Source organism: Bacillus basilensis (assembly GCF_050630465.1).
GTDB classification, from domain to species: Bacteria; Bacillota; Bacilli; order Bacillales; family Bacillaceae_G; genus Bacillus_A; species Bacillus_A basilensis.
In genome coordinates this window covers 56,612-114,282 of sequence record NZ_JBNTQO010000014.1, presented here as the reverse complement: position 1 = coordinate 114,282, position 57,671 = coordinate 56,612, and the positions used below count along the sequence as shown (strand labels likewise).

Sequence of the window (57,671 nt, the reverse complement as noted above, 5' to 3'; positions counted from 1 at the left end):
TAATTCATTTATATACGCCTGTAGAGGCAAAAGGCGATGCGAGTCTTTTAACAATGGTAGAAGAATTACATCCAACACCAGCTCTTGGCGGGACACCTCGTTTGGAAGCGATGAAATTGATTCGTGATGTTGAATTGTTAGACAGAGGATTATATGGTGCACCGATTGGCTGGATAGATGATGAAGGAAATGGTGAATTTGCGGTTGCACTTCGCTGTGGATTATTAAATGGCGAGAAAGCATCCTTATTTGCCGGTTGCGGGATTGTAATTGACTCAGTACCACAACTTGAATATGAAGAAACAAGTTTGAAGTTTAGACCGATGCTTGGTGCTTTGGAGGAATTAATGAAATGAACAATCATATAGAAGCATTATCATATTATTTAGGCGCGTTCGTGGATGAACTGACGCGTCTAAATGTATGTGATGTTGTTATTAGTCCAGGCTCACGGTCAACGCCGATAGCTCTACTAATGGAACAACATGAAGGAATGAACACATATTTACATGTAGATGAAAGATCAGCAGGATTTTTTGCGCTCGGTATCGCAAAAGCGAAAAAACGTCCTGTTGCATTATTGTGTACATCAGGAACGGCAGCAGCGAACTATTATCCAGCTGTATGTGAAGCTTTTCATTCACGGGTGCCGCTTATCGTCTTAACAGCAGATAGACCGCATGAATTAAGAGATGTCGGTGCACCGCAAGCAATGAATCAATTTAATTTATACGGTACGTTTGTGAAGCAATTTACAGAGATGGCACTTCCAGAAGCGAGTGAAGCAATATATCATTACGCTCGCATGACAACGCAGCGCATGATAGCAAGTGCTTGTTTAGCGCCGCAAGGACCTGTTCATCTTAATTTTCCAGTTCGCGAACCGCTTATCCCGGACTTCTCATTAGAAAGTTTATGGGATAAAGGACGAGGGGAATATACAGGAGTAGTTCAGCAAGGGAACGTGATGATGCCGAGTGAATATGTAGATTCGCTTGTAGGGCGCCTTTCACATATGGAGAAGGGGCTTATTATTTGTGGAGACGATAGTCATTCAGAACTCGCAGCATTTGCGGCAGAATTAGCTGAAAAAACGGGATACCCACTATTAGCGGATCCGCTTTCTAACATTCGTAGCGGACACCACGATAAAACGATGGTAATCGACTGTTACGATACATTTTTACGAAATGAGCTATTAAAGGAAACGTGGAAGCCGGACGTTTTAATTCGCTTTGGTGGTATGCCTGTTTCGAAAGCATTGACGCAGTTCATCAAAAAACAAACGAAAGCCGTTCATATCGTTGTTGACGAATCTGGACAATGGAGAGATCCAGCTCTTGTTGCGACAGAAGTTGTCCAAGCAAGTGATATTGCATTTTGCAGTGCACTAATAGAACAAATGCCAGTTATGAAAAAGAATGATTGGTTCGGAATGTGGAAACATATAAACGAAAAAACGAAGGAAACGCTTCGTGAAATGGAAACATATGAAACGGCATTTGAAGGGAAAGTCATTACGGATATTGTCCGCGTATTACCAGAAGGGGCAACGTTATTTGCAAGTAATAGTATGCCAATTCGTGATACAGATTCATTCTTCTTCACATCGGAGAAAAATATTCAAGTGATGGCAAACCGCGGTGTAAATGGGATTGATGGAATCATTTCGACAGCTTTAGGAGCGAGCATTATTTGTGAACCGCTCGTATTAGTGATCGGTGATTTATCATTTTATCACGATTTAAACGGATTATTAGCCGCAAAATTACATGAATTAAATATAACAATTGTCGTTGTAAATAATGACGGTGGCGGTATTTTCTCATTCTTACCACAGTATGAGAAAAAGGAACATTTCGAATCGTTATTTGGAACACCGATTGGTCTTGATTATGAACACGTTGTTAAAATGTACGGTGGTTCATTTAGCCGTGTAAATGGTTGGGAGCAATTCCGCGAAGAGGTACAAAAAGGAACAACGACGGAAGGCTTACACGTTGTAGAAATTTGTACGAACCGTGATGAAAACTTAACATTGCACCGCAAATTATGGGCGAAAACACAGGACGTAATTACTACATCGTTGCAAGGTGAATCAAAATGAACGTAACGCTGCAAGGTGTATCGTATGAATATGAAGTAGTCGGAAGCGGGGAACCACTTCTACTTCTTCATGGTTTTACGGGAAGCATGGAAACGTGGCGTTCTTTCGTTCCTTCTTGGAGCGAGCAATTTCAAGTCATTTTAGTAGACATTGTTGGGCATGGAAAAACAGAAAGTCCCAAAGATGTGACGCATTATGATATTCGAAATGCGGCATTGCAAATGAAAGAGCTACTAGACTATCTTCATATTGAAAAAGCGCACATACTTGGCTATTCAATGGGCGGTAGACTGGCGATTACGATGGCATGCCTATATCCAGAATATGTACGTTCTCTTTTATTAGAAAATTGTACAGCTGGGCTTGAAAGTGAAGAGGATAGAAAAGAACGTTGTGAAAAAGATGGGCGACTTGCCAATAAAATTGAGCGTGAAGGCATTAAAAGCTTTGTATCAATATGGGAAAATATTCCGATGTTTGGAACGCAAAAAAATTTAACTCAAAATGCACAAGAAGCAGTGCGAAAAGAACGACTTGCTAACAACCCAAAAGGGCTCGCAAATAGCTTACGTGGCATGGGAACGGGGGCTCAGCCTTCATGGTGGAACGAGCTGCCAAAATTAAAAATTCCTGTTCTTTTAATGAACGGAGAGCATGATGAAAAGTTCTTTCGTATATTAAAAAACATTGAAAAATGCGTCCCTGACGCGAAATTTGTCAAAATTGATGGTGCTGGCCATGCAATTCATGTGGAACAACCGGAAAAGTTTGATACAATAGTAAAGGGATTTCTAAAAACTATTCAGTGATGCTTTTTTCATCTAAGAAGGAAGACACACTTATAGAGGAGATCAGAAATATACAAGGAGGTAGTTGTAATGGCTATTGAATGGGTAAAAGAAGGCAATTACGAAGATATTATTTATTCAACATACAATGGTATCGCAAAGATTTCGATTAACCGTCCTGAAGTACATAACGCATTCCGTCCAAAAACGGTAATGGAGTTAATCAACGCTTTTGCACATGCTCGTGATGATGCAAATGTTGGCGTTATCATTTTAACAGGTGAAGGTGGACGTGCATTCTGTTCTGGCGGCGACCAAAAAGTTCGCGGTCATGGTGGATATGTAGGTGACGACCAAATCCCACGTCTAAACGTATTAGACTTACAACGTCTAATTCGCGCAATCCCTAAACCAGTTATTGCAATGGTAGCAGGTTATGCAATTGGTGGTGGACACGTACTTCATATCGTATGTGATTTAACAATCGCTGCAGACAATGCTGTATTCGGACAAACAGGTCCTAAAGTAGGAAGCTTTGACGGTGGATACGGAGCTGGTTACTTAGCTCGTATGGTAGGCCACAAGAAAGCTCGCGAAATTTGGTACCTATGCCGTCAATATAACGCACAAGAAGCGCTTGATATGGGCTTAGTAAATACAGTAGTACCATTAGAACAACTTGAAGCAGAAACAGTACAATGGGCACAAGAAATCTTAGCAAACAGCCCAATGGCACTTCGTTTCCTAAAAGCTGCATTCAACGCAGACACAGACGGTCTAGCTGGTATTCAACAACTAGCTGGAGATGCAACGTTATTGTACTACACAACTGACGAAGCAAAAGAAGGTCGCGACGCGTTCAAAGAAAAACGCAGTCCGGACTTCGGTCAATTCCCTCGTTTCCCGTGATCAAAAGCGGAGCCGACTGTTTAGCCTCGTAGGCTAAGGTTCTTTCGCACAGAAAGTGTTTTTTACTTTCTCGTGCGGAAGGTTCTTAGACGGAAGGGGCTAGGAGGCGTAGCTAGATGGGATCAAAAGCGGAAGCAGCTCGTTTAGAACAAAGAGGGCGTTGGAACTCCTGACGTAGAGGCGCTTTTGCCTCGTAGGAAGGCGTGAAACGACCGACTGTTCTAGCCGCTGTAGCTAGATGGGATCAAATGGAAACAAAACAACTAAGAGACTTGATATCATATCAAGTCTCTTTCTTTCATGAAAGGAGAATGAACAATGGAGACGATGCCAAATTGGTTAATACAACGTGCATTTTTAACACCAAATCGCACTGCAATTGAAATAGAGGAAGAGAAAGTTACTTTTATGCAGCTACATGAAAAAGTAGTATCTGTTTGTGAACACCTCACGCATGTAGGAGTGAAACGGGGGCAAAAGGTGGCTGTTCTGATGAAAAATGGTATGGAGATGATTTCAGTTATTCACGCCCTATCTTACGTAGGTGCAGTAGCTGTGCTTTTAAATACGCGTCTTTCAAGAGAAGAGCTACTTTGGCAAATGGATGATGCTGAAGTTATTTGTTTAGTGACGGATCAAGATTTTGATGCTAAAGCTGTTCCTGTCTATTCATTTGCTGAAGTGATGAATGGACCGAAGGCGGAAGCCTCTATACAAGAAGAATTCTCTTTAGAAGAAGCGATGACAATTATTTATACGTCAGGGACGACAGGGAAACCGAAAGGCGTTATTTTAACGTACGGCAATCACTGGGCAAGCGCGGTTGGTTCTTCGCTTAATTTAGGGCTTCGTGATGATGATTGCTGGTTAGCTTGTATGCCGATGTTCCACGTTGGCGGTCTTTCCCTTTTAATGAAAAACATTATGTACGGAATGCGCATTTTACTCGTTCCGAAATATGATGCAGATTTTATTCATACTGCACTTCAAACGAGAGGCGTTACGATTATTTCTGTCGTATCAAAAATGTTAACTGATTTATTAGAGAGACTTGGAGAAGGGACATATCCATCTTCTTTACGATGCATGTTACTTGGCGGAGGACCAGCCCCGAAACCATTATTAGAAACGTGTGTAGATAAAGGAATTCCTGTGTATCAAACGTACGGTATGACAGAAACGTCGTCCCAAATTTGTACGTTATCTGCAGATTACATGTTAACGAAAGTAGGGTCAGCTGGAAAACCACTATTTCAGTGCCAACTTCGTATTGAAAAAGATGGTGTCGTAGTGCCGCCGCGTACGGAAGGCGAAATCGTAGTAAAGGGACCAAACGTAACAGGCGGTTACTTTAACCGTGAAGATGCGACGCGCGAAACAATTCAAAACGGATGGCTTCATACTGGTGACCTCGGTTATTTAGACGAAGAAGGATTTTTATATGTATTAGATCGCCGCAGTGATTTAATTATTTCTGGCGGAGAGAATATATATCCGGCTCAAATTGAAGAGGTGTTGCTCTCTCATCCAGCGGTAGCGGAAGCTGGTGTTGTTGGTATGATTGACGATAAATGGGGACAAGTGCCCGCTGCTTTTGTTGTAAAAAGCGGAGAGGTAACAGAAGAAGAAATTCTTCATTTTTGCGAGGAGAAATTAGCGAAATATAAGGTGCCGAAGAAAGCAAGTTTCTTAGAGGAATTACCACGAAACGCCTCGAAAAAATTGTTAAGACGAGAGTTAAGACAATTAGTGGAGGAGATGTAGGTGGAGATAAAAAAAGCGAAACTCTATATAACGGAAATGCCACTTGTAATCCCGTTTGCTGCAAGCTACGGAACGTATGAAACGCGTGAGAGTATCGTCATTGAATTAGAAGATACGGACGGATACATTGGATTTGGTGAAGTCGTTGCTTTTTCTGAACCATGGTACACGGAAGAAACAGTGAAGACAGCGCTGCATGTACTGCGAGACTTTTTATTACCTGATTTATTAAAGGCTGAAATTTCTCATCCGAATGAAATACCGAGTTTGTTTCAGCATATAAAAAGAAACCGAATGGCAAAGGCCGGAATTGAAGGGGCTGTTTGGGATTTATATGCGAAGCGTCAAAAGAAATCGTTAGCGACATTGCTTGGCGGAACTAGGACTGAAATTGAAGTCGGTGTTGTAATTGGGATCAATACGATTCCGGTTATGTTAAAACAAATTGAGAAGTACGCAGAAGAAGGATACGAGCGTTTTAAAGTGAAAATAAAACCGGGACATGATTACGAATTATTGAAAGAAATACGTAAAGAGTTTCCGCATATCCCGTTAATGGCTGATGCGAATTCAGCGTATACGTTAGCTGATGTAGAGAAATTAAAACGGTTAGATGAATTTCAATTGATGATGATTGAACAGCCACTAGCGGATTATGATTTTCTTGATCATGCACAGCTGCAAAAGAAAATTGAAACGCCAATTTGTTTAGACGAAAGCATCCATAGTGTAGAAGACGCGCGCGTTGCGATTACACTTGGCAGCTGCCAAATCGTTAACATTAAACCAGGGCGAGTAGGCGGATTAACAGAATCGGTTCAAATTCATAATTATTGTATGGCGCATAACATACCAGTTTGGTGCGGTGGTATGGTAGAGATGGGGATTTCACGAGCGCAAAATGTTGCACTTGCCTCATTGTCAAACTTTACGATTCCAGGCGATATATCTGCTTCTAGTAGACATTGGGAGAAGGATATTATTTCGCCGACAGTGATGCTTGAGGGCGGAAAAGTGATTGTACCGCAAAGCGTTGATGCTGAGTATAAAGTTGACCGCGGAAGATTGGAAGAAATAACGAAGCAGCGGATTGTTTTTGAGCGATGAATTGAATCTTTAATCAGGATGTAAGCAAATAGCGAGAGGATTTTGTCGTTAATTGTCGGTAAGTCGATATAATTCAATAATCGCTGATATAATTCGAGTTACGGTTAATATAATTGGAAAATCGCCGATATAATTCAAGTTGTGTTCGATATAATTGGAAAATCGTCGATATAATTTCATTTACTAAGGCTACTCAAATGAGTAGCCTTTTTTGTATTGTACAAATTGGATAGACTAGTTTAAAATCGAGCGTATAAAGGGGGAGTAAAATGAAGCGCATTTCAATTTTAATAGCGGATGATGAGGCAGAAATTGCTGATTTAATTGAGATACATTTAGAAAAAGAAGGGTACCATGTTGTGAAGGCAGCGGACGGGGAAGAGGCAGTTCATATTATTGAAACGCAGCCAATCGACTTAGTGGTTTTAGATATTATGATGCCGAAAATGGATGGGTATGAGGTGACGCGTCAAATTCGCGCGAAGCATCATATGCCGATCATTTTCTTGAGTGCGAAAACTTCGGACTTTGATAAGGTGACAGGTCTTGTATTAGGTGCAGATGATTATATGACGAAACCTTTTACGCCGATTGAATTAGTCGCACGTGTAAATGCACAATTACGCCGATTTCTTACATTAAATCAACCGAAAGTAGCGGAGAGCAAATCTGCTTTAGAGGTAGGCGGAGTTATTATTGATCCTGAACGAAGAACAGTGAACGTGTACGGAGAGCAAATTGAGTTAACACCGAAAGAGTTCGATATTTTATATTTATTAGCGAGTCATCCGAAGAAAGTGTACAATGTGGAAAATATTTTTCAGCACGTATGGGCAGATGATTATTATGAAGGTGGAAATACAGTTATGGTACATATTCGTACGTTGCGAAAAAAACTTGGGGAAGATAAAAGAAAAGATAAGTTAATAAAAACAGTGTGGGGGGTAGGTTATACTTTCAATGGGTAACATGATGAAAAGCTTTCGATTTAAAATGATTACCTTATTTGCGTTAAGTATGGTGCTCGCAGCTACTGTAACTTATATGATTTATAAAGGATTACAGCTGTATTATAAAACGATGGTGCGCTATGAAGAGCCTTTAGCGCAATTTCGGTCAATGGTAAGGGAATTTGGAGACATTAACTTCTTTTTAATTTTCTTTATTCCGTTATCTATTATCTTTTTCTTCTTTTTAACAAAACCGTATTTAAAATACTTTGATGAAATTTCTAATGGGATTCATCATCTTGCGAACGGAGATTTTACAAAACAAGTTCCAATTTCATCAAATGATGAATTTGGAAATATCGCACGTGAAATAAATGTTGCGAGTGAAAAGTTAAAAGAAGCTGTGGAAAGAGGAGACTTTGCGGAAAGTAGTAAAGATCAGCTCGTTGTGAATTTAGCTCATGATTTAAGAACGCCATTAACATCCGTGTTAGGATATTTAGATTTAATTCTTAAAGATGAGAACTTAACAAAAGAACAAATTAAACATTTTTCCACGATTGCATATACGAAATCGCAAAGGCTGGAAAGTTTAATCGATGAGTTATTTGAAATTACACGTATGAATTATGGCATGTTACAACTAAATAAAAAGCCAATTGATATAAGTGAGCTGCTTATACAGCTAGATGAGGAATTGTATCCGTTATTAGAAAAACATCAGTTAGAAGCTAGATTGAATGTGGATCCTCATTTGCCGATTAACGGTGATGGAAAATTGCTAGCTAGAGTATTTGAAAACTTGTTAACAAATGCCGTTCGATACGGATATGATGGGCAATTTGTTGATATGAATGGGTATATCGATAATGAAGAAGTTGTCGTACAAGTTATGAATTACGGAGATAGCATTCCAGAAGAAGATTTACCGTATCTATTTGATATGTTTTATACAGGTGATAAATCGAGAACGGAGAACCGTGGCGGGACAGGCCTGGGACTATTTATTGCAAAAAATATTGTCGAGCAGCATAACGGTACGATTTCTGCTGAAAGTAATGTAGTTAGAACAATGTTTGAAGTACGATTGCCAAAAGACAAGAACTTAACAATTTAATAAAAATTTAAACTTTACCCCACTTTTTATTTTAATAGTTTTTTCTATTCTAGACGTAAGTTACGTTAAGGAGGAACTAGAAATGAAAAAGTGGGTATTTATTTCTTTTTTTATAGCATGCACAATCTGTGTAGGCGTTTATATATCACCGTTATTTCAAAAGGAAATTGATGTGAAAATTGATGGAAAAGATAGTGCAGTAAAGGCTGCCAATATGGAAAATGTGGAGATTACAAAAGAAGAAATTTATAAAGGGGATTTATTATTAGTTAACAAAGATTACCCAGTAAAAAAAGATAGTATTAGGTCCGATATTATAAATGTAAATCATAGTAGTGAATTAGTAAGAGGCTATGTAATATTTGATAGAAATCTTCGTTTATCAAAGGATGTTGTGAAAAAGTTTTTGAACGTTGTCGATGCAGCTGGAAAAGACGGAGTACAGAATTTCTTAATGAGTAGTGGGTATCGAGATTTTAAAGAACAAAGTAAATTATATAAAGAAATGGGATCGGATTATGCACTCCCGGCAGGATACAGTGAACATAATTTAGGATTATCACTGGACGTTGGTTCAACGCAAAAGAAAATGGAGAAAGCTCCTGAAGGTAAGTGGGTTGCAGAAAACGTATGGAAGCACGGCTTTGTGTTACGCTATCCGAAAAATAAAAGTCATATTACAGGCATTCAATATGAACCGTGGCACATTCGTTATGTCGGCTTACCTCATAGCGCAATTATGCAAAAAAAGAAAATTACATTAGAGGAATACTTAGAGTTCTTGAAAGAGAAAAAAGAAATCACAACCGATGTGGAAGGTAAGAAATATACGGTTTCTTATTATAAAGTTTCAGGGAATATGAAAGTGAGTGTTCCAGTAAATAAGCAGTATGAAATTTCCGGGAATAATATGGACGGGGTAGTTGTGACGGTTCAGGAATAGAAAAAGAGGTTGTTCCGCTTGGAGCAGCCTTTTCGTATGTAAGAAAGGGATTGGTGTTTTTTGTCGGTAAATCAATATTCCTTGTCGAATCGTTGATGTATTTTGAGTTACGATTGTAAGTTATGATAGATATATTCGAAAAATCGTTGATATAATTTCCTGTACTATCAGCATTTTGAGGAGTATCTTTTATTTCACTTTTAAACATTATAACGTTATATTTACTTCTTTCTTTTTTTGTGTTACGCTAAACGTGTGAAAGAGATATAAAATGAAACTTTAATGTAAGCGTATTCTTATGGCTTCTTATAGAAAAGGGTGGAAGTACAATGACAGAGCGATTCGTACTACGTAATGTGAAACGTGTAAACGGGGAAGAGATTGACATTGTAATTGAAAATAATAAAATCGCACAGGTGACGAAAGCTGGTGCTGGTGAGGGTGGAAAGGTTCTTGATTACTCAGGTACTTACGTATCGAGTGGTTGGATTGATTTGCACGTTCATGCTTTTCCAGAGTTTGATCCATATGGCGATGAGGTGGATAAAATTGGCGTTAAGCAAGGGGTAACGACAATCGTTGATGCGGGTAGCTGCGGAGCTGATCGCATTGCAGATTTAGTAAAAAGTAGAGAACAGGCGAAAACGAATTTATTTGCCTTTTTAAATATTTCTCGCATCGGTTTGAAACGAATTGATGAATTATCCAATATGGAATGGATCGATAAAGAGAAAGTAATAGAAGCAGTAGAAAAGTATAAAGATGTAATCGTTGGGTTAAAAGCGAGAATGAGTAAAAGTGTCGTTTGTGATAGTGGAATTGAACCACTTCATGTAGCGCGCTCTTTATCCCGTGAAACATCATTGCCGATTATGGTACATATCGGTTCAGCGCCTCCTCGCATTGAGGAAGTTGTACCTCTTTTAGAAAAAGATGATGTCATTACACATTACTTAAACGGGAAAGAAAATAATTTATTTGATGAAGAAGGCAAACCGCTACCTGTTTTACTAGATGCAGTGAATCGCGGTGTGCATTTAGATGTTGGTCACGGTAATGCTAGTTTTTCTTTTAAAGTAGCAGAAGCAGCGAAGCGTCACGATATTGCCTTTCATACAATTAGTACAGATATTTACCGGAAGAATCGTATACACGGTCCAGTGTATAGTATGGCTCACGTTCTTTCGAAATTCCTTTACTTAGGTTATCCGCTAGAAGAAGTAATTGATGCGGTTACGAAAAATGCAGCAGAATGGCTTAAGAAACCAGAGCTTGGTCGTATTCAAGAAGGAGATATTGCAAATTTAACTTTATTTACGGTGAAAGATGAGAAGGTTACGTTAATTGATTCAGAAGGGGATCAGCGCATTGCTGAAAAAAGGATTGATACGAAAGGGGTTGTAATCAATGGGTCATTCATTGAATGCTAAGTACGGATTAAAAAGAGTAATTAATGCGAGCGGTAGAATGAGTATTTTAGGTGTATCCGCTCCGACAGATACAGTTATGGATGCGATGAAACATGGTGGACAAAATTATGTGGAAATTGCTGATTTAGTAGATAAAGCAGGAGACCATATTGCGAGAATTCTAGATGTAGAGGCAGCGGTTGTTGTGAACTCAGCATCGAGCGGAATTGCGCTTTCTATTGCTGGTATCGTTACAGAAGGAAATCGTCGTAAAAGTGAAAGACTTCATCAAGAGGTCATCGCGAAAAACGAAGTGATTATGTTAAAAGGTCATAACGTTCAATACGGTGCTCCTGTTGAAACGATGATTTATTTAGGCGGAGGTAAGCTCGTTGAAGTTGGCTACGCAAATGAAGGAAAAGCTGAGCATATTGAAGATGCAATTGGTGAAAATACAGCGGCGATTCTTTATGTGAAATCCCATCATGCAGTGCAAAAAAATATGATTTCTGTTGAAGAAGCATGGGAAGTAGCGCAGCGAAATAACATCCCACTTATCGTCGATGCGGCAGCTGAAGAAGATATTCAAAAATATGTGAAGTATTCAGACCTTGCCATTTATAGCGGTTCAAAGGCAATTGAAGGACCTACTTCAGGTATTGTTGGCGGTAAAAGAAAGTATATTGAGTGGCTGAAAGTGCAATTGCATTGCATCGGAAGAAGTATGAAAGTTGGGAAAGAAACAACATTTGGCTTACTTCAAGCGCTTGATGAGTACGGAGTAAAAGAAGATAAGAGTGAGCAAGAAAAAGAGTTGTTACAAGTACTTATGCCGCTAAAAGAATTAAACGGTATAAATGTAACGATTGTTCAAGATGAAGCGGGAAGAGCAATCTTTAGAGCTCGTATTCATATTAACGAGAAAGAGTTAAATAAATCGGCAAAAGACGTTGTGACTGCATTACGCGACGGGGAAATCGCAATTTACACACGTGATTACGGAGTAAGACAAGGATTCTTTGATATCGATCCACGTCCACTTCAAGGTGATGACATACATGTGATTGAAGAAAAAATGAGAGAAATTGTAGGGGGAAACTAAAATGACAAACATTCAAAAACGTTTTTATAAAGGCCGCGTAGCATTAAATGTATTAGCGAACAATATCGAAAATGCGAAAGATATTTTTGAAGCAGCAGAAGGTTATGTAGTAGTAGGAGTGTTATCAAAAGATTACCCAACTGTAGAAGAAGCTGTTACAGCGATGAAAGCATACGGAAAAGAAATTGATGATGCTGTATCAATCGGACTAGGAGCAGGAGATAATCGTCAAGCAGCAGTTGTAGCTGAAATTGCGAAGCATTATCCTGGTAGCCATATTAACCAAGTGTTCCCTTCAGTTGGGGCAACACGTGCAAATCTTGGCGGAAAAGATAGCTGGATTAATAGTTTAGTATCACCAACAGGAAAAGTAGGTTACGTAAATATTTCTACTGGTCCAATTAGTGCTGCTGGAGAAGAAAAAGCAATCGTTCCAATTAAAACAGCGATTGCACTTGTACGTGATATGGGCGGAAATTCATTGAAATACTTCCCGATGAAAGGTCTAGCTCATGAAGAAGAATATCGCGCAGTTGCGAAAGCTTGTGCGGAAGAAGGATTCGCATTAGAGCCAACGGGCGGAATCGATAAAGAAAACTTTGAAACAATTGTACGTATTGCGCTTGAAGCAAATGTAGAGCAAGTTATTCCGCATGTATACTCTTCTATTATTGATAAAGAAACTGGTAATACGAAAGTAGAAGATGTTCGTGAATTATTAGCAGTCGTGAAAAAGCTAGTTGATCAATATGCGTAAGAAAATTGCAGCGTTCGGTGAAGTAATGATGCGCCTGCAAGTACCAGGATATGAATTGTTGTCGCAAGCAAATACATTAAAATACTCATTTTCTGGTACAGGTGTGAACGTTGCAGCTGCGCTTTCTCATCTAGGGCATGGAGGGCTTCTTATTTCAACTTTACCGGAAAATTCGGTTGGAGATGCGGCATTATCTTATATTCAAAAGTTAGGTGTGCAAACATCACTTGTTTCAAGAGGCGGTAAATATGTCGGCATGTACTTTTTAGAAAATGGATTTGGTGCACGTACGAGCCGCGTTACATATTCAAATCGATTAGAAAGTAGTTTCAATACGGCATGTGAAGAGATGTATCAATTTGAAGAAATTGCTAAGGAAATTGATATCGTTCATTTTTGCGGGATTACACTTGCGATGAATGATACGGTGCGTCGTCACATGAAATCTTTAGCGAAAGCAGTGAAAGAAAACGGAGGCACTGTCGTTTTTGATTGTAATTATCGTCCATCTCTTTGGGGAGAAGACGGATATGAGCAGGCGAAACCGCATTATGAAGAAATGTTAGCTCTTGCTGATATCGTTATGATGAACGAAAAGGATGCGATGTTTGTTCTAGGAATGCAAACAGAAGAGACGGAGCGAGAAGCACAACTTGTTGATCTGATTCCAAAGGTAGCTGAAACATATCGTATCGCTACCATTGCTGGTACACATCGCTCTATTAATAGTGATAATACACACTCGCTTCGCGGGTTTATATGTAAAGATGGTGCGTTCACTTTTGCAAAAACACTTACGTTTTCTGTATATGATAGAATAGGTGCTGGAGATGCTTATACGAGCGGGATTATTCATGGCGAGATAGAAGAGTTTGCACCAGAGAAAGCTGTTTCATTTGCGTCAGCAGCTGGAATGCTTGCACATACAATCGTCGGTGATACGCCAATGTCATCAGAGAAGGATATACTTCGGGTAATGACGGCATCAGTAGGTGATGTAGAAAGGTAGTGGGTGTAAAGGTGAACGTAACGAGGAAAAAAGGACCATTATATTTACAAATAAAAAATATTATTCGTGATCGAATATTGCATGGTGTATATGCGATTCATACGAATATTCCTTCCGAACCACAGTTAGAAGAAGAGTTCAAAGTGAGCAAAATTACAGTACGAAATGCGATTAAAGAACTTGCTCAAGAAGGGTATTTGGAAAAGAAAAGCGGTAAAGGAACGAAAGTCATCCGTAATACTTCTGCGACAAAGCTGTCAAAGGGTAAGAAATTTACAGAAGTGTTAGTGGAAGAAGGCTATAAAGTACAGAAGAAATTGCTAAAAGCAGAAGTTGTTCAGAATGAAGAAGGAACAGTGCCGTTTCGATTATTCGGTAAAGAGAGTTTTCGTATTGAACGTTTATATACGTTAAATGATGCACCGTACATTCATTATACGCACTATTTCTCAGCACGAATGGCAAGCACTGATTTATCGGACTTTGACTTGCAATCGCTTTACGATTTAGTTGAAGACCGAGGTATACATTTAGAAAACTTCAGAGATGAATTCGCTGTTGGACTGGCACCTAGTTTCGTTGCAGAATCGTTAGGTGAAAAAGAGGGCACAGCGTTGTTAAAACGAATGCGCTATTCTTACGATGAAGTTGGCGAAGTAATTGAATATAGCGAAGGCTACTACAATACAGAAATGCAGCATTATGTAGTGAATTATGACGTATAAAAAAGAGGGGATTTTCCCTCTTTTTTTATAAAGTAAGGGGAATGAGAGATGGATATATACTTATTAATCGTCACGTTACTTGCAATCGCGATTGTTATTTTAGGGGTATCATGGTGGAAATGGCATGCATTTATTAGTTTAACAGTTGCGAGTTTATTTTTAGCTATTATGTCTGGACTGAATTTAACGAAAATAGTAACTGCCTATGAAACTGGTGTTGGTAGTGTACTAGGGCATTTAGTTGGCATTTTAGCCCTTGGAACAATTTTAGGGAAAATGATGTCCGATTCAGGGGCCGGCATGCAAGTGGCAGATTTCTTTATTCGATTTTTCGGTGTGAAGAAACTACCTTGGGCTATGTTATTTGCAGGATTTGTTATAGGGATTCCAGTATTTTTTGAAGTGGGAATCGTCATTTTATTACCACTCGTTATCTCGATTCGAAAAACGACGAAGCAAAACATCTTATTAATTGCCTTACCTGTTATTGCGGGATTATCTATTGTTCACGGGCTCGTGCCACCACATCCAGGGGCGATGACAGCAATCGGTATTTATCACGCGAACTTAGGAAAGGTGCTCTTATATTCATTAATTATCGCGTTACCAACAGCTATTATTGCAGGACCAGTATTTGCAAAGTGGGTACATAAAAGAGTTATACCTGAAAATGAACCAGAGCTTATTCGAGTTACGACTGTCTCAACTGATTTACCGAGTCGTAAAGTTTCATTCTTTATTATTTTATTACCAGTTGTATTGATGATTTTATCAGTCGTTGCACCGTATATTTCATTACCGGAAAAGATGACTGAATTTTTAGTTTTTATAGGAAGTCCAGTAATCGCTTTACTCATTTCATGTTTTGCAGCGTTTTATTTACTTGGCATGAGACAAGGTATTAATAAAAAGATGATTAAAAAATTAACAGACGATAGTTTATTACCGGTCGGTTCTATTATTTTAATTATCGGTGCAGGCGGTGGATTTAAACAAATATTAATTGAAAGCGGCGTTGGAACAGCGATTGCACAAATGGCAGAACATATATCGTTATCACCAATCGTATTAGCTTTCATGGTAGCTGGATTAATCCGAATTGCAACAGGTTCAGCGACAGTAGCATTAACGACAGCAGCAGGAATTGTATCACCAGTTATTCAGCACATGTCTGGTGTGAATTTAGAGTTACTTGTTATTGCAACCGGAGCAGGTTCATTAATGTTTTCTCACGTAAATGATGCAGGGTTCTGGCTTGTAAAAGAGTATTTAGGTTTGACAGTAAAAGAAACGTTTAAAACGTGGACGGTGCTGGAGACATTGTTATCATTTATTGCATTCGGTTTTGCCCTTATGTTGAATATGTTTCTTTAAAAGATACCTCAATAGGTATCTTTTTTTTGATGAAGCCCAATTGCCAAAACAAGCCCGTTTTTAAGTAAGCCAAGCTTCCTATTCGCCCTGAAAACATACTATAAATGGAATCCCCTCATTTAGAGCAAGGTGAACTTGTTATGAATGATACTAAAGGAGGAATAGAGTAATGAGCGAAAAGTGTGAACACAGACATGATGATTGTAACCGCAGACATGGGTGCGGCGGCGGTTTTGCGCTTCTAATCGTATTGTTTATTTTATTAATCATCATCGGTGCTAGCTGCTTCGGCGGTGGCGGTTCTTGTGGTTATGGTGGTTACGGCGGCGGCTATGGTGGATATTGCTGCTAATTAAAAACTATTGAAAATGGCCTTGTGCGTATTGCACAAGGCCATTTTATTCATATTTTTATGTGTTGTGATAATTTATTAATGTACAGAGAGCGGATTAAGAAGAAGAAAATAATCTCGATAATCCCGAAAAAGGTGAGTACAATTAATAACTCTTTTAGTAAAGAAAAAGCGAACATGCTTTGTAAAAACTTAACTGCAAATAACGTGTGAACACCAGCAACGATGTAAGGGACGAAAAATAAAATTCCTAATTGAATCGTTGCGGAGCGAAACATTTCTGACTCAGTTAATCCAAGCTTTGTAATCGTAATGTATTTTTGTTTTTCAGTCGTTAAGTCGTTATACATACGGAAGTATAAAACACTAGCCGCACCGATAAAGAAAATAAAGCCGAGAAATGCCCAGATAAAGAATCGAGCTACTGCATTTTCCTTACTGTGAAGGAGTTCATCCGTAGCTGTATCAATATGAAATAGCTGGCTGAAATTTTCTTCATCCTTATGTGTTTCATACAAGGTTTTTGAATCGTGATCTAAGCTTTTTAATATGTTCTTTGTTGGGATAATTGCATTTTCCCAATTTTCTACGAAGTAGTTATAAACTGTAATGGTTTCAATATGAGGAATCATATTTTCAATTACTTCATCTTGCATCACAATTAAATGAGGTAATGTAAAGGGTGGCGCGATTCCTTTATTAATAAAACCTTTAATTTGAAATTCTTTTTTATTAGAACCAAGTGTAAGCGTGTCCTGCTTCGCAAATGGGTTAGACACGAGATTTAGTAGTGCTGGTGAATAGCGAGAAATACTATAAACTTGTGTAGAATCGAGAGTGATTTCTGGTCTGTTTAATTGCTTTGCAATTGCGTTATAATCACTCATTTTCATAATGGCAATTGACTCTTTTGAAGTTGTATCTTTTAAAACGGTAAACTTATATTTGTTATATTGAAAATTAGCATTTGTAAGTTCAGTTTCAATCGTAGTAATATGCTTTTGTTCAAATGCATTAGCACCTTCTGATGTATAGGTGAAGGGTATTGGATATCGTTCTAGTATGGATGCTTTCGTATGGTTGTTTGCTGCAAATAACCCGATAATAATTGTAAAGGCAAGTGCAGATAGCATAGAAACGATAAAGAGTACATTAATATTACTGCGGGTACGAGAAACTAAATCTGAAATCCATAACATATTTATTTGTTTCAAATAAAACTTTCTTCGTTTCTTTAAAATATAGATAAAGAGAAGAAATGTTTGTGAAAAGAATAAATATGTCCCGACTACTACGAGCGGTAAAATAGATAGCATAATTAAGAATACGGATCCATTTTGGACATTTTTTTCAGTTACATAGCCTTGTGGATAACCGGCGATATAATAGCATAGGCCTAAACAAGTTAAAGCAAATAGCGAAATGAGTATAGATGGTTTTTTTTCGCTCTTCTCTTTTTTAACTCCCTTAATAAGCTGCGTTGTTTTTCGAGTACGAATAAACATTGGTGTAAACGTAGAAACAATTAAAAATAAAATGATAAACGTTACGGTTGTAACGATAATCGCTTCTGTTGGCCAATATAAATAAAGGCCTTTCGCACTTGTTAATTTCGAAGTGACTAATAAGAAAAAGTTAGAAAATACAAGACCACCTTGAATGCCGATAAAGATAGATAATATCCCGATTATCATGTTTTCAGTAAATAAAAGTCTTTTTAATTGTCTCTGTGAGATACCGAGAATCGTGAGTATCCCAAATTGCTGCTTACGAACATTTAAAAAAGTTCCAATTGAATATAAGAGAAAGAAGAACGAGAACATAACGATCACAAGCTGTGCTGTACTAGCTAAGTTCATTAGAGGATCACGTTCTTGAAAGCTTTGTACACTTTGTAAGCGCGGATGATACGCGTATACGGTAAACGAAAAGAAAACCATTATAGAAAAAGCACTACTTACAAAATAAGCGAAATATGCTTTCGAATTACGCGAGACATTTTTAAATGCGAATTGCCAAAATGTCATCCACGTCTTCCTCCTAATAACGCTAAAACATCTAATATTTCTTGATAAAACTTCTCGCGATATAGCCCGCGGTGCAGTTCGTTATAAAGCTCGCCGTCTTTAATGAAAATGACGCGGTTACAATAACTGGCTGCAAATGGATCATGCGTAACCATTAAAATCGTTGCATCTTCTTCTTTGTTTAACTTTGTAAATAACTCCATTACATCAATAGCTGCTTTCGAGTCTAGGTTCCCTGTAGGTTCATCAGCTAGTAAGAGAGAAGGATGATGAATAACGGCGCGTGCTACAGCAGTACGCTGTGCTTGTCCTCCTGAAACTTCAAAAATACGTTTATTTAAAATATGATCAATTCCTAGTTTGGTTGAGATGCTATCGAGTTTTTTGTCCATCTCTTTTAAAGGAACATTGTCTAACGTTAAAGGTAATACGATATTTTCTCCAATCGTTAACGTATCGAGTAAGTTAAAGTTTTGAAAAACAAATCCTAACTCTTGGCGACGGAAAATAGCTAATTTTTCTCTACGAAATGTGTGCGGTCGCTTCCCGTTAATTACGACTTCCCCAGAAGTAGGCGAATCAATTGTAGAAATAACGTTTAAAAACGTAGATTTACCACTTCCAGATGGCCCCATAATTGCAACGAATTCACCTTTATCTACGTGCAAATTTATATTTTTTAAAGCTGTATGAGGGACTTTTCCCTCATACACTTTTGAGACGTTTTTTATGTGTAATACTTCTTCCATAGTAATCACCTTTCTATCTGTTAAAACTTAATGTGTTGTGATAATTTTTGCATATAAAAGGAACGAATTAAAAGGAAAAATAGAATTTCAACCGTTCCAAAAATCATAAGTACGACTGTAATCTCAGCGAAGAACGAGAGATTTAAAATTTCTTGTAACATCTTTGTCGCGAACATCGTATGGATGGATGCCATAATGTAAGGGACAAAGAATAAAATAGCGAGTTGAATGGTAGCAGATCGCTTCATTTCGTCTTCTGTTAAACCAATTTTTGTAATCGTTACATATTTTTCTTGCTCGTTTGTTAAGTCAGTATACATACGGAAGTAAAGAACACTACCAGCACCAATAAAGAAAATAACACCAAGGAAAGTTCCAATCAAGAAAAATGAAGCGACATTTAGTTTCGTTTTGTATAGAGAGTTACTTGCTTCACTTGCATGGAATGGTGCATGTTCTGCTTGAATCGCTGCATTGTCGTTACTGATTTTTGTTATAAATGCAGCACCGATATTATATGCCTTTTCCCAATTCGGCACTTTGAAGCTATATACACTCATTTGTTTGGAAATAGTTGATAAGGCTTCTACATTTTCATCAGATATAATGAGTAACTTCGGTACTAACCAGTTTGGGAACGGACTAGTACTTTTATAATCCTTCACTTTCAAATGTAAAGAGTTTTGAGTAAGTGTAAGACTATCTCTTTTTTCTTTATCATAAAATGTTCCAATGAAATGATCATCTATTTCTTTCATAAGAATATAAGATTCATTATTCTTTACGATGAGTGGATCTAAGTTTAATGCATTGGCGAGTACATTATAGTCACTTTGTTTCATTACATGATAGACCTGCGTGTTATCTTCAGCTAAAGATACTTCGTATATATCCGTTTTAAATTTTTCATAAGTAAATTGTTCTTCATTAAATTTTTGTTCTAACCAGTTTAAATGTTCATCACCTAACGTGTTTTCAGTATGTGATAAATAAGTAAATGGAAAAGGATTTTTCCTTATTTCATTAAACTTTGTGAACTTCCCAAAACCATATAGGAATGTAATCATTGTAAAAGCGAGCGTTGATAGCATCGCCACAATAAAGAGCATATTAATATTCGTTCGAATACGTGATGCTAAATCCGAAATCCAAAGCATATTAATCCGTTTCATATAAAACGTTCTTCGAGCTTTTAATATACGAATGAGTAAAAAGCTAATTTGCGAGAAGAAAAAATATGTTCCAGCTGCAATAAACGATGGGATGACAAATATACTAGAGACGGCATATAAAAGCCCAATGATGTCACCTAGCGACAGAAAATATAATGGATTTGCGGCTAACGTATATCCAGATATTAAACATATCGCACCAAATAGAGAGATGAGCACAGATGCTTTTCTTTCTTTTTGTTTTGTTCCTTCTTTTAAAAGACGTACAGCTTTTCTCGTACGAATGAGCATCGGTGTAAAAGATGATACGAGAATAAAGAGTCCAAGAAAGATAATGATAGTTAAAATAATGGCACCTGTCGGCCAATATAAATATAAACCAGGTACATGTGTAATCTTGGCGGTAACTAATAAAAAGAACTGTGAAAAGACAAGTCCAAGTTGAATGCCAAAAAATATAGAAAGACCACCAATTAACATATTTTCTATAAATATGAGTCGTTTTAATTGTTTTTGAGAGATGCCAAGTACTGTTAAAATCCCAAATTGCTTTTTTCGTACTTTTAAGAAAGTACCGATTGAATATAGTAAAAAGAAAAATGAAAAGAATACAATGACAACTTCTGAAATTGTCATTAATATGTTCAGAGCAGTATTTAAGTCTGTCATATGCAATTTAGGATGAAATAAATAAACTGCAAACGAGAAAAAAATAGCAATGGAAAACGCACTGCTTACAAAATAGGCGAAATAAGCTCTGGCGTTCCGCGAGACGTTTTTAAAGGCAAACTGCCAAAATGTCATTCACCTAAACCTCCTAATATAATGAGCATGAAAAGGAGGGAAGAGATCCCACCTTCTCATGTAATAACTTTTTTAATGTGTATTAGTATATTGTGATAATTTTTGCATGTAAAGCGAACGAATGAAGAAGAAAAATACAATTTCAACGAATCCAAAAATAATAAGAACGGCTGAAACTTCTTTGAACAAAGATAAACCAATTACATCTTGTAGCATTTTCGTTGCAAACATTGTATGAATGGATGCCATAATGTACGGAATGAAAAATAAAATGCTAAGTTGGATGGTTGCAGATCGTTTCATCTCTGCATCTGTTACACCAATTTTAGAAATCGTTACATACTTTTCTTGCTCGTTCGTTAAATCAGTATACATTCTGAAGTAAAGAACGCTACCTGCTCCAATAAAGAAAATGACTCCTAGGAAAGTCCCGATTAGGAAATATGCGGCACTTCCTGATGTGATTCTATATAATGAACCTGCTGATTCATAGGATCGTATAAGGGGTCCTTCGTATTGGAATTCCTGTCGATCTCTTTGTATTTTTTTCATAAAATTATCAGCAATTTCATACGTCTTTTCCCAGTTTTGTACGTTATAATTGTACGCTGATACATGCTTTGTTGTATTTGGTAAGTTGTTTACAACAGTGTCAGGTAAAATTAAAGTTTGATATGAAAAGTCGGAGGGAATGGCCCCTACTTGTTCATAGCCTTTTACTTGTAATGTCGTATTTGTGCTAGAAAGTGTAATGGACTTTCTATTGTAGCTTGGCTCAAACTCGCTGAATAAGGTGACATAAGCGCTACCTGTTAAGACATATGCTTCGTTATCACTCATGAATAGTTGTTTCATTCGCAGGGAAACGGCAAGTTTATTATAGTCACTTTGTTTCATTGCATAAATGTCATTGTAAGTCGTTATACCTTCATCTTCTTTCAATGGTGTTTCATATAAATCAGTTTTGATCTTTTTATAAGAGAAATTTTCTTTTTGTAACTGCTGTTCAAGCCAAGTTAAATGCTTGTTAACAAAAGGATTTGCGTCATATGAAAAATAAGAAAATGGAAAAGGTGAAGTTTTCGCAACATCTAGCTTTGTAAACTTTCCGACTCCATATAGGAAAGTGATCATTGTGAAAGCAATTGTAGATAGCATCGCTACAATAAAAAGCATATTGATATTCGTTCGAATACGACTTGCTAAATCCGAAATCCAAAGCATATTAATTCGTTTCATATAAAACTTTCTTCTTTTCTTTAAAATATAAATAAGTAAGAAACTAATTTGAGAAAAGAAAAAATATGTCCCAATTGTAACAAGTGCTGGAATCACAAAAACACTTGAAACCATATAGATAACGCCTACTTGCGTGTTTATTGAGAAGAAATATTTAGGGTTTGCCGCTAAAATATAACCACCTAATAAACAGATAGCACCAAATAGAGAGATAAATATGGATGGTTTTCTTTCCTTTTGTTTCCTACCATTCGTTTTTAATAGGTTTACCGTCTTTTTCGTACGAATTAGCATGGGTGTAAATGAAGATACAGCGATAAAGAGACCAAGAAACACAATCGTTGTTAAAATGAAAGCATTCGTAGGGGGATATAAATATGTCCCTGGTAGATGTGTAATTTTCGCTGTTACTAATAAGAAAAATTGCGAAAAGACAAGTCCAAACTGCATACCGAAAAAGATAGACAAAATACCAATTAACATATTTTCAGTGAAAATGAGTCGGTGTAATTGCTTTTTTGATATACCTAAAACGGTTAACACACCAAATTGTTTTTTACGAACTTTTAAAAACGATCCAATTGAATACATAAGAAAGAAGAAAGAGAATAAGACAATGACAACTTCTGAAAAAATCATTAATCCTGAAATTTCAGAGCTCATACTGAAATCTTGTAATTTCGGATGAAATAAATAAACAGCGAATGAAAAGAAAACAGCGATGGAAAACGAGCTGCTTACGAAATAAGCAAAATAAGCTCTGGAATTACGTGTTACATTTTTAAAGGCAAACTGCCAAAAGGTCATAATACGTACCTCCTGCTAGAAGGCAAATAAGTAGTTTTATTGCAAAAAATGTATGAGAGTAAGTTCTCATACATTTTGCTAGCATATGTTACGATCATGCTTCGGTCACCTTCTCCGTATGTTCTGCTTGATTATTTGCAGCGTTGTGGAAGATGATTTTAATCGTCGTTCCTTTACCAACTTCAGAATCAAGTTTGACAGAGTGACCTAAATAATCACAAATTTTACTTACAATATAAAGTCCCATACCAGTAGATTCTCCGAATGTACGGCCGTTTTTTCCAGTGTAAAACGGTTCAAATACTCTTCGAATATCTTCTTGCGGAATACCAACACCCTCATCACGAACTTCTAAAATAATATCTTTTCCGTTTCGGTAAGCAGATAAGAACACTTTCTTTCCGCGCTCACCAGAGTAACGAACAGCATTTGTCATTAACTGATAGATGATAAATTTTAGCCATTTCGCATCAGAAGCGACTTTTAAATCAGAATGGACTTCTAAAACAGGGAAAACGCCATTACGAATAAATAGTTCTTTTAATCCGTTAATATTTTTCGTTACTGTATCTTTTAATGAAATCGTCTCGACATGGAAATCTTCATGGAAGTTATTTAATCTTGCCATATATAAAGCCATATCAAGCCCTTGATTTAATCGTTCTAATTCTTTTTTGAATTTCGGAATCAAATGTTCATCTTCCATTTCGAGCACCATAAGCTGCATAACAGAAACAGGTGTCTTCATTTGATGCACCCAGTGGTTAATGAATAATTGATGTTCTTGTTGTTTTACTTCATACGATTGTAGTTCTTTTTGGAAGAGACGATACTGCGTACGCACGAGTTCATTTACGCCGTGGGGCATCGGAGCAGTTGCTCTTTCAATGAATGCATCTTCCATTTTCTCTGGTTGCTCACTTAATCTATGGTACATTCTACGATTGCGAACGTAACGATAAGCAAGGAAACAAATGAATAAATATAAACTTAAAACGACGAAGTAAAATTTATTATTTTGAAATCCATCTACTGCATCATAAAGAACGAAGATGATACCGAAGTTTAATACGTACAGTAGAAAAAATGCAAAATGATCACGTAAAAATAGCTTCATGCTTATTCACTCCAAGTTGCGTTAAAACGATACCCAAGTCCGCGCACTGTTTCAATAGCATTTTCAATACCAAGCTCATTGAACTTTTTACGAAGACGCGTAATGTTTACGTTTAATGTGTTTTCTTCAACGAAGCTCTCGTCATCCCATAGAGCAGCTAGTAAATCTTCACGGCTCGCCGTACGAGGGAATTTAGATAATAACATTTCTGCTAAAATAGCTTCTTTCTTCGTTAAAAGAACTTGCTCAGATCCAAAATGAATTTCTGGACGTTCTGGGAATAGTTTTAAACCTTCTACTTCAACGATACGTTCAGAAATATTTGGGGCATAATCACCGTAAATACGACGTAATTGACCTTTAATTTTCGCCATTACAACGTCGTAGTGGAACGGTTTTGTAATATAATCATCTGCACCGCTTTCAATCGCCATAATTTGTTCCATCTCACCTGCACGCGCTGAAATGAAAATAATTGGACAAGTAGATTCATGACGAATTTGACGGCACCAGTAGAATCCATCGAATTTCGGTAAGTTTACATCAAGTAAAACAAGATGTGGTTTCACTGCATTAAACGATTCCATAATATCATCAAAGTTTTCAGTAACAACAGCGTCGTAACCGTACTTTTGAATGTGAGATTGTAGTAATGATGAAATATTTGGATCGTCTTCAACGATTAAAATTTTGTACATATGTATATTCCTCCTAAAAAAACAATTGTAGATATAGTGTATCATGTGTTTCAAGTCTTTTCATTATGTTGAAAGATAAGCTAATAAACAGTATAGGGCAAAAGCGTAAAAAGTAAAAAGGGCGCTGGATAAAATTTACAAATAACGGTAATTGGTTTAACATTTAGATAAATATCTAAATGTCTAATTATAGAAAGGAAGAAAGACATTGAATCAAGCATTCAAAGCATTAGCAGATCCAACAAGGCGAAAAATTTTAGACTTATTAAAAGAAGGTGATCTAACCGCTGGTGAGATCGCTGAACATTTCAATATGACAAAACCAAGTATTTCACACCACTTAAACGCACTTAAAAATGCTGAACTTATTCAAGATGAAAAGAAAGGTCAATTCGTTATGTACTCTTTAAACACAACTGTCTTTCAAGATTTATTGACTTGGGTGTTTACGTTTACGAATAAGGGGGAAGAGGGGAAATGAGAAAGCATATATTTCCGTTACTGTTAATTGCTTTAACGATTATTGCATGGAGTATCGCGTGGCCTTATTTACCGGGAGAAGTTCCGAGTCATTGGAACATTGATGGCGAAGTAGATGGGCATATGTCAAAAATGGGAATGATGATTTTTGATGTAGCAATTATGGTTTTTATATATGCAGTAGTGACTGTATTACCTAAGATAGATCCGAAGTACGATAACTATAAAAAATTTCCTAAAGCACTTGGAAGGATAAATGGAGCAATTTTATTTTTCTTATTTACTATTAATATGATGACACTAGCAAATGCTTTAGGATATAACGTTCCAATTGGAATTGTTGTGAACATAATTGTCGGTATCTTCTTTGTTGTACTAGGCAATTATATGCAGCAATGTAAACCAAATTTCTTCATAGGTATTAAAACACCGTGGACGTTAAGTAGTGAGGAAGTGTGGAGAAAAACACATCGGTTAGGATCAAAGATTATGATGATTGGCGGTATTGTAATTATGATTTCGGCGTTTCTACCGGGAATGTGGAAAATGATTAGTTTGTTAAGTGTAGTTGCTGTATTGGTTGTTGGTACGATGGGATATTCCTATGTTGTTTATAAAAAAGAACTAAAAATGTAAAAAAGCTGCTTTTCCTTTCATGGAAAAGTAGCTTTTTTTTTATAACTTCTTCAAAACTGGTATCCAAATTTCACTTTTAAAGTTTGAAGAAGATATATCTTTCTGTTCATTCCACAATATTTCTGGTCCTTCTGCTAGTTCATAGTTCGAGGAAGGGAACCATTCGGAATAAATGCGTCCCCATACATTTTGTAATGTTTCAGGAAATGGACCGACAGCTTCAAATATAGCCCACGTTGAAGTTGCGACTTCAAGTTGCGCGAATTGCTCTGGGCAATCTTTCGTTGTGGCTACTCCAATGTAGTGATCGAGTTCGCCTTTTTCCTCCATTCTTCCTTCAGAAAAGTTAGTAGAAGCACTAATGATTCCAGTAGGTTCCATGTTTGAAAGGGACTTTAATGTTTGAATAGCCTCTGGATTTAAACTTTTCCACATAGAAGCAATTTCTTCATTTACACCGTTAAAAACGATTGGTACTCGTTTGGTAATACCTATAATTTGAAATGAGTCTTTTTCTTCAATTCGATAGTTCATTTCATTTCCTCCTTGAATGGATAATTGGAAGGTCATTGGTGAATAGGCTTTTAAAGAATGACTACTACTTCGGGCCTCTGAAGGTGTTATCCCTTGCAAATTTTGAAAGGCACGAGAGAATGAATCTGGTGAATTGTAGCCATATTTTATAGCGACATCAATCACTTTTGTATCGCTATTTTTTAGTTCAAAAGCAGCGAGAGTAAGACGTCTACAGCGAATATATTCTGATAGTGATATGCCAGCTAGGAAAGAAAACATTCTTTTGAAATGATATTCGGAGCAATAAGCTATTTTTGCGACTTCTTTAAAATCAATTTCATGTGTAAGGTTGTCTTCAATATACTGCATTGCAGCGTTCATGTTTTTAAGTGAATCCATAACCATGACCTCCTTGTTAAATAGAATAGCAGGAAAAAAATAGCCCCATCCGACATTTCATGCACAACTTTGTAGGGTGCATTTTTTACCTTACAAAATTGTAATGTTCCTGTAAGGAGAATGAATGGATGGCATGATATCCCAATGTTATAGTAACAAAGTACTTTGATTCATTAGGTTAAATTTTGATTTCTTTGCTCACCGGGCTTACATAACTGTCATGTTTGTGTAAGAAACATCGATAGTGGCAAGAGTAGAGAATGTATATAGTGAAAATAGAGAATAGATGAAATGAGGGATGTCGAGATGAAAACAGTGTTAGAAGCAAAAAATATTGAAAAAGTGTATGACACGGGTGGTAATAAATTTGCAGCGTTAAAAGGTATTAACTTACAAGTAAAAGAAGGTGAGTTCGTTGGAATTATGGGACCTTCTGGTTCGGGTAAGACGACTTTACTAAACGTTCTTTCTACAATTGATAATGCGACGAACGGTGAGATTTTAATTGATGGAAAAGATATCGTGAAAATGAATGATGATAAGTTAGCGTTATTCCGCCGCGATCATTTAGGGTTCATTTTCCAAGATTATAACTTATTAGATACGTTAACGGTGAAAGAGAATATTGCGTTACCTCTTGCGTTATCAAAGGTGAAAGCAAATGAAATCGATCGCCGCGTTCTTGAAATCTCAAAGAAATTTGGTATTGATCATATTTTAAGTCAGTTCCCATATCAAGTATCTGGTGGGCAGAAACAGCGCTGTGCAGCATCACGTGCGATTGTTACAAATCCAAGTATGATTTTCGGGGATGAGCCGACTGGAGCACTTGATTCTAAATCAGCAACAGATTTACTTGAAAGTATGAAGTCGCTAAATGAATATGATAACTCTACAATTTTAATGGTAACGCACGATGTATTTGCGGCAAGTTACTGTAAACGAGTTATTTTCATTAAAGATGGTGAGTTATATAAAGAATTGCACCGCGGTGAATTAACGCGTAAACAATTCTTCCAACAAGTCGTTGACGTAATGTCTGCTATTTCCGGAGGTATGGCTGATGACCTTATCTAGCATTGCCCTCCGCAACATACAGCGGAATTTTAAAGACTACTTTGTATATTTTGCATCTATGATTTTTAGTATCGTTATTTACTTTACATTTAAAGCACTGCAATATAATTCACAAATGGAAAAAGCAGCGGAAGCTTCTAAAAAAATTAGTGGAGCGTTCCAAGTTTCTAGTGTCATGCTAATTATATTCGTAGCGGTGTTTATTATATATTCGAACGGATTCTTTACAAGAAAACGTAAAAAAGAAGTTGGACTATATTCCTTATTAGGTATTCGTAAAAAACAGATTGGTAAAATGCTCTTTTATGAAAATATGTTAATGGGATTAATGTCTTTAATTATCGGGATTGCGATTGGTAGTGTCCTTTCAAAATTATTCCTTGAACTGCTAGTAAGCATGATGGGATTAAACTTAAATGTTCATTTTGAAGTACCGATGGCTGCCGTTATTGATACAGCAATTATTTTCTTTGTGATTATTTTATATACATCACTTCAAGGATATCGTTTAATTTATCGCTTTAAGTTAATTGAACTTTTCCGCGCAGAACGTGAAGGAGAAGCAATGCCAAAAGGCTCTGTCATTATGGCATTAATTTCAGTTTTCTTAATCGGTTCAGGTTATTTCTTAGCGTTAATGTACATGAAAGCAGTTATGTATGCAGACTTTATGGTCGTCGCATTATACATTTTATTAGCGACAGTAGCAGGAACTTATTTATTATTCATGTTCTTCACAGTATTTGTATTAAAACGTGCAAGAAATAATAAGTCAGCGTTTTATAACGGTATGAATATGGTAACGACATCACAGTTACTATATCGCATTAAAGGAAATGCAAAATCACTTGCGACAATTGCTATTTTAAGTGCAGTAACATTAACGGCGGTTGGTACGTCAGTTACGATGTATTACAATACATTCACGCAATCAAAAGTGGCTGCACCATATAGTTATTCTTATGAGAAAAAAGATGAAGCATTAGATAAAAAAGTAAATGAAATACTTGCTGGAGAGAAGAATAATCATCCAATGACATATGAAGCAGATGTTGAAATGATTCCTGTGAAAGGAACATTTAAAGGTGAAAGAGCGGATCAAGTTCTGAACACGCACTACAATATTACGAAGCAGTACGAGCTTATTTCTCAATCAAACTTTAATGCACTTGCGAAACATTTAGATGTAGAACCTGTAAATTTAAGTGCGAATGAAGCTTTTGTATATGATAGCTTATATATTGAAAATCTTGATTTTGGTCCTCTTTACACAGGAAATACAGCTGTATTCCCTGTTGGAAATGAATCAAAAGAGTTAACAATTAAAGGTGTAAATAGTAGAAGTGTTACAAACTTAAATGAACTATTTGTAATCGTTCCGGATCAAACATATGAGCAAGCGAAACAAGTAAACGAAACGCGTATTGTAAAAAATATTGATGTAAAAGGTGAGCGGAATAGTAAAGAGTTAACAGCGAAATTAGCAAGCGTTATGCCAGCTGGTGAATCAGAAGTTTTAAAACCATTTAATGATTTCTATACAGGATTCCAAATGGGGCTTGAAACGACAGGCTTAATGATGTTCATTGGACTATTTTTAGGATTAGTCTTCCTATTAGCGACAGGCTCAATCATTTACTTTAAGCAGCTTACAGAAGCAAGTGCTGACCGTGATCGTTACGTTGTCCTTCATAAAGTTGGTGTAACGAAGCAAGAGATGAAGAAGGCTATCGCAAAACAAGTGAGCTTTATCTTCGCTATTCCGTTAGTAATCGGAATTCTGCACAGCTTATTTGCACTAAAAGGTTTAGCAAATATATTACCATTTGAAATTATGATTCCGCTTCTAATTAGTATTGGAGTATACGGCGTCATTTATATTGGATATTACTTCTTAACAGTTCGTTCTTATTATAAGATTGTAAGTGCGAAATAATAAGTGAAGCTGTGAGAAAATAAAATAGCCATTTACCTAATTTTTATGAGGTGAATGGCTATTTTTGTTTTATAGAAATAATTAACGCGCATCGATTATATCGATTAAACTAAAAGTATGTTTGCGGTCAAAGGCATCTATGCATATTAAAGAACGTTTCAAAGGGTTTAATTCAATTACAGTCATATAACTTGTAGGGAAATAACCATCTTTATAATAAGTTAGCAATATTTCTTTTTCTGAAATGAATGAGCGTAATAAAGTGTCTTCAATTCTTTCTCTATCATCGTATGGCGATACTTTTCGCGATTCTTTTATGTCAGCAGATTGTTTAGACGTAATAGTCATTTGAGGCGATTTTGATATATTTGTACTACTCATGCTTTCTATTCTCCTAACAATATATTTTCTATATAGAAAGGTTAATCACTATGGAAGTAGTCGTTACTTATAATTGCGTAAGCAACTTATGTATAGAACGAAACAATGATGGATGATTTGGAGCCGAATTTGCTTAGTACTAAAAAATTATCAAATTCATTAACTTATTTATAGTAATTTATTTGTCATTCTTGTACTTTTTTGAAGAGGATTAAAACTTTATTAAGATAAGTGTGGATGAAGGACAATAAATCGGCTTGAGGAAGGTGAGCTAGTATGACAACTATCTCACCTTCATTTAAGAAAGCGTTTTTATATAACGGTATGATTTTCACGATATTGTCTAGGAGTCATACTAGTAATTTTTTTGAAGACTCTTGTGAAATAACTTTGGTCATTAAAATTAAGCCAGGCACAAATATCTGATAGTGGATAAGTCGTTAATGTTAATAATTTTTTTGCTTCTTCTACGCGTTCCCTCTGGATGTATTCACTTAAAGGAATTCCCACTTCTTTTTTAAATAACTTTGATAAATAAGTAGGGGAAATATGTAAAAGGTTAGCAAGGTCATTGAGAGTTATTTCATCGTAAATATGTTTGTGAATATGATTTAGGCATGTAGTAATGGAATTAGAATATGCTTGATCACTATATTCTTTCACCCGTTCTGCAAAAGTACATAATGCATCTTCAATTAATCTATTTACGGAATACATGTTATCTAGCTTTTCAATCGTTTGGATATATAAAGTACCAAGTGAAAAAGCAATGTCTGATGGAAGATTACCATCTATCGCATATCGAACAGCTAGTGTAATTGCGATAATACCGTTATTTTTTTGGTTTCTAAGTTGATCTCCTTTGGATGAAATTGCCGCATCTTCTTGTGGGAAGGAATACGCATATTGTATGACTTTTTCTTTATTGCCTTCTTTAATGGCTGAAAAAAATTTACGTTCCAATGATATGTCATAATTTTGCGGATCATGCCGGCGACGTTTTGAAATATATAGATCAGGATTTACGATTTTATAAGAAACATCTTCGAGCAATTTATTTTTTTCCCAAACAATATCGCGATTTAATTTTTCATTGAAAATGACGTAATGTAACCAAATACTTATATCAATTAGCGTACTTTTTTTAATCTCAGGTAGAAATTGATAGTACTCTATTCCTTGTTGCATTTTATTATGACAGTTGAAATATTTCATAAGTTTAATAGCCATTTCATCTGATACTTTTGGATAGGCAGTAGGGCCGATTATAATCGTTCCTTTTATATGTTCATGATCTGTTATATGGATGCTAATGAAATTCTCAAGATATTTATTCCCTTTGAAAATTGGAAAATTACAAGGAGCGTTTTCTTGATAAAGTTCATTCAGATGTTCTTCTTTAGAAGAATAAAAAGGACTACCAATCGTATGAGAAGTAGATTCATACACAATTTTTCTATCAGTAGATAGAAATTGAACAGGTACATGAAAAGTGCTATGTACAAGATCGCATAAGTGCTGTAGGTCGATGGAATTATTCATTATCTTCTCCTTTTCAATCGTTTTGAAATATTAATACTTAAATCTACATTTTTTCTATAAGATATAAATTTCTTGTTATTTGAATTTTTTTCTCACGCAAAAAGGATTACATATATTGGATAATAATGAAAGGTGATTTACAAATTAAATTCTGCATATGTTGTATGAAAATAGACATAGAGATGGTACCTTCCATGAAATTCCTTTTTATATTCATTATATCAAATGAATAAATATAAAAGAGGTATTTATTTATGTAATACGAAAGATTTCATGTATAAGAATGAATGATACATTCTTCATAAAATCTTAAGAAATCTCCTCAATTTTTATTAAGAAACGATAGTTATACTTAGAAACAAGTTAAAAACTATCGAACGAATGGGGAGAGGTTTACATGCAACTCATAACATTCTTACATGAATTTATTAAACATCCGAAACATACTGGTGCAATTGCGCCAAGTTCAAAAATATTAGCAAAGAAAATGGTAGATGTAATTGATTTTAATAAAGCAAAATGCATTGTAGAGTTAGGGCCTGGTACAGGAGTCTTTACGAAAGAAATTATGAAGAGAAAGAAGAAGGAAACAATATTTCTTCTTATTGAAATTAATGAAGTGTTTTGCAAAGAGTTAAAGAGAAAGTTTAAAGATGAGCAGAACGTCATTGTTGTACACGGTTCAGCTGAAAATATAAAGAAGTATATGGAAGAGTTCCATATAAAATGCGTTGATTACGTCTTATCAGGATTGCCTTTTACTTCTTTGCCAGAAGAAGTTTCAAAGGGCATTTTAAACAATGTAATGGAAGCGATACATGAGAATGGGGAATTCATTACATTTCAATATTCACTTGTGAAAAAAGGATTTATACAGCTTTTCTTCCCTGAAATTACACTAGAAAAAGTGTGGCTCAATTTCCCACCAGCGTACGTCTTTAGCTGTAAAAAAGAGCTAAGGAGAGCATATGCATAATGGAATTGCAAGAATTATTATCTTATATTGAACAATACGGTTATTGGGCGTTATTTTTCTGTTTATGGTTAGGGATTATCGGTATGCCAATTCCAGACGAAATGATTGTGATGAGTGGTGGCTTTGTATCTTCACTAGGGATATTAAGTGTCATTCCTGCATTTGTATTAACGTATTTAGGTGTTGTATCAGGGCTATCTTTAGGTTATATATTAGGGAAAATATTTGGTACGAAAGTACTTGATAAGCTAATGAAAAAGAAAAAGGCGAAATATCTTTTGAAATCGCAACAAATGGTAGAGAAGTATGGCCATTACGCGTTAGTCACAAGTTACTTCATACCAGTTGTAAGACATATCGTGCCATATTTAGTTGGGATGAATAACATGTCATTTCGGATATATGCTTTGTATTCCTATACGACAGGGTTTGTTTGGACACTCATTTATTTCGTGCTCGGTTCTTTATTTGGACAACATATTGAAAGGATTGTAGCAGTTGCGATAGAGTATGGCGTGTATTTTGGCGTAGTTGTCGTTTTTATTGGCAGTTTGTTTTACGTAAAAAGAAGTGTAGTAGTGAGTAAGTAGCGGAGGCTGTTCCAAAATACATTTTGGACAGCCTCTTTTGTTGTGCGGTTCTACTGTCAGTTTTTGTCGGTAAGTCGATATTCCTTGTCGAAACGTCGATATATTGAAAAAATCGTTGATATATTTCGATTTGTGTTCGATATATTTGAAAAATCGTCGATATAATTTCATGTACCTAGATGTGATCTCACATGTTCTCTACATTAAGAAAAAGTTAAGAAACCATATGAGTTTTTATTAAGAAATGCGTCCTATACTTAGAAATGTCATAAATAAAAACATAATGAAAGGCGGAATATAGATGAAAAGATTTATTTTTGGAGCAATGATTGTTATCGTCGCAGGAGCGGCATATTTATTAAATGGGAGTAAGCTATTAGATCAGATGAACCCATTTCTTGATATAGAGAATCATTACGCAATTATTGATAATGATGGAAAAGAGTTAGGCGGAAATAAAGGCCGTGAATATACGGTGAAAGCTTACGATAAGGATGGGAAAGAAAAAGAAGTAACGATTGATGGAGTAGGTGAATTACAAAAAGGTTCGTACTGGCATGTGCTTACAAGGGGAAAGATTTTACATGATAAAGTGCAAGTAACGATAGATAAAATTCCTGACGGTGCGAAGGCAAAGTTAGGATTGTAAGTATAAACCCGATTCTTAATGAGAGAATCGGGTTTGTTATTTTATGGTAAAATTTAAAGGGAGGAGTGAGAGGTATGCTACTCATTGTTAGTCTTATATTAATTGGGATTATGTGTAGTATGAGGGTAGTATCTTTACATATGATAGAACGACAAAAGATAGAAGAGCGATACGTATATTGTCCAAAATGTGATGCGAAAATTAGAAAAGGGAATTCTGCTCCTTTTTGTTCGAAATGTAATTTAATATTTTAAATAAGGTAAAAGATCACAACGAACATATTTCGATTCGTTGTGATCTTTTGTTATGAAGAAATAATAACAACTTTCTATGTTCCACTGATAATTTCTACAGTTACCTCCGCAAGAATAGGGGATTTTTTTATAAAATCATTTTTAATCATTTTATTTTGAAGCTACAGACGTTGAAACATAAAATTGTTACTTATTAGTATCTATAACACTTTAAAGTGCGTACTTTTTATTGCGTTGTAGATAAGACATAATTACATACGTGAGAGGGAAATGAGTAGTGTGGAACTAAAAAGCATCTACGTTATTTTTAATAACTATCGTGCTTTGAAGTGTATACGGCTTTGCCTACCCGAATCCTTTAGGTCAGTCCTTTTCACATTAATTGATATCCATTAACCATTTTTAAATAGATTTTAGGAGGAGATTTTAAATGAAAGATTTATTAAAAGGTACACTTGGTTTTGGTACAGCACCACTAGGTAATATGTACCGTAATATTCCGGAAGAAGAAGCAATCGCAACAGTAGATGCTGCTTGGGATAATGGTGTTCGTTACTTTGATACAGCTCCACTTTATGGATCTGGTTTAGCAGAGATTCGTCTTGGTGAAGCACTATCGAAAAGAAATCGTGATGAGTACTTCTTAAGTACAAAAGTAGGTCGAATTATTTCAGATGAATTGGAAGATCCATCTACACGTGATTTAGGTGAAAAAGGCGGACTTTTCGAATTTGGTCGTAAAAATAAAATTATCAACGACTACAGTGCGGATGCAACTCTTCGTTCTATTGAAGATAGTTTAAAACGTTTAAAAACAGATCGTCTAGATTTTGTTTATATTCATGATGTAGCACAAGATTTTTATGGAGATGAGTGGATTTCACAATTTGAAATTGCTCGAACAGGAGCATTCCGTGCACTTACTCAATTACGTGATGAAGGTGTAATTAAAGGCTGGGGCCTTGGAGTAAATAAAGTAGAATCAATTGAACTTATGCTGGACTTAGAAGAAGCAAAACCAAATGTTTCTTTACTAGCTGGTCGCTATTCATTATTAGACCACGAGCGTGCGCTAGAACGCGTAATGCCTGCTGCTGTAAACAACAATATGGACATTGTTGTTGGTGGACCATATAGCTCAGGCGTTCTTGCTGGAGGTGCTCACTTCGAATACCAAAAAGCGTCACCAGAAATCATTGCAAAAGTTAATAAAATTAAAAACCTTGCAGATCGTCATGGAATCAGTATTAAAGCTGCTGCTTTACAGTTTTCACTGGCTAACCCAGCGGTTGCAGCTGTTATTCCTGGTGCAAGTAAACCGGAAAGAATTGCAGAAGACCAAGCTGCATTGAAAACAGTAATTCCGGCAGCGTTCTGGGAAGAAATGCGTGAACAAAAATTAGTTGCAGCTAATGCACCACTACCAATTAACGTTAAATAAAAAGGAGAGTAATGAAAATGGCAAATACTATTACATCTATTGAAATTCCAGCTTCACCTGAACAAGTATGGCAATTAATTGGAGGCTTTGATGCACTTCCAGATTGGTTACCGTATATTCCTAGCAGTAAAGTAACGGAAGGCGGACGTGTACGTCATTTAGCTAATCCTGATGGCGATGAGATTGTAGAGCGTTTAGAAGCATTTAATGAGAAAGAGCGCTACTACACATATTCAATTATGCAAGCACCGTTCCCTGTGACGAATTATTTATCTACAATTCGTGTTAAAGAAGGTAAAGATGCTAACACATCATTAGTTGAATGGTCTGGTAGCTTCACTCCTGTAGAGGTTACTGATGAAGAGGCAATTCATCTATTCCATGGAATTTATAAAGATGGCTTAGAGGCATTACAACAAGCATATTTAGCTTAATCAATCTATTAAACATTTGAAAGTCTGCAGTGTAACAACTGCAGACTTTTTTATGATTATTGCATTTCTTTTTAAGAAAATATTAAGAAACCCTAGCACTATTTGTTAAGAAAATGTATCTATACTGAATTCTGTTGCTTAAAAAGAACATCAAGAATAATAACAGGAGGTACAGATAGATGAAAACAATGTTAGAAGCGAAAGGGATTTCGAAAATATATAATACAGGCGGGAATACGTTTGAAGCGTTGAAAGATATTCATCTGCAGGTGAAAGAAGGAGAGTTTGTCGGTATTATGGGACCGTCTGGTTCTGGTAAGACGACGCTTTTGAATGTTCTTTCTACTATTGATACAGCTTCAAAAGGTGAGATTTTAATTGATGGAAAAGATATTGTGAAGATGAATGATGATGAATTGGCACTCTTTCGCTGTAATCATTTAGGATTCATTTTTCAAGATTATAATTTATTAGATACGTTAACAGTAAGGGAAAATATTGTATTGCCGCTCGCTTTATCAAAAGTGAAGGCGAAAGAAGTAGAATCTCGCGTAGAGGCAATTGCAAAGAAGTTTGGTATAGATCATATTTTAAATCAGTATCCGTATGAAGCGTCAGGTGGACAAAAACAACGCTGCGCGGCATCAAGAGCGATTGTAACAAATCCAAGTATGATTTTTGGAGATGAGCCAACTGGTGCGCTTGATTCAAAGTCAGCGACGGATTTATTAGAAAGTATGAAGACATTAAATGAAAAAGATCTTGTAACGATTTTAATGGTAACGCATGATGCGTTTGCAGCAAGTTATTGTAAACGCGTTGTATTTATTAAAGATGGAAAGTTATATAAAGAATTACATCGTAAAGAGATGACACGAAAACAGTTCTTCCAGCAAATTATTGATGTGATGTCTTCCATATCTGGAGGTGCGACAAATGAGCTTATCTAGCATCGCCCTTCGTAATATAAAACGAAATTTTAAAGATTACTTTATATACTTTGCTTCTATGATTTTTAGCATCGTCATTTATTTTACCTTTAAGGCGTTGCAATACAATTCACAAATAAGTGAAGCTGGAGATAACATCGGACGAGGATTCCAGCTTGCGAGTGTAATGCTCATTATTTTCGTTGCGATATTTATTATATATTCGAATGGTTTCTTTACACGAAAGCGTAAGAAAGAAATGGGTCTTTATTCTTTACTTGGTATTCGAAAAAAAGAAATAGGTAAAATGCTTTTTTATGAAAACATGTTAATGGGTTTATTATCGTTAGTAATCGGAATTGTAATTGGTAGTTTACTTTCAAAAGGATTCCTAAAGCTACTTTTAAATATGTTAGAGCTACATGTAAATGTTCATTTTGAAGTGCCAATTGGAGCGGTTATAGATACAGCATTTATTTTTTGTCTCATCATTTTATACACATCATTTAAAGGATACCGCGTTATTTATCAATTTAAGTTAATCGAGTTATTCCGTGCAGATAACGAAGGCGAAATCATGCCGAAAGATTCTAAAATAATGGCTATCATTTCTTTATTATTAATTGGATCAGGTTATTTCTTGTCAGTAACGGCTATTAAAAATTCAAACAGTGATAACTTTATGCCACTTGCACTTTATATTTTATTAGCGACAGTACTTGGAACATATTTATTATTTAAGTTCTTTACTGTTTTTGCATTAAAAAGAGTGCGAAATAAAAAATCTTCATTTTATAACGGAATGAAAATGGTGACGACATCTCAATTACTATACCGCATTAAAGGAAATGCAAAATCTTTAGCAACAATTGCAGTATTAAGTGCAGTAACGTTAACGGCGGTTGGAACTTCTGTTACGATGTATTACAACACATATATGCAGGCGAAGAAATATCATCCAGTTAGTTATTCATACGAAAAGAAAGATATGGAACTAGATCGTAAAGTGAATGAGATTTTAAAAGAAGGAAAGAATGAAGTCATTCATCAATATGAACTAGAGACGGTAAACGTAGTAGGAGAATACGGTGATGGAACTTCATTACAATCAAGAACAACAGAACTTATTGCACAGTCATCATTTAATACAATCGCAACATATGCAAATGAGGAAACTATAAATTTAAAGAAGAATGAAGCGTATGCATTTGATGGCATGTATAGTGAAAGAAATGGGGATAGTGGTGTATATAAAAATGGAAAAGTTATATTCCCCATTGGAGGAGTAGCACCAGTACAAATGAAAGATGTAAAAGGACGAAATATTACAAACTTATATGAACTTGTAGTTGTCGTTCCGGATGAAGCGTATGAGCAAGCGAAGAAGACAATTGGTTCTCATACTGTGAAAAATATTGATGTGAAAGATGATCGAAATAGTAAACTGTTAACAGAAAAACTACAGAAATTAATACCAGAAGAAGATGCAGAAGGAAAAAGACAGTTTGGTGATTTTTACACGATATTCCGTGATGGTATTGAAAAAACAGGGTTAATGATGTTTAGTGGTATGTTCTTAGGACTTGTATTTTTACTCGCAACAGGGTCTATCATTTACTTCAAACAATTAACAGAAGCACATGCAGATCGTGAGCGTTACATCGTTCTTCGAAAACTCGGTGTCACGAAAAAAGAAATGAAAAAAGCAATCGCAAAACAAATGAGATTTATTTTCTTCATTCCTTTAGTAGTAGGTATATTACACACTTTATTTGCGCTAACAGGATTAGCGACAGTACTTCCGTATGAAATTGCAGTTCCGTTATTAATTAGCATCGGCGTGTATAGCGTTATTTATATTGGTTATTATTTGTTGACGGTTCGTGCTTATTTTGGGATTGTTAGTAAATAAAAAAGAGCATAAGAGAACATAGTGAAAATTATGTTCTCTTTCGCCTTTTTATCATTATTTATTTTCTAAAATTCGTTCAACATCATGTACACTCAATTTACTTGCCTTAGCAATTGTTTCAAGCGGTATACCAAGATTATACATACTTTTAATCATTTGAATTTTCCCCTGTTGAACTCCTTCTTTTCGCCCTTTTTCAATGCCTTGTTCAAGCCCTTTTTTAATCCCTTGTTCCATTCCTCTTTTTATTCCTTCTGTCTCTGCATGGGCAAATTTTGCTGCTTCATCCATTAAAACCTTTTCTCTTGCGTCATAAGCTTGACGAAAAGAGGAATCTTGACTCATACGTTCCCATTTATGTAATGCCTTTTGTAAAATAGGATCTCGGTTCATAGCAATGTCCTCCAATGTTTTAGTTAAGTGTTCATCCTCATTTGCGGTAAGTAATAAGAGCCATCTAGCAAATGGATCTTTCCATGGATTGACCTTTTCTTCATGCCACTGCATTGTTAGATTTGGAATTTCTACAATGTGAATTTCTATGTCATCAATTAATAGTTTTTGTTGTTGAGTATTCCATAATATGCTCGTTGTATGGAAGGATTTTTGTTCGGAAAACATTACGAAGTTTAATAAATTTATGGTGATGGTTTTATGAAGTGCGCTGTAGGGCATCCCTTTTTGTAGTTGAGATGTGTATAATCTTCCCCAATAATATAAGCTGCGTTTAATCATATCGTGATTATTATTGAGTTGTATTTCTACATTGACTTTTGTTCCTGTGTCTAATGTAGCTGAAATATCTAAAATAGATAACTTATCTTCTTCATGTTCCCTGTGTAAATGTGGATCTTCTATTTGTAGAGAAGCAATAGGTGACGCTAAAGACTCTTGTAACATCGCGTTTAAAAAGGCAATGAGAATATCTTCACTACCATTCGTACCAAACAATTGTTTAAATGCAAGATCAATGCGTAAATTAACTAAATGTTGGTTGCACAAAGGTTGTCCTCTCCTTATATTAAGGTGCTTCTTTCCTTCATTGTACCTAAAAATAACTAGGGCATGCAAACCAGCCATTCTACTATTTTTTAGTACTATTATTAGAAAATGAAAGGTAAGTATGTCTATGGTATACTCTAGTGAAATTGTAAATAAGAATGCTAATACGCACTGGAAAAATTGGGTGGAGTTTGATTACGAAAACTCATATTAACAACGAAAGAGTAGACTAAAACCTTTCTAAGAAAAAAGACGAGCTAACATTTTAGCTCGTCTTTTTTGTATTACACAACCGCAGGATTATAAATCATCGTAAAGTGCCCTTGCAACAATTCAATTTGACAAGGTGTGTGAAGGGAACTTTCTCCATCTGTATCTACTTCTTTTTCTTCCTCTGTTTCAATATGAATGGATTTCGCTTTTACGTGGAAGATGTCATTTTCATTTGAGTCTTCAAATAGTTTCTTTCCGATATAATCTTTAAATGCTTGAATACCTGTTGATTTGACTACGAAAATATCAAGTGTTCCGTCATCGCATTTTACATTCGGAATAAAGGAAGGGATACCACCAAGATATTCACCGTTGCCAACCATAACAAGAACAGCTTCGTCTTCATATACTTGTCCGTCGTACGTAATTTTTACCGGGAATGTTTCAGCATTTTTTACAGTCCGAATTGTACTTAAGTAGTAGCCGATTTTTCCAAGCTTTGCTTTTTCTTCTGCATCAATATTATTTGATACTTCAGAGACAAGTCCAATGCCCCAGAAGTTTAAGAAGTGTTGTCCATTTGCTTTTGCGACGTCAACTGGTTTTACGTGTTCCTTTGTGATAAGTTTTGCTGCTTCTGCAATGTTTTGCGGAACGCCGAGTGTACGAGAGAAGTCATTGCAAGTTCCGCCTGGAATGATTGCAAGTGTAGGTCTAGTTTCAAGAGGTGCTAAGCCGTTTGTGCATTCAAATACTGTTCCGTCACCACCAAAGACGATAATTAAATCTACTTTACTAGCAAACTCTTGGCAATATTTTGTTGCATCACCTTGCTTTTTCGTATGAAGGATGTGTAAGTCAGGAAAAGCTGCGGCAAGAGGTGGTACGATTTTCGTTAAATTTGTATGTAAGTCGCCTTGTCCAGCTTTTGGATTTACGATGAGGAGTACTTTTTCAAATTTTGTCTTTGTCATATTTCATCTCTCCCTGTTTTTTGTAATGGAAAGAAGGAGCTGTTCTGATGTATTTCAGAACAGCTTCTTCCTATTAATAGGGTGCTAAGATTGTCAGTTATTGTCGGTAAGTCGATATATTTAAAAAATCGCCGATATAAATTTTATGTACTATCGATTTTTTAAGTTATACGATTATTTCGTTACAACTGAAGCGATAAATGGTAAGTTACGATATTTTTCTGCGCAGTCAATGCCGTAGCCAACGATAAATTCGTCTGGAATTTGGAAGCCAACATATTCAGCTTTTAAGTCAACTTTACGACGTTCAGGTTTATCAAGTAACGTACAGAATTTGAGTGCCTTTGGTTTATGCATAAAGAAGTGATCTTTTAAGAAGTGAAGTGTTAAACCAGAATCGATAATGTCTTCTACGACAATTACGTTTTTTCCAGTAATGTTTACGTCGATATCTTTTAATAGTTTAACTTTTCCAGTTGTTTCTGTTTGATTTCCGTAGCTAGATGCAGAAATAAAGTCGATTGTTACCTCGTTTTTAATGTGACGAATTAAATCAGCAGCGAATACGAAAGATCCTTTTAGTACAGCGATGACTACGATTTCTTCTCCTTCAAAGTCACGCTCGATTTGAAGCGCTAATTCTTTTACTTTTTCTTGTAATTGTTCTTCAGAAATTAAAGTGTCTTTTATTTCAATATTCATTGGAGTCCTCCTACAGTGTAAAACTTGTGAACATTTCGACTGTAAAGGATAGGAAGGAAAAAGTCAAAGAAGATATAAGTTTTTTACAGAAATCCCCACAAAATAGTCAGATGATATGATATACTGATTACATTAAGAAAACGCTTCCATGAAGGGTGATTATGATGAGAAAGAAAGAGTATACAAGTGCAACATTTATAAAAGCATTACTTTTAACAATTGTTCTTGGTAGTTTGGCCTACATAATTGATGTACCAGCGATTCGGATTTCACTAATTGGAATGACTTTAGTATTAGGCGCAATCTCCCATGGTATGATGTCACAGCTGCAAGAAGTTGGAGTCGATCATATGAAAGATCATATAGATGAAAAATGAGAAACCTTCACGTATAGAGAGTGAAGGTTTTTTTATTTCTTACAAAAATGTAAGGTAGTTGTAAGGCAAATCGATAGTTGCATAGTAGTGTTTTGGATAAACTATGGGTGTAAGGTAAAAGGCAAGCATATTTTAGGTAAATTAAGTTTTAGGCACTCTATATGTGAAAAAGGAGTAGGAGGGCATGGAGAAACGTTGGACGACCTTTTCTTTTTTAGCAACTAGCAACACCGTAATGCTAGCTGGCGAAATGGATTTTTTGCACTTGTTTGATCGAGAAGATGATCATTCTTCTTCTAAATTTACAATGAAATGGAATAAATGGAGCGAAAGTTGTAGGTTTGAAGAAGAGACCCCTAACGAAGAGCAAAAGATTATTTTGACAAACCCTATTAAAGCGTGGGTTGTTCAACGTCGTAAGTGTAACGTCAAAAATCACTTAAAGAAAACTGAGCCGAGACAATTAGTTATCGCTCCGGCCCATTCTACTTCGAAATCACGCGAAAGTAACATGTAAATATTGAGACACACACCTGAAAAAACATCGTATATATTGCGATGTTTTTTTATTTTTTTACAATGAAATCTTTAAATGAAATATATTTCATCTGCATCTTATATTTATATCTCTTGTTTATTCTAGTGATACATCCGATGCGAAGTGATGTAAAACGTATAAAAGGAGAGAAATAAAATGAAAAAGAAACTATTACCGATCTGTGCAATGGCACTTTTAACAGTAGGATATTCTTCAGTAGCAAGTGCGGATACTGGAACAGTAACAAAGGAAGATGCAGCGCAAGTGCAGCAAGATAAAGCAAAAAAAGAAGAAGCAATTAAGATACAGCAAAAGAGTGAAGAAGAGAAAAAGAGAATAGCACAAGAACAGTTAAAAAATGATATGGCAAAAAAAGAAGCAGCGCAAGTACAACAAAAAAATGATGCAGTAAAAAAAGAAGTAGCAACGCCAGTTGTACAAGGTGAAAAATTACCAAATACAGCATCTAATAATGTAGCAATGATGGCACTAAGCGCGTGCCTTGTAGGGATAGGGACGTTATTTGGTTTGAATCGCCGTAATAAAGTTAAGGCGTAAATAAAATATTGCCCTATAAAGAATGGGATAATTTCATATATTAAAAATGGTAGGTTATTCCTACCATTTTTGGCATGGAGGGATGAAATATGAAGGTACTCAATTATATTGGAATTATATTGATGGCTATAGGACTATTTATGGGATCATATTATGCTATGGAATGGTATAAAGGAAAAAGCTCTGCGCAAGAATTAACGACAGAAGAAATAAAGAGCCTTAACAATATAAAACATGATCAACTTTCACATGAAACACCCGTAACTTCTCAAGTACCTTCTTCTCAAACAGAGCATAAAGAAGGAGAAAAGGTAGCAATGTTAAATATACCGAAAATAAAAAAGAAGTTTTCTATATATTGGGGAGCAGATGATGCAACGTTGAAGAAAGGGGTTGGAATGTTCGTTAGTGATTTAACGACAACGCCATCTGGAGGGGGACATACTGTACTAAGTGGGCACCGGGATACTGTATTTACAGAGTTAGGAGAGTTAAAAGAAAAAGACACTCTTGTTTTAGAGTATGATAATAAAACGTACACATATGAAATTCAAAAGACATGGATTACCCATGCGGATGATCGGACTGTTATTATAAAAAAAGAAGAACCGATATTAACGCTGACGACTTGCTATCCATTTGATTATATAGGAGATGCACCAGATAGATATATTATCGAGGCGAAGTTAACTGCTAGTTATTCAAAGTGAATTGTAGTTTCTAAAAGCGGGAGGGGGATACATAAGTTATGGCAAAAAACATTTTAATTGTTGAAGATGAAGATATATTACGTGAAATATTGAAAGACTATTTTTTAAGTGAGAAATATATGGTGTTTGAAGCAAGAGATGGGAAGGAAGCTTTAGTTGTATTTGAGGAAGAAGAGGTTGATTTAGTTATTCTTGATATTATGTTGCCGGAACTTGATGGGTGGTCCGTTTGCCGAAGAATCCGTAAGGCATCCGAGGTTCCGATTATTATGCTAACGGCACGTGTAGATGAAGATGATACGTTACTTGGTTTTGAACTCGGGGCAGATGACTATGTGACGAAGCCATATAGTCCGCCCATTTTATTAGCAAGAGCGAAAAGGTTGTTAGAAAGTAGAAAAGTGACAAAGCAACTCTTAGAGAATGAAGATGATACATTATCAATCCACGGTATTCACGTTCATTTTCCGTCGCGCACTGTTACAGTAAATAGAACAGACATTAATTTAACACATACAGAATTTGAAATATTAGCGTATTTCATGAAAAATCAAGGAATCGTTTTAACGAGAGAACAATTGATTTCAAGAATTTGGGGATATGAATTTGCTGGTGATGATCGAACGGTTAATAGCCATATTCGTAATTTGAGAAACAAATTGGGAGAGAAAGCAAAGTACATTACAACTGTAGTGCGAACAGGTTATAAATTTGAGGGGAATGTATGAGAAAAGGGATTGTACTAAAATTATTTACCCTCACAACAGCATTATGTATGTTAATTTTAGCGACGATATTTATTGGACAAACGATATTTTTTAAACAATATTATGCGAATCGAAAAGTGGAAGATATTAAAGTGAATTTAAATTCCTTCGAAAAGAATTATTTGAACTATGCAGGAAGTGCAGAAGGAATTCAGAAGCTGGAGCAAGACTTTTTAAGAGAAAATAATACGTGGATTACGACATTAGATCAGAACGGGAATTTAAAGCATGCAGATGATTTTTATTTTGAGGTAACGATAGATCGTAGGCAACAAAAGAGCTTTGGACAACAAATATTCAAAATTCCTTTATACAATCTCGTCAATATAGAAGAGATTGATAATAAATCATCAGATCAGTTTCTAGGCCAAGGAATTTCTTTTTCTGGCGTGAAAAAAGAAGATAGTTTTATTCCATTCTCTTTCTCGTTATCTAAGAAGACTTTAAGCGGATCTAATAAACCGTTAGAAAAAGCATTTAAGGAGAAAATGAGTAAATTAGATGAGGAGAAAAAGAAAGCAGCTGAGGAACAAGTAGGTAAGGAAAAGAAGCCGGCTGTTCAGGAGCAAGCTGCCCAAGAACCAGATGCTTACATAGGTGGGGTTGTTACGAAAGTACAGTTTCCAGATGTAAAAGGTCTTGTAAATCCAATTTATAAAAATAGTATATTCTTAGATAACATAAAAGAATTTCAAACAGATTTATTATTAAAAGAGAGCAAGCACATACAGTATGCAACACAAACAATGGACTATGAAAAAAATGATATTAAATATAAATTATTAATCAAACCAATAAAAGAAAAAGACGGATCAGTAACATATATTTATGCGATGGCTTCTTTACAGCCCGTAGATGAAGCTGTACAAATGGTGCAAGATTACTACATCTATATCATTGCATTTGTAGTCGTTCTTATTTTTTTAGCTTCGTTTTATTATTCAAAACAAATTGCAAAACCGTTATTAAAAATAAATGATACGACGAAGAAAATAGCAAAATTAGATTTTACAGAAAGAATACCGATTACTTCAAAAGATGAAATTGGGGATTTATCGAAAAATATTAATGTGCTATCGAATAAACTCCATTCGCATATTGGACAGTTAGAAGAAGATATTGAAAAGGAAAGAAAGTTAGAAAAAACGCGAAAAGAATTCATTTCTGGTGTTTCACATGAATTAAAAACACCGCTAAGTATTATGAAAAGCTGTATTTCTATTTTAAAAGACGGGGTAGCTGAGCATAAAAAAGAGTACTATTTTCAGGCAATGGAACGAGAAGTAGATAAAATGGATACGTTAATTTTGGATATGCTTGAGTTAGCTAAATTTGAGTCAGGTACATATAAAATGAAAATGGATTTATTTTATATTGATACAGTAATTGAAGATATATGTGAACATCTGTCTGTAGAAATAGAGAAAAAAGAACTTTGTGTTCATAAAAATATAGGTCCATTTGAAGTGATGGCAAATCAAGGCCGGATTGAACAAGTCATCGTAAATTTCATTACGAATGCCATACGTTATACACCAAATAAAGAAGATATTATTATTTCTACAATAGATGAGAAAGGTCGTATAAAAGTATGTATTGAAAATAAAGGTACTCACATTGAAGAAGAACAATTAGATAAAATTTGGGATCGTTTTTATCGCGTGGATGCAGCTCGTCAGCGTTCGCAAGGTGGAACAGGTCTTGGGCTTGCTATTTCGAAGAATATTTTAGAACTGCATGATGCTGAATATGGAGTAAAGAATACAGAAGATGGTGTATTATTTTACTTCTATTTACCGAAAAAAGCGTAGACAATATGATCTACGCTTTTTTAAGTTATTTTCATATTATCTTTACCTAATCTTTATTTTCAAGCGATATAATCGTGTTAGAAAATGAGGTTATGTAAGGAGTCGATGAACCGTGCATAGCAATTGGCTAAGTATAATGGTATTTATTTTCTTTTGTGCATTTATTGTTTTTTTAATTGATATTACGATATGAAAAAAAGAGCGCTCATGAAGCGCTCTTTTTGTTTGCATTTATTTGATAAGCATTGATGCTCTTGAATAAGCGTGGTGAAGTAAGGAATAAAAATATAAGTAAAACGGTACATAGAATGTAGGAACCAATCATTACGCTACCGTTTACGATTAATGAATAAAGCACAGCGGATTGACCTTTCGGTGCATATTGTCCCCAGAAAATAATACCAGCAATAAAGTGACAGAAGTAGCGAGCAAAGCTACCAATAAATGTAGCAACAATAATGTAACCAAGAACTTTCTTTCCTTCGTTCTGTTTTGAAGAAGGTTTGTCTTTACGGCTACCTAAATTGGATTGTTCTTCACTATTTTCATTGGTTGTTAAAAGTGCCTTTTGAATAGGACGATAGAATAAACCAGCAAATCCAATGAATGCGAAAGCAACGAAGTATTCAATGAGTACTTGAATTGGTGTGACGATAATGGCATCTCCGACTACAATTTGTAATAATCCCCAAATTAAGCCTCCTAAGAAAGCCATTTTGAAGCCCCAGCGGTATGCGATAATAAAAATAGGAATCATAGCAAATGAGATGGAACCGCCTGTTGGAAGTTTAATTGATAATGGTAAAATGTCGATGACCATGGCGAAGGCTGCAAGAATAGCAGATTCAATCATCGCTTGTAAATTGGTGTTACGCATGTTGTCTCCCCCTAAATTAAAGTTGTACAAAAAAGAATAGATATCATAGGAGGATACGAAATACGTAAATAAAAAAGAGGTATGTATTTCGGACGTTTGCACAATCCCTGCGTTAGCATTAACTAACAGGTTCTAAGGGTCGGAACGAAGTGTTCCCTCTCAGCGGTAAGGCTCCCCCTGTGATAACGAGATTCTTTATTTGCTATTGTTTATTGTAAGCGAAATGGATGAGAATGGCAAACGAATCTGTTATGACAATGATTGAAATAGAATTGTAGCAAAATGTTAATAAATATGAAGCAAAAGGGTATAGTACAAGAGAAATAGAGTGTGCTATAATTTCTCTGAAAATAATTATCATTCTCTTTTGAGGGGGAAGGTTATGAGCTTAGTAGATATTAAAATCGGTGAGAAAGTGTTAGTAAAAAGCGTTCAGTCTTTAGATCATTTACTAAAGAGAAGATTGGCGGCTTTTGGTCTTTCTGAAGGAAGCGAACTTCGCATGAAGCAGAAAGCGATGTTCAAAGGTCCTTGTACATTGGAGTGTCGTGGACAGTTAATTAGTATTCGTCATTGTGACGCGAAAATGATAAAGGTGGAATTAGCGTGAATAAGGTAGCTTTGCTAGGGAATCCAAATACAGGGAAGACATCATTATTTAATGCACTTACTGGTTCTTATGAATACGTAGGAAACTGGAGCGGTGTAACAGTAGAAAAAAAGGTTGGTAAATTAAAAGATAGACAAGGGACATTAATCGATTTACCAGGCGTATATGATTTGAACCCAGTTTCGCGTGATGAGGGTGTTGTAACAAACTTTCTACTAACAGAAGAATTTCAGCATATGTTAAATATTGTGGATTCCTCGCAATTTGAACGAAATATGCATTTAACGTTGCAGTTACTTGAATTTGGTAAGCCGGTTTCAATTGGTTTAAATATGGTTGATGTGGCGAAGCAAAGAGGAATTGTAATTGATGTAAAAAGGTTATCAGAACTATTAGGTGTAACAGTCGTTCCTGTCGTTGCAAGAAGCGGAAAAGGCTGTGAAGAACTACTTGCGACTCTTAAAGAAAATGACAAAAGTGAGAAAAAGCCATTCATTATTTCATATGGTGTACAACTGGATGAAGGAATTGGAGAAGCAATTTCTCTTTTAGAAAAAGAGAATTACGAGCATCCGAGATGGTTAGCGCTTCAATTTTTAAGTAATAACGAAGTAGTAGAAAAAGAAATGAAAGCATTACCAATTTATAAGGAGCTTATAGCCATTCGATCTCGCTTAGAGGGAAAACTTGATTGTACGTTGGAGGAGCATATTTACAAAACTCGTGAAGCGTATATTGAAAAGTTAAAAACAAATGTTATGAAGCATGAGAAAGAAGGAAAAATTCCTTTTTCGGAAAAAATTGATAGGTTAATTACACATAAAGTTTTAGGACTTCCAATCTTTTTAGCAGTTATGTTTTTTATTTTTCAGGTTACGTTTACGTGGATTGGTACACCGTTATCTGATATGTTAGATGAGTTTTTTGGTGGACAGCTTACGGATTGGGTGACGGCTGGGCTCACGAGTGTCGGAGCTTCTGATTTTATTCAAGCGCTCGTTACAGAAGGCATTATTGCCGGTGTTGGTGCTGTATTAGTATTCGTTCCACAAATCTTTGCACTATTCTTTTTCATTTCATTATTAGAAGACTCAGGATATATGGCGCGAATTGCAGTTGTTATGGATAGAATTATGGAATTCTTCGGTTTAAACGGAAAAGCGTTCATTCCGATGATTATTGGTTTTGGATGTAACGTTCCAGGTATTATGGCAGCGAGAACGATTGAACAAGAGAAAGAACGTTTACTTACAGTTCTTGTAACACCATTTATGTCTTGTTCAGCACGTTTACCTGTATATGCGTTATTTGCGGGCGTATTCTTCCCTCATAGTCAGGCAACTGTTGTGTTTTCTTTATATGTTGCAGGGATAGTCCTTGCGTTATTAGTTACAAAGATTATGTCTCTTACAATTTTAAAAGCGGAGAAGTCTATTTTCGTTATTGAACTACCGCCTTACCGCGTACCGCAAGCGAAAACGTTATGGCTAAGTACTTGGGAGAAAGGGAAAGGATTTGTTCGTAAAGCAGGTACATTTATCTTCGGTGGTTCTGTTGTCATTTGGCTATTAAATTATGCAGGTCCATCAGGATTTGGTGTTGATATGGGAGACAGTTATTTAGCGATGATTGGCGGATTTATCGCACCATTATTTGCCCCGCTCGGTTTTGGAACGTGGCAAGCTGCGGCATCTCTTTTAACAGGATTTTTAGCGAAGGAAGTTGTTGTTTCTACAATGGCAATTATTTATGCGGTGAAAGAAGATGTGCTTGGCAATGTAATGGGAGCACATTATACTGCGTTATCAGCTTATGCATTTATGTTCTTTATTTTATTATATGTTCCGTGTTTAGCGACGGTGGCTGTTATTAAACGTGAAACTGGATCAGCGAAATGGACGATTTTCTCAGTCGTTTATCCGCTCGTAGTTGCTTATGTATTAACGCTTACTATATACCAAGTTGGATCTTTACTCGGATTCTAAAAGGAGATGTATAATGATGGTCAATATTATAATTGGAGCTATCATTTTTGGTTATGCAGCATATACGTTAGTTCATTTTGTAAAGAGAAGTAAAAAGGGAAAATGCGCCGCATGTTCTTTAAATAAATCATGCGAGTCGCAAACTTGTAGTCCGGATATGGAGAAAATTGCTCATAATAAATAGAAAAAAGCTTTGCGAATTTCGCAAAGCTTTTTTATTACTTTTTAATTTTTACAAGTTGTGATGATTCTACACCATTCTTTCCAGGGAATTCTTTACTAGGGTCTTTATCGAATTTTAATACCCCAACAGATTTTTCATCACCTTTTACATTTCCGTAAGTTGCATCATCAACAATCGCGAACATATCTGCATATGCACGGCCACTTCCGATAATTGTATTGCCTTCATATTTTAATTTTGCGCCATCAATTGTAGCATTTTCTATTTTTTCTTTTGCGAATAATACACCTTGTTCTGCTGTTACAGCCGGTAATTTATCAAGTGGTTTCGTATCGTCTTTTGCATCCACTTTGCTAAGTAATTCTTTCTTCACTAGTTCTTCACCAGTTTTCTTATCCATGACAAGAACTTTTTTACCTTCTAATGTTGTCATTTTCATTTTATAGAAGTCTTTTTCTTTCACTTCTTTTTTGTTTTTATCTGTAATTTGCTGAACTTGCTCTTCTGATCCGTACAGTACAAAGCCGTTCGCTTTTTCTCCTAATAAAGAACAACCTGATAATGCTCCGAATGAAATTGCTGCTGCTAATCCGATTCCTACTAATTTTTTCATGATGATTTCTCCTTTTATATGTTTTATAGTAAATACATTTTTGTATTAGTTCTGAAATGATGAGAAGCTTGTTTGCTGCTTCTGGTATTAGTGTATAAGAAATATGGAAACGTAACTATCGAGTTAGCTTACAGTAATATTACACTTCTGTAATTTAGTGAAATCGCAAAAAAGTAAGTTAATTTTAAAGGGAGATAATGAGAATATATTAGAAATACAATATTGCATCTAGAATGTCATATTATAATGGATGTATTTTGGAAATAACATGTAAGTACATCTTTGTTTTGTTATAATAAACACATAGGCTGTAAAAATTACTATTCTTTACTGTAAAGGGAGATTTTTCAGTTTTCCAAGTAGTAAATTTGAAATATGAGGTATATCATAGGAGGAATTTGGATGTCTGTATTTAAACGATTAAGAGATTTAACAATGTCAAATGTGTATTCAATAATTGAAAAAGCGGAAGATCCAGTTAAGATGACGGATCAATATTTACGCGATATGCAAGCGGATGTACAAGAAGCTGAGAAAAGTGTAGCAGCTCAAATTGCACTTGAGAAGAAATTCAAAATATTATTTGAAGAGCAAGAAGCACTTGTGAAAAAACGTGAAGAGCAAGCTCATATGGCTGTTCAAGCAAGCAATCTTGACCTTGCGCGTCGTGCTCTTGAAGAAAAACAAAATGCAGAGCAAAAGATGAATGAGTATAAAGCAAGCTATGAGCAAAACAAAGCTGCTGCTGATAATCTTCGCCTGAAGCTAGAAGAAATGCGTAAGCAATTAACAGAGCTGAAAAATAAACGTGAAACACTTGTAGCACGTGTAAATGCGGCGAAAGCACAAAAGAATATTAATCAGGCAATGTCTGGATTTGATTCAAATTCAGCGAAAGCTGGTTTAAGCCGTATGGAAGAGAAAGCTCTTCAATTAGAGGCTGAAGCAGAAGCAAGCGGTGAAGTGTATAAAAAAGAAAAATCATTAGATGATGAATTCGCAAGCTTAAACAAAAATTCTGCTGTTGACGATGAATTAGCTCGTATTATGAAGCAGTATGAGAAATAATATAGAATAGAGACAAATGAACCGACATGTCTAAACAAATTCATGTCGGTTTTCTATTATATTTAGAGGAGGTTTTGCAATGACATGGACAAATGTATTAGCCATGCTTGTATGGACTGGAGCAAGTGCAGTACTTTTATTTGCAATTATGTGGGTTGATTCGATTTTTACAAAATACAATGATTTAAAAGAAATAAAAAATGGGAATACAGCTGTAACAACTCGTTTCGTTATGAAATTATTTGCGCAAGGATACATCCTATCTCAATCGATTACGAAAGCAAATGACTTATGGCAAGCGCTACTTGCATCAGCAGTTTCTTTCGTTATTTTGTTAGTAGTAGAAATGTTTATTGAATTTGTGTTAAGGAAAATGGCTGGTTTAGATTTAGAAGAAGGTACGAAAGAAGGCAGTGTTGCACATGCGATGTTGGCCGGATCATTACATATCGTTGGTGCACTTATTTTAGGTGCTTGTTTATAAAGAGAGAAGGAGGTGTAGGTCATGAGTTTATTTAAACGGATTAAAAATATAATGAAGAGTCCAGAGCCGCCGAAACCAGAGAAAAGTTTATTAACGTTAGCTCCTGGTGATATGATCGAAGTTTCATTAATTATGTACGAATTAACTGGAAAAACGAGTATGCATTCTCGTAAAGAAATTGTTTTAACACTGCAAGACGGGAAAGATATTCGTTATTTAAAAATTGAAGACCGTGAAAATACGTATTACAAATTATATACACCAATTGATGGTCGGTTAGATTCGATTGATGAAATTCCGACGACAATTGAAATGGATGATACAGAGTACCATATGGAAGAGCAATATAACGGACGTGTTGTTGTGATGGGGAAAACACCATTCTCTGCTTCAGAAGAACAGCATGTATGGGAATTCCAATCAGATAATCGAAAATTATTGCGTATTGAATGGCAAAATGGTCGCACAATGATGTATGAGGGAGAAGCAATTATTCCTGCTGATGTACAAATTATAAGAGCAACGTAAGGGGGCGTAATCATGTCAAACCGATTGTTTACCATGATTAAATCGTTCGTGATCCCTATACTTGCTATCGTTATATTACTTGTTGTTGCTGGATATGCCTTATCAGGTTGTCAGGGCGGACAGACAAAGTCGATTCAAGACCGTTATCCACTTGAATCTGTCGCAAAAGAAGGTAAACAAGAATCTTACGTGTATAGGGCCGCCAATCGGTCAGTTCCTGAAGTCGCAAAGGAACTCATTAATGAAAGAGAACCGAAGCAAGCATCTAAAGAAGACGAAAATCAAATGTTCCTCGTTTATTCTGATAAGATTTATAATCTGCAAAAGGATAAAGAGAAGCCATCTGATACGTTAATTGAAATAAGTAATAAAGAGTTTGTCCGTCAAAATTACCAACCATCCTTCTTGCAAGGATATATTATGGGAAGTATTTTAAACGATATATTCGGTTCACGAAAATCATCATCCGGTGATTATCGCGGATATAATGACAGACAAAATCATAAACCAGTTATTCCAGAGAGACCACCTACAAAAGAAGAAAAGAAAACCCCACCTCCAATTACGAAGGAAGGGAAAGGATCTATCATTAAGCGTGGCGATAATGTAGATTCGAAATCTTCTGTAGGAGATACTGGAAGTATTACGAAAAAAGGAAGCAGCACGCCTCCGCCTTCTACTGGAAGCAAAGGGAAAATAACGAAAACACCAGGTGGTTCGAGCGGATCAGATGTGAAGCCGAAATCATCTATTAAAACGCCGCCAAGGAATACATCTCCTCCGAAAACGAGGGTCGGTGGTTCTGGGAAAATTACGAAGAGAAGATAGTGTAGAGACCGAAAAGTGGAATTTGCTTTTCGGTCTTTTTTTTGTTGTGGAAATAAATCCCTTTTAGTTGGTGCAATTAAGACATAAGGAGGGAATAGTATGACTATGTATAAAAGATTTAGTGTAATTATGTTCCTCGTATTATTCTTGAGCTTGTTTATTAGTAGAATGGTGAAATTTCACTTTGTGGTAGGTATTCTATGGATACTATGTACATGTACCCTTTTTCTATATGTTCCGCTACGCTTTCAACATAAAGTGACGGCTTTTCAAAAGTATGTAGCGTGGATTAAACGGGGAGGAAGATGGAGCGAGTAAAAATATATCAGCGATTATTGAAATATATCGACTTACCGACAAAAACTGACAACGGTAGTATAAGAAGAGGGTGTGCCAAAATGTTAGCACACCCTCTTTATTCATAATGATTAATGAATATCACGTTTCTTGAAATTACCGCCTTTTACTTCTGCTACGTCATAAACTGTAATAAAGGCGTGTGGATCGATTTCATTAATAAGTTCTTTCATTTTACTTTCTTCTAAACGGTTAATTACACAAGAAATTTCTTTGAATTTCTCTCTTGAATAACCACCGTATACTTCGTTATATGTTGCACTTCGGCCTAAACGGTCACGAATTGTTTCTACCATTAATTCAGGCTCTTTTGTAATGATTTTAAATGCTTTCGAACCACTTAACCCAACTTCAACGATATGAATCACTTTCGAAGCAATAAAGTAAGCAATTGCCGAAAGGATAGCTCCTTGAAGGCCGAATACTGTTGATACGAAAATAAATACGAACATGTTTAAGAATAAAATAAGGTCACTCGTTCCAAATGGTAACTTACGAGAAAGTAATACAGCTAGCATATCGATTCCATCTAATGCTCCACCGTTACGTAATGCTAGTCCCATACCAAAACCGATGATAATACCACCAACAACTGTAACTAATAATGTATCGCCTTCAATAATAGCTGGTATTCCGTGCATGACAACGGTACCTATTGCTAATGAAGCAATCCCGATAATAGAATAAATTGCGAAGCTTTTACCTATTTGTTTATACCCTAACCAAACGAAAGGAATGTTAATAACTGCGATTAGAGCTCCTAATGGCAATCCAAATAATCTTGAACTAACGATACTTAAACCAGTTACACCACCGTCTGATACGTTATTTGGAATTAATACTGCTTCTAATCCGTACGCTGTGATAAATGCCCCAATAATAATCATCAAAGCTTTTGAAGCGATTTTTAGCTTATTGGGCTTGTTTTTGATAATTTTCTCCATGTAATTTCCTCGTTTCAAACTAGTTTCTTATTTGTTACGTAATTCACACCTAAATTTCATTTTAACATTTAATTTGAAAAAATTCTCCTTTAATGGATGTATGCAGGGAATATTATCACCATATTATTATTTTAAATACACCTGTAAATGATTAGTGAGCGGGCATAATTCTGATATAAAAAAGTAGAATGAACAGTATAAATATGTACAGTTAGGGCGTTCATATTAGGGAGGAGATTCTGTGAGATACTGTACGAAATGTGGGAATGAAACGAACGAGGAGAATAAGTTTTGTGGACAGTGTGGAGAGAGTCTTAATTATGAAAAAGTAATAGCCAGTCATCCAAATAGTGATATAGAGTTTTTTCATTAGTTGGCTTTATAACGGGATTGATATCTTGGTTTATTAATTTATGGGGGCTTGTTGGTACGGTAGCTATTGTATTTTCTATATTAGGTTTAAATAAAAAAGTGACGGGTACGAGTAAAGTGTTTGCTATTGTTGGAATCGTTTCAGGAATTATTAATGTCTTGTATGCGTTTATGTTAATTGTTTAACTAAAAAAATGATCCTCTTTCATGAAAGAGGATCATTTTTTTTGTAGCTATTAAGAAATAATAAAACTAATTACTGTTAGGAATAAAGCGAAGCCTAAAATAGTTCCACATATTTTCATATGGCGCTTACGTCCCATAACGACGATTGCGACATATTCGCGAATCATTGCATTAGGCCAGTAATAAAATGCAGTTTTTGATCCGATTCCTTGGCTATTAAGACCAGCTTGTCTTGCATATATACCAGCGCGGAAAAGGTGGAAATTATTCGTTGTAAAGATACTTCTATACTTACCGTCTGGTTTTAAAGAATCCATAATTTCTTTAGAGAACAACATATTTTGATATGTGTTTACAGAGCGATTTTCTTGCACTGTATGTTCAATCGGAATTCCTTTTTCAACAGCATACTTTTGCATCGCTTCTGCTTCAGGAAGACCTTCATCTGGACCTTGGCCACCAGAGAAAATGATTGTTGGTGGTGTATTCACAGCTGCTTGTTTCCAGTAAAAGTCGATTGCTTTATTAATACGACTTGCAAGTAAAGGTGGTACTTTATCATTAATTAAGCCGCTACCAAGAACGATGATGAAATCTTGATTACGCCTTGGTCTGTTGAATTGATATAGAAAATAAGCGCTTAAGAAGTTAGATAAGTGTATGAAGAAATATACGCTTATAAGAGAAATACCTGCAAAAATAGGCTCTAAATGTGATGAGACCAAACTTGCTGGATTTATAATAGGGAGTAACATAAAGAATAACATCCCTAAAGCAGCAAGGAGTGTTAAACAGTTAGTGAACCGACGTCCTTCTCGCTTCATTAAAATTCTTGCATTAAGAAATAATCCAAACATTAAGGCAATAAAACCGAAAGGAAGCATAATGAGAAGTGCTAAAATAGGTAAAATTATAATGTAGCGTAGGACATCACTACTTGCATTCACAGATATAATCACACAAAAAAGCAGGAAAAAACAGAAAAAGGCATTAAATAAAAACCCATTTATTATTTTTCGTGGATCTTTTAGATAGGAGATAAGAAAAATAATAAACAATATAAGAGGGATAATTCCGAAAGACATAAATATAGTACACCTCAATTTGTATAAGAATTTGACATATCTTTTATATTACATGATTTTATAATTAGAAATGAAAGAAAAAGGATTTTGAATTTTCTCAATAAAATATATGAATACATATGTTAAAATGTATAAAAGGCGAGATATTAAAAGTAAAATGGTTGAAGAGGCACTCTATGGGGTGTCTTTTCTTTTAGGTATGTAATTATGCATATTATATTTATTTTTAAATGAAGAAGATTAAAATATAAGTTATAGACAGACTTTATAAAGCAGAATTTAATACAAACATTTCCCTCTACTTTTTGTATCTAACAATCGTATAACAATAAATAATTCTGTTTTATAGTGTTTGTTTATGAAGGTGTCTTCTCTGAAGGCGCCTTTTTGTTGTTTAGTATAGAGTGTTTTTACTGTTTGCATAGTGGAAACTATCTATACTAAACATTAGCAATCTTCCGTATAAAGATTATCAATTTACTATATATTCCAGAAGTGTTAATCTACATATGAAAGGCTTTCTTTTTCAAAATATTACCCCTAATAAATTTTTGAAGAAGTCAACTGTCTCCAAAATTGCCATTCATGCTTAGCAAAAAAGAATCCTGCTGGATTCTTTTTTGTGTTCGACAGAATATGACAAATTATATTTAAATAATTTGTTATATTGTTAAATGGTTATTATGGAAAAGATAAGGAGACTTAAGTATGGGATTTAAA

59 protein-coding genes, 2 pseudogenes and 1 riboswitch (2 of these 62 running past the window's edge) are annotated in these 57,671 nt (G+C 35.5%); of the genes and pseudogenes, 45 read left to right on the top strand and 16 right to left on the bottom strand.

The window, feature by feature from the left end:
* From ACQVV1_RS22135 to ACQVV1_RS22060, 16 genes are all read left to right on the top strand, one after another.
* Positions 1-356: the end of an isochorismate synthase gene (locus ACQVV1_RS22135; RefSeq protein WP_309259468.1), read on the top strand. The gene continues 1,039 nt to the left of window position 1, outside the view; only the last 356 of its 1,395 coding nucleotides appear in the window; the start codon falls outside the window, past its left edge; it ends in the stop codon at positions 354-356.
* Complete coding sequence (gene menD, locus ACQVV1_RS22130) at positions 353-2,107, top strand: 2-succinyl-5-enolpyruvyl-6-hydroxy-3-cyclohexene-1-carboxylic-acid synthase (RefSeq protein WP_431169513.1); 1,755 nt, start codon at positions 353-355, stop codon at positions 2,105-2,107. The genes ACQVV1_RS22135 and menD overlap by 4 nt, the downstream gene beginning before the upstream one ends.
* On the top strand, positions 2,104-2,916 hold the full coding sequence (gene menH, locus ACQVV1_RS22125; protein ID WP_431169512.1) for a 2-succinyl-6-hydroxy-2,4-cyclohexadiene-1-carboxylate synthase: 813 nt from the start codon (positions 2,104-2,106) through the stop codon (positions 2,914-2,916). The genes menD and menH overlap by 4 nt, the downstream gene beginning before the upstream one ends.
* A 69-nt stretch (positions 2,917-2,985) precedes the next feature.
* A complete protein-coding gene (menB, locus tag ACQVV1_RS22120; protein ID WP_060632697.1) occupies positions 2,986-3,804 on the top strand; it encodes a 1,4-dihydroxy-2-naphthoyl-CoA synthase in 819 nt (272 codons plus the stop codon).
* 318 nt (positions 3,805-4,122) lie between these two features.
* Positions 4,123-5,568: an o-succinylbenzoate--CoA ligase gene (locus ACQVV1_RS22115; protein WP_309259466.1), complete on the top strand. Its 1,446-nt coding sequence runs from the start codon at positions 4,123-4,125 to the stop codon at positions 5,566-5,568.
* Positions 5,569-6,675 (top strand): o-succinylbenzoate synthase, encoded by a 1,107-nt coding sequence (menC, locus tag ACQVV1_RS22110; RefSeq protein ID WP_309259465.1) that lies wholly within the window; start codon positions 5,569-5,571, stop codon positions 6,673-6,675.
* A gap of 269 nt (positions 6,676-6,944) precedes the next feature.
* On the top strand, positions 6,945-7,643 hold the full coding sequence (locus tag ACQVV1_RS22105) for a response regulator transcription factor (RefSeq protein WP_063224356.1): 699 nt from the start codon (positions 6,945-6,947) through the stop codon (positions 7,641-7,643).
* Complete coding sequence (locus ACQVV1_RS22100; RefSeq protein WP_098555303.1) at positions 7,636-8,742, top strand: sensor histidine kinase; 1,107 nt, start codon at positions 7,636-7,638, stop codon at positions 8,740-8,742. The genes ACQVV1_RS22105 and ACQVV1_RS22100 overlap by 8 nt, the downstream gene beginning before the upstream one ends.
* An 82-nt stretch (positions 8,743-8,824) precedes the next feature.
* The gene (locus ACQVV1_RS22095; RefSeq protein ID WP_431169510.1) at positions 8,825-9,685 is read left to right on the top strand and encodes a M15 family metallopeptidase; all 861 of its coding nucleotides are present in this window, start codon (positions 8,825-8,827) and stop codon (positions 9,683-9,685) included.
* 329 nt (positions 9,686-10,014) lie between these two features.
* A complete protein-coding gene (locus ACQVV1_RS22090; RefSeq protein ID WP_242252323.1) occupies positions 10,015-11,115 on the top strand; it encodes an amidohydrolase/deacetylase family metallohydrolase in 1,101 nt (366 codons plus the stop codon).
* Positions 11,093-12,196: a DgaE family pyridoxal phosphate-dependent ammonia lyase gene (locus tag ACQVV1_RS22085; RefSeq protein WP_242252324.1), complete on the top strand. Its 1,104-nt coding sequence runs from the start codon at positions 11,093-11,095 to the stop codon at positions 12,194-12,196. The genes ACQVV1_RS22090 and ACQVV1_RS22085 overlap by 23 nt, the downstream gene beginning before the upstream one ends.
* A gap of 1 nt (position 12,197) precedes the next feature.
* The gene (dagF, locus tag ACQVV1_RS22080; protein WP_044793624.1) at positions 12,198-12,953 is read left to right on the top strand and encodes a 2-dehydro-3-deoxy-phosphogluconate aldolase; all 756 of its coding nucleotides are present in this window, start codon (positions 12,198-12,200) and stop codon (positions 12,951-12,953) included.
* Positions 12,946-13,962, top strand: a complete 1,017-nt coding sequence (locus ACQVV1_RS22075) for a sugar kinase (protein ID WP_431169509.1) — start codon at positions 12,946-12,948, stop codon at positions 13,960-13,962. The genes dagF and ACQVV1_RS22075 overlap by 8 nt, the downstream gene beginning before the upstream one ends.
* The gene (locus ACQVV1_RS22070; protein ID WP_242252328.1) at positions 13,962-14,687 is read left to right on the top strand and encodes a GntR family transcriptional regulator; all 726 of its coding nucleotides are present in this window, start codon (positions 13,962-13,964) and stop codon (positions 14,685-14,687) included. The genes ACQVV1_RS22075 and ACQVV1_RS22070 overlap by 1 nt, the downstream gene beginning before the upstream one ends.
* A gap of 48 nt (positions 14,688-14,735) precedes the next feature.
* Positions 14,736-16,061 (top strand): gluconate permease GntP, encoded by a 1,326-nt coding sequence (gene gntP, locus ACQVV1_RS22065; RefSeq protein WP_431169507.1) that lies wholly within the window; start codon positions 14,736-14,738, stop codon positions 16,059-16,061.
* A gap of 169 nt (positions 16,062-16,230) precedes the next feature.
* Positions 16,231-16,413: a YjcZ family sporulation protein gene (locus ACQVV1_RS22060; RefSeq protein WP_063224348.1), complete on the top strand. Its 183-nt coding sequence runs from the start codon at positions 16,231-16,233 to the stop codon at positions 16,411-16,413.
* A 50-nt stretch (positions 16,414-16,463) separates the two neighbouring features.
* On the opposite strand, the gene ACQVV1_RS22055 is transcribed toward ACQVV1_RS22060, so the two are convergent.
* The 6 genes from ACQVV1_RS22055 to ACQVV1_RS22030 all read right to left on the bottom strand — a co-directional run bounded on the left by ACQVV1_RS22055 (position 16,464) and on the right by ACQVV1_RS22030 (position 25,026).
* Positions 16,464-18,440: an FtsX-like permease family protein gene (locus tag ACQVV1_RS22055; protein ID WP_431169506.1), complete on the bottom strand. Its 1,977-nt coding sequence runs from the start codon at positions 18,438-18,440 to the stop codon at positions 16,464-16,466.
* The gene (locus ACQVV1_RS22050) at positions 18,437-19,189 is read right to left on the bottom strand and encodes an ABC transporter ATP-binding protein (protein WP_063224346.1); all 753 of its coding nucleotides are present in this window, start codon (positions 19,187-19,189) and stop codon (positions 18,437-18,439) included. Before ACQVV1_RS22050 ends, ACQVV1_RS22055 begins: the two co-directional genes overlap by 4 nt.
* Before the next feature lie 20 nt (positions 19,190-19,209).
* Complete coding sequence (locus ACQVV1_RS22045; protein ID WP_242252333.1) at positions 19,210-21,165, bottom strand: ABC transporter permease; 1,956 nt, start codon at positions 21,163-21,165, stop codon at positions 19,210-19,212.
* Between the two features lie 72 nt (positions 21,166-21,237).
* On the bottom strand, positions 21,238-23,211 hold the full coding sequence (locus tag ACQVV1_RS22040; RefSeq protein WP_431169505.1) for an FtsX-like permease family protein: 1,974 nt from the start codon (positions 23,209-23,211) through the stop codon (positions 21,238-21,240).
* A 94-nt stretch (positions 23,212-23,305) separates the two neighbouring features.
* Positions 23,306-24,328: a sensor histidine kinase gene (locus tag ACQVV1_RS22035; protein WP_000765345.1), complete on the bottom strand. Its 1,023-nt coding sequence runs from the start codon at positions 24,326-24,328 to the stop codon at positions 23,306-23,308.
* A 2-nt stretch (positions 24,329-24,330) separates the two neighbouring features.
* Positions 24,331-25,026: a response regulator transcription factor gene (locus tag ACQVV1_RS22030; protein ID WP_000276732.1), complete on the bottom strand. Its 696-nt coding sequence runs from the start codon at positions 25,024-25,026 to the stop codon at positions 24,331-24,333.
* Positions 25,027-25,234: 208 nt separating this feature from the next.
* Between ACQVV1_RS22030 and ACQVV1_RS22025 the strand changes: the two genes are divergently transcribed.
* Entirely contained in the window at positions 25,235-25,507 is a 273-nt protein-coding gene (locus ACQVV1_RS22025) for an autorepressor SdpR family transcription factor (RefSeq protein WP_001070523.1), read from the top strand.
* Positions 25,504-26,142, top strand: a complete 639-nt coding sequence (locus ACQVV1_RS22020; RefSeq protein ID WP_242252337.1) for an SdpI family protein — start codon at positions 25,504-25,506, stop codon at positions 26,140-26,142. The genes ACQVV1_RS22025 and ACQVV1_RS22020 overlap by 4 nt, the downstream gene beginning before the upstream one ends.
* Before the next feature lie 39 nt (positions 26,143-26,181).
* On the opposite strand, the gene ACQVV1_RS22015 is transcribed toward ACQVV1_RS22020, so the two are convergent.
* On the bottom strand, positions 26,182-27,057 hold the full coding sequence (locus ACQVV1_RS22015; RefSeq protein ID WP_242252338.1) for an AraC family transcriptional regulator: 876 nt from the start codon (positions 27,055-27,057) through the stop codon (positions 26,182-26,184).
* 306 nt (positions 27,058-27,363) lie between these two features.
* On the opposite strand from ACQVV1_RS22015, the gene ACQVV1_RS22010 reads away from it, so the two are divergent.
* Both ACQVV1_RS22010 and ACQVV1_RS22005 read left to right on the top strand, forming a co-directional pair.
* Positions 27,364-28,134, top strand: a complete 771-nt coding sequence (locus ACQVV1_RS22010; protein WP_431169504.1) for an ABC transporter ATP-binding protein — start codon at positions 27,364-27,366, stop codon at positions 28,132-28,134.
* A complete protein-coding gene (locus ACQVV1_RS22005) occupies positions 28,121-30,070 on the top strand; it encodes an ABC transporter permease (protein WP_431169503.1) in 1,950 nt (649 codons plus the stop codon). Before ACQVV1_RS22010 ends, ACQVV1_RS22005 begins: the two co-directional genes overlap by 14 nt.
* A gap of 81 nt (positions 30,071-30,151) precedes the next feature.
* Here the strand turns inward: ACQVV1_RS22005 and ACQVV1_RS22000 are convergent, their stop codons facing one another.
* On the bottom strand, positions 30,152-30,451 hold the full coding sequence (locus ACQVV1_RS22000; RefSeq protein ID WP_431169502.1) for a YolD-like family protein: 300 nt from the start codon (positions 30,449-30,451) through the stop codon (positions 30,152-30,154).
* 312 nt (positions 30,452-30,763) lie between these two features.
* Positions 30,764-31,993, bottom strand: a complete 1,230-nt coding sequence (locus ACQVV1_RS21995; RefSeq protein ID WP_431169500.1) for a helix-turn-helix domain-containing protein — start codon at positions 31,991-31,993, stop codon at positions 30,764-30,766.
* 397 nt (positions 31,994-32,390) lie between these two features.
* On the opposite strand from ACQVV1_RS21995, the gene ACQVV1_RS21990 reads away from it, so the two are divergent.
* The 8 genes from ACQVV1_RS21990 to ACQVV1_RS21955 all read left to right on the top strand — a co-directional run bounded on the left by ACQVV1_RS21990 (position 32,391) and on the right by ACQVV1_RS21955 (position 39,178).
* Entirely contained in the window at positions 32,391-32,969 is a 579-nt protein-coding gene (locus ACQVV1_RS21990) for a class I SAM-dependent methyltransferase (RefSeq protein WP_309259454.1), read from the top strand.
* Positions 32,969-33,559: a DedA family protein gene (locus ACQVV1_RS21985; RefSeq protein ID WP_431169499.1), complete on the top strand. Its 591-nt coding sequence runs from the start codon at positions 32,969-32,971 to the stop codon at positions 33,557-33,559. Before ACQVV1_RS21990 ends, ACQVV1_RS21985 begins: the two co-directional genes overlap by 1 nt.
* 301 nt (positions 33,560-33,860) lie before the next feature.
* A complete protein-coding gene (locus ACQVV1_RS21980) occupies positions 33,861-34,208 on the top strand; it encodes a YxeA family protein (protein ID WP_242252344.1) in 348 nt (115 codons plus the stop codon).
* A gap of 74 nt (positions 34,209-34,282) precedes the next feature.
* Positions 34,283-34,462 carry a hypothetical protein gene (locus tag ACQVV1_RS21975; RefSeq protein WP_029440251.1) on the top strand — a complete coding sequence of 60 codons (180 nt, stop codon included), beginning with the start codon at positions 34,283-34,285 and terminating at the stop codon, positions 34,460-34,462.
* Between the two features lie 430 nt (positions 34,463-34,892).
* Positions 34,893-35,903: an aldo/keto reductase gene (locus ACQVV1_RS21970; RefSeq protein WP_242252346.1), complete on the top strand. Its 1,011-nt coding sequence runs from the start codon at positions 34,893-34,895 to the stop codon at positions 35,901-35,903.
* Between the two features lie 17 nt (positions 35,904-35,920).
* Positions 35,921-36,337: an SRPBCC family protein gene (locus ACQVV1_RS21965; protein WP_242252348.1), complete on the top strand. Its 417-nt coding sequence runs from the start codon at positions 35,921-35,923 to the stop codon at positions 36,335-36,337.
* Positions 36,338-36,516: 179 nt separating this feature from the next.
* The gene (locus ACQVV1_RS21960; protein WP_431169498.1) at positions 36,517-37,287 is read left to right on the top strand and encodes an ABC transporter ATP-binding protein; all 771 of its coding nucleotides are present in this window, start codon (positions 36,517-36,519) and stop codon (positions 37,285-37,287) included.
* The gene (locus tag ACQVV1_RS21955) at positions 37,274-39,178 is read left to right on the top strand and encodes an ABC transporter permease (RefSeq protein ID WP_242252351.1); all 1,905 of its coding nucleotides are present in this window, start codon (positions 37,274-37,276) and stop codon (positions 39,176-39,178) included. The genes ACQVV1_RS21960 and ACQVV1_RS21955 overlap by 14 nt, the downstream gene beginning before the upstream one ends.
* A 54-nt stretch (positions 39,179-39,232) precedes the next feature.
* On the opposite strand, the gene ACQVV1_RS21950 is transcribed toward ACQVV1_RS21955, so the two are convergent.
* On the bottom strand, positions 39,233-40,180 hold the full coding sequence (locus ACQVV1_RS21950; protein ID WP_431169496.1) for an Rpn family recombination-promoting nuclease/putative transposase: 948 nt from the start codon (positions 40,178-40,180) through the stop codon (positions 39,233-39,235).
* Positions 40,181-40,319: 139 nt separating this feature from the next.
* Here ACQVV1_RS21950 and ACQVV1_RS21945 point away from each other — a divergent pair.
* Positions 40,320-40,394 (top strand): annotated as a pseudogene (locus ACQVV1_RS21945) (DUF7003 family protein); the annotation flags it as partial.
* Positions 40,395-40,464: 70 nt separating this feature from the next.
* Here the strand turns inward: ACQVV1_RS21945 and ACQVV1_RS21940 are convergent.
* On the bottom strand, positions 40,465-41,367 hold the full coding sequence (locus ACQVV1_RS21940; RefSeq protein WP_000167907.1) for a diacylglycerol/lipid kinase family protein: 903 nt from the start codon (positions 41,365-41,367) through the stop codon (positions 40,465-40,467).
* Between the two features lie 174 nt (positions 41,368-41,541).
* Positions 41,542-42,069, bottom strand: coding sequence for a hypoxanthine phosphoribosyltransferase (hpt, locus tag ACQVV1_RS21935; protein ID WP_309259450.1), 528 nt, complete (start codon positions 42,067-42,069; stop codon positions 41,542-41,544).
* Between the two features lie 161 nt (positions 42,070-42,230).
* On the opposite strand from hpt, the gene ACQVV1_RS21930 reads away from it, so the two are divergent.
* From ACQVV1_RS21930 to ACQVV1_RS21905, 6 genes are all read left to right on the top strand, one after another.
* Positions 42,231-42,446, top strand: a complete 216-nt coding sequence (locus tag ACQVV1_RS21930) for a hypothetical protein (protein ID WP_242252355.1) — start codon at positions 42,231-42,233, stop codon at positions 42,444-42,446.
* A 184-nt stretch (positions 42,447-42,630) separates the two neighbouring features.
* Entirely contained in the window at positions 42,631-42,963 is a 333-nt protein-coding gene (locus ACQVV1_RS21925; protein ID WP_063224330.1) for a hypothetical protein, read from the top strand.
* Positions 42,964-43,140: 177 nt separating this feature from the next.
* Positions 43,141-43,542 carry an LPXTG cell wall anchor domain-containing protein gene (locus tag ACQVV1_RS21920; RefSeq protein WP_242252356.1) on the top strand — a complete coding sequence of 134 codons (402 nt, stop codon included), beginning with the start codon at positions 43,141-43,143 and terminating at the stop codon, positions 43,540-43,542.
* A gap of 89 nt (positions 43,543-43,631) precedes the next feature.
* On the top strand, positions 43,632-44,252 hold the full coding sequence (locus tag ACQVV1_RS21915; RefSeq protein ID WP_242252357.1) for a class D sortase: 621 nt from the start codon (positions 43,632-43,634) through the stop codon (positions 44,250-44,252).
* 38 nt (positions 44,253-44,290) lie between these two features.
* Entirely contained in the window at positions 44,291-44,980 is a 690-nt protein-coding gene (locus tag ACQVV1_RS21910) for a response regulator transcription factor (protein ID WP_242252358.1), read from the top strand.
* Positions 44,977-46,830, top strand: a complete 1,854-nt coding sequence (locus tag ACQVV1_RS21905; protein WP_242252359.1) for a sensor histidine kinase — start codon at positions 44,977-44,979, stop codon at positions 46,828-46,830. The genes ACQVV1_RS21910 and ACQVV1_RS21905 overlap by 4 nt, the downstream gene beginning before the upstream one ends.
* Before the next feature lie 205 nt (positions 46,831-47,035).
* Here ACQVV1_RS21905 and thiT read toward each other — a convergent pair whose 3' ends face one another.
* Entirely contained in the window at positions 47,036-47,707 is a 672-nt protein-coding gene (gene thiT / locus ACQVV1_RS21900; protein WP_063223654.1) for an energy-coupled thiamine transporter ThiT, read from the bottom strand.
* 86 nt (positions 47,708-47,793) lie between these two features.
* Positions 47,794-47,895, bottom strand: a riboswitch (TPP riboswitch).
* 194 nt (positions 47,896-48,089) lie between these two features.
* Between thiT and ACQVV1_RS21895 the strand changes: the two genes are divergently transcribed.
* From ACQVV1_RS21895 to ACQVV1_RS21885, 3 genes are read left to right on the top strand one after another with little or no spacing between them, the layout of a single operon-like run.
* Positions 48,090-48,317, top strand: coding sequence for a FeoA family protein (locus tag ACQVV1_RS21895; protein WP_000060518.1), 228 nt, complete (start codon positions 48,090-48,092; stop codon positions 48,315-48,317).
* Positions 48,314-50,302: a ferrous iron transport protein B gene (feoB, locus tag ACQVV1_RS21890; protein ID WP_431169495.1), complete on the top strand. Its 1,989-nt coding sequence runs from the start codon at positions 48,314-48,316 to the stop codon at positions 50,300-50,302. The genes ACQVV1_RS21895 and feoB overlap by 4 nt, the downstream gene beginning before the upstream one ends.
* Before the next feature lie 13 nt (positions 50,303-50,315).
* Positions 50,316-50,486, top strand: a complete 171-nt coding sequence (locus ACQVV1_RS21885) for a FeoB-associated Cys-rich membrane protein (protein ID WP_242252361.1) — start codon at positions 50,316-50,318, stop codon at positions 50,484-50,486.
* Positions 50,487-50,520: 34 nt separating this feature from the next.
* On the opposite strand, the gene ACQVV1_RS21880 is transcribed toward ACQVV1_RS21885, so the two are convergent.
* Positions 50,521-51,099, bottom strand: a complete 579-nt coding sequence (locus tag ACQVV1_RS21880; protein ID WP_242252363.1) for a lipoprotein BA_5634 family protein — start codon at positions 51,097-51,099, stop codon at positions 50,521-50,523.
* 402 nt (positions 51,100-51,501) lie between these two features.
* Between ACQVV1_RS21880 and ACQVV1_RS21875 the strand changes: the two genes are divergently transcribed.
* The 5 genes from ACQVV1_RS21875 (at position 51,502) to ACQVV1_RS21855 (ending at position 54,325) form a co-directional block, all read left to right on the top strand.
* A complete protein-coding gene (locus tag ACQVV1_RS21875; RefSeq protein ID WP_000110279.1) occupies positions 51,502-52,167 on the top strand; it encodes a PspA/IM30 family protein in 666 nt (221 codons plus the stop codon).
* Positions 52,168-52,246: 79 nt separating this feature from the next.
* On the top strand, positions 52,247-52,651 hold the full coding sequence (locus ACQVV1_RS21870; protein WP_002067791.1) for a DUF350 domain-containing protein: 405 nt from the start codon (positions 52,247-52,249) through the stop codon (positions 52,649-52,651).
* Positions 52,652-52,672: 21 nt separating this feature from the next.
* Complete coding sequence (locus ACQVV1_RS21865; protein WP_060632659.1) at positions 52,673-53,179, top strand: DUF4178 domain-containing protein; 507 nt, start codon at positions 52,673-52,675, stop codon at positions 53,177-53,179.
* A gap of 12 nt (positions 53,180-53,191) precedes the next feature.
* Positions 53,192-54,007, top strand: a complete 816-nt coding sequence (locus ACQVV1_RS21860) for a DUF4247 domain-containing protein (RefSeq protein WP_063223650.1) — start codon at positions 53,192-53,194, stop codon at positions 54,005-54,007.
* A 99-nt stretch (positions 54,008-54,106) separates the two neighbouring features.
* Positions 54,107-54,325: a hypothetical protein gene (locus tag ACQVV1_RS21855; RefSeq protein WP_242252364.1), complete on the top strand. Its 219-nt coding sequence runs from the start codon at positions 54,107-54,109 to the stop codon at positions 54,323-54,325.
* Between the two features lie 110 nt (positions 54,326-54,435).
* Here ACQVV1_RS21855 and ACQVV1_RS21850 read toward each other — a convergent pair whose 3' ends face one another.
* Positions 54,436-55,308, bottom strand: coding sequence for a YitT family protein (locus ACQVV1_RS21850; RefSeq protein WP_000411240.1), 873 nt, complete (start codon positions 55,306-55,308; stop codon positions 54,436-54,438).
* A gap of 241 nt (positions 55,309-55,549) precedes the next feature.
* Between ACQVV1_RS21850 and ACQVV1_RS21845 the strand changes: the two are divergent.
* Positions 55,550-55,866 (top strand): annotated as a pseudogene (locus ACQVV1_RS21845) (zinc-ribbon domain-containing protein).
* A 50-nt stretch (positions 55,867-55,916) separates the two neighbouring features.
* On the opposite strand, the gene ACQVV1_RS21840 reads toward ACQVV1_RS21845, so the two are convergent.
* A complete protein-coding gene (locus ACQVV1_RS21840; RefSeq protein WP_242252369.1) occupies positions 55,917-56,951 on the bottom strand; it encodes a YdcF family protein in 1,035 nt (344 codons plus the stop codon).
* Between the two features lie 708 nt (positions 56,952-57,659).
* Here ACQVV1_RS21840 and ACQVV1_RS21835 point away from each other — a divergent pair.
* A protein-coding gene (locus ACQVV1_RS21835; RefSeq protein ID WP_242252370.1) for an S-layer homology domain-containing protein crosses the window boundary here: on the top strand, positions 57,660-57,671 show its 5' end (the start). It continues 795 nt past the right edge of the window; only the first 12 of its 807 coding nucleotides appear in the window; it begins with the start codon at positions 57,660-57,662; its stop codon lies off the right edge, out of view.

Excerpts from the sequence above, each read along its gene's own strand:
- menD (WP_431169513.1), top strand. The coding sequence starts at position 353 with ATGAACAATCATATAGAAGCATTATCATATTATTTAGGCGCGTTCGTG.
- menH (WP_431169512.1), top strand. The coding sequence starts at position 2,104 with ATGAACGTAACGCTGCAAGGTGTATCGTATGAATATGAAGTAGTCGGA.
- menB (WP_060632697.1), top strand. The coding sequence starts at position 2,986 with ATGGCTATTGAATGGGTAAAAGAAGGCAATTACGAAGATATTATTTAT.
- ACQVV1_RS22115 (WP_309259466.1), top strand. The coding sequence starts at position 4,123 with ATGGAGACGATGCCAAATTGGTTAATACAACGTGCATTTTTAACACCA.
- ACQVV1_RS22105 (WP_063224356.1), top strand. The coding sequence starts at position 6,945 with ATGAAGCGCATTTCAATTTTAATAGCGGATGATGAGGCAGAAATTGCT.
- ACQVV1_RS22100 (WP_098555303.1), top strand. The coding sequence starts at position 7,636 with ATGGGTAACATGATGAAAAGCTTTCGATTTAAAATGATTACCTTATTT.
- ACQVV1_RS22095 (WP_431169510.1), top strand. The coding sequence starts at position 8,825 with ATGAAAAAGTGGGTATTTATTTCTTTTTTTATAGCATGCACAATCTGT.
- ACQVV1_RS22090 (WP_242252323.1), top strand. The coding sequence starts at position 10,015 with ATGACAGAGCGATTCGTACTACGTAATGTGAAACGTGTAAACGGGGAA.
- ACQVV1_RS22085 (WP_242252324.1), top strand. The coding sequence starts at position 11,093 with ATGGGTCATTCATTGAATGCTAAGTACGGATTAAAAAGAGTAATTAAT.
- dagF (WP_044793624.1), top strand. The coding sequence starts at position 12,198 with ATGACAAACATTCAAAAACGTTTTTATAAAGGCCGCGTAGCATTAAAT.
- ACQVV1_RS22075 (WP_431169509.1), top strand. The coding sequence starts at position 12,946 with ATGCGTAAGAAAATTGCAGCGTTCGGTGAAGTAATGATGCGCCTGCAA.
- gntP (WP_431169507.1), top strand. The coding sequence starts at position 14,736 with ATGGATATATACTTATTAATCGTCACGTTACTTGCAATCGCGATTGTT.
- ACQVV1_RS22060 (WP_063224348.1), top strand. The coding sequence starts at position 16,231 with ATGAGCGAAAAGTGTGAACACAGACATGATGATTGTAACCGCAGACAT.
- ACQVV1_RS22055 (WP_431169506.1), bottom strand. The coding sequence starts at position 18,440 with ATGACATTTTGGCAATTCGCATTTAAAAATGTCTCGCGTAATTCGAAA.
- ACQVV1_RS22050 (WP_063224346.1), bottom strand. The coding sequence starts at position 19,189 with ATGGAAGAAGTATTACACATAAAAAACGTCTCAAAAGTGTATGAGGGA.
- ACQVV1_RS22045 (WP_242252333.1), bottom strand. The coding sequence starts at position 21,165 with ATGACATTTTGGCAGTTTGCCTTTAAAAACGTCTCGCGGAACGCCAGA.
- ACQVV1_RS22040 (WP_431169505.1), bottom strand. The coding sequence starts at position 23,211 with ATGACCTTTTGGCAGTTTGCCTTTAAAAATGTAACACGTAATTCCAGA.
- ACQVV1_RS22035 (WP_000765345.1), bottom strand. The coding sequence starts at position 24,328 with ATGAAGCTATTTTTACGTGATCATTTTGCATTTTTTCTACTGTACGTA.
- ACQVV1_RS22030 (WP_000276732.1), bottom strand. The coding sequence starts at position 25,026 with ATGTACAAAATTTTAATCGTTGAAGACGATCCAAATATTTCATCATTA.
- ACQVV1_RS22020 (WP_242252337.1), top strand. The coding sequence starts at position 25,504 with ATGAGAAAGCATATATTTCCGTTACTGTTAATTGCTTTAACGATTATT.
- ACQVV1_RS22015 (WP_242252338.1), bottom strand. The coding sequence starts at position 27,057 with ATGGATTCACTTAAAAACATGAACGCTGCAATGCAGTATATTGAAGAC.
- ACQVV1_RS22010 (WP_431169504.1), top strand. The coding sequence starts at position 27,364 with ATGAAAACAGTGTTAGAAGCAAAAAATATTGAAAAAGTGTATGACACG.
- ACQVV1_RS22005 (WP_431169503.1), top strand. The coding sequence starts at position 28,121 with ATGACCTTATCTAGCATTGCCCTCCGCAACATACAGCGGAATTTTAAA.
- ACQVV1_RS22000 (WP_431169502.1), bottom strand. The coding sequence starts at position 30,451 with ATGAGTAGTACAAATATATCAAAATCGCCTCAAATGACTATTACGTCT.
- ACQVV1_RS21995 (WP_431169500.1), bottom strand. The coding sequence starts at position 31,993 with ATGAATAATTCCATCGACCTACAGCACTTATGCGATCTTGTACATAGC.
- ACQVV1_RS21990 (WP_309259454.1), top strand. The coding sequence starts at position 32,391 with ATGCAACTCATAACATTCTTACATGAATTTATTAAACATCCGAAACAT.
- ACQVV1_RS21985 (WP_431169499.1), top strand. The coding sequence starts at position 32,969 with ATGGAATTGCAAGAATTATTATCTTATATTGAACAATACGGTTATTGG.
- ACQVV1_RS21980 (WP_242252344.1), top strand. The coding sequence starts at position 33,861 with ATGAAAAGATTTATTTTTGGAGCAATGATTGTTATCGTCGCAGGAGCG.
- ACQVV1_RS21975 (WP_029440251.1), top strand. The coding sequence starts at position 34,283 with ATGCTACTCATTGTTAGTCTTATATTAATTGGGATTATGTGTAGTATG.
- ACQVV1_RS21970 (WP_242252346.1), top strand. The coding sequence starts at position 34,893 with ATGAAAGATTTATTAAAAGGTACACTTGGTTTTGGTACAGCACCACTA.
- ACQVV1_RS21965 (WP_242252348.1), top strand. The coding sequence starts at position 35,921 with ATGGCAAATACTATTACATCTATTGAAATTCCAGCTTCACCTGAACAA.
- ACQVV1_RS21960 (WP_431169498.1), top strand. The coding sequence starts at position 36,517 with ATGAAAACAATGTTAGAAGCGAAAGGGATTTCGAAAATATATAATACA.
- ACQVV1_RS21955 (WP_242252351.1), top strand. The coding sequence starts at position 37,274 with ATGAGCTTATCTAGCATCGCCCTTCGTAATATAAAACGAAATTTTAAA.
- ACQVV1_RS21940 (WP_000167907.1), bottom strand. The coding sequence starts at position 41,367 with ATGACAAAGACAAAATTTGAAAAAGTACTCCTCATCGTAAATCCAAAA.
- hpt (WP_309259450.1), bottom strand. The coding sequence starts at position 42,069 with ATGAATATTGAAATAAAAGACACTTTAATTTCTGAAGAACAATTACAA.
- ACQVV1_RS21930 (WP_242252355.1), top strand. The coding sequence starts at position 42,231 with ATGATGAGAAAGAAAGAGTATACAAGTGCAACATTTATAAAAGCATTA.
- ACQVV1_RS21925 (WP_063224330.1), top strand. The coding sequence starts at position 42,631 with ATGGAGAAACGTTGGACGACCTTTTCTTTTTTAGCAACTAGCAACACC.
- ACQVV1_RS21920 (WP_242252356.1), top strand. The coding sequence starts at position 43,141 with ATGAAAAAGAAACTATTACCGATCTGTGCAATGGCACTTTTAACAGTA.
- ACQVV1_RS21915 (WP_242252357.1), top strand. The coding sequence starts at position 43,632 with ATGAAGGTACTCAATTATATTGGAATTATATTGATGGCTATAGGACTA.
- ACQVV1_RS21910 (WP_242252358.1), top strand. The coding sequence starts at position 44,291 with ATGGCAAAAAACATTTTAATTGTTGAAGATGAAGATATATTACGTGAA.
- ACQVV1_RS21905 (WP_242252359.1), top strand. The coding sequence starts at position 44,977 with ATGAGAAAAGGGATTGTACTAAAATTATTTACCCTCACAACAGCATTA.
- thiT (WP_063223654.1), bottom strand. The coding sequence starts at position 47,707 with ATGCGTAACACCAATTTACAAGCGATGATTGAATCTGCTATTCTTGCA.
- ACQVV1_RS21895 (WP_000060518.1), top strand. The coding sequence starts at position 48,090 with ATGAGCTTAGTAGATATTAAAATCGGTGAGAAAGTGTTAGTAAAAAGC.
- ACQVV1_RS21885 (WP_242252361.1), top strand. The coding sequence starts at position 50,316 with ATGATGGTCAATATTATAATTGGAGCTATCATTTTTGGTTATGCAGCA.
- ACQVV1_RS21880 (WP_242252363.1), bottom strand. The coding sequence starts at position 51,099 with ATGAAAAAATTAGTAGGAATCGGATTAGCAGCAGCAATTTCATTCGGA.
- ACQVV1_RS21875 (WP_000110279.1), top strand. The coding sequence starts at position 51,502 with ATGTCTGTATTTAAACGATTAAGAGATTTAACAATGTCAAATGTGTAT.
- ACQVV1_RS21870 (WP_002067791.1), top strand. The coding sequence starts at position 52,247 with ATGACATGGACAAATGTATTAGCCATGCTTGTATGGACTGGAGCAAGT.
- ACQVV1_RS21865 (WP_060632659.1), top strand. The coding sequence starts at position 52,673 with ATGAGTTTATTTAAACGGATTAAAAATATAATGAAGAGTCCAGAGCCG.
- ACQVV1_RS21860 (WP_063223650.1), top strand. The coding sequence starts at position 53,192 with ATGTCAAACCGATTGTTTACCATGATTAAATCGTTCGTGATCCCTATA.
- ACQVV1_RS21855 (WP_242252364.1), top strand. The coding sequence starts at position 54,107 with ATGACTATGTATAAAAGATTTAGTGTAATTATGTTCCTCGTATTATTC.
- ACQVV1_RS21850 (WP_000411240.1), bottom strand. The coding sequence starts at position 55,308 with ATGGAGAAAATTATCAAAAACAAGCCCAATAAGCTAAAAATCGCTTCA.
- ACQVV1_RS21840 (WP_242252369.1), bottom strand. The coding sequence starts at position 56,951 with ATGTCTTTCGGAATTATCCCTCTTATATTGTTTATTATTTTTCTTATC.